The sequence below is a fragment of the Actinomadura rugatobispora genome (assembly GCF_042656285.1).
Classification (GTDB): Bacteria; Actinomycetota; Actinomycetes; order Streptosporangiales; family Streptosporangiaceae; genus Spirillospora; species Spirillospora rugatobispora.
This window is the reverse complement of the sequence record NZ_JBHSON010000071.1, coordinates 1-56923: the sequence shown is the minus strand read 5'-3', so window position 1 is coordinate 56923 and position 56923 is coordinate 1. Positions and strand designations below refer to the sequence as shown.

Annotated in this window: 44 protein-coding genes and 2 tRNA genes (1 of these 46 cut by a window edge); 23 read left to right on the top strand and 23 right to left on the bottom strand. The window is 74.6% G+C overall.

The features are described from left to right. The 5 genes in view from ACFPZN_RS38600 to ACFPZN_RS38580 are tightly spaced (each overlapping or abutting the next) and all read left to right on the top strand, a layout consistent with a single transcriptional unit that may run on beyond the window. Positions 1-425, top strand: partial view of a D-sedoheptulose-7-phosphate isomerase gene (locus ACFPZN_RS38600; RefSeq protein WP_378287486.1) — the 3' portion only. Its footprint begins 250 nt before the window's first position; 425 of the gene's 675 nt are visible here — the last part of the coding sequence; its start codon lies off the left edge, out of view; its stop codon occupies positions 423-425. After that, positions 425-1870, top strand: a complete 1446-nt coding sequence (locus ACFPZN_RS38595; RefSeq protein WP_378287485.1) for a PfkB family carbohydrate kinase — start codon at positions 425-427, stop codon at positions 1868-1870. Before ACFPZN_RS38600 ends, ACFPZN_RS38595 begins: the two co-directional genes overlap by 1 nt. Then, positions 1867-2565 carry an SDR family oxidoreductase gene (locus ACFPZN_RS38590; RefSeq protein ID WP_378287484.1) on the top strand — a complete coding sequence of 233 codons (699 nt, stop codon included), beginning with the start codon at positions 1867-1869 and terminating at the stop codon, positions 2563-2565. The genes ACFPZN_RS38595 and ACFPZN_RS38590 overlap by 4 nt, the downstream gene beginning before the upstream one ends. Then, on the top strand, positions 2556-3629 hold the full coding sequence (locus ACFPZN_RS38585) for a glycosyltransferase family 9 protein (RefSeq protein ID WP_378287483.1): 1074 nt from the start codon (positions 2556-2558) through the stop codon (positions 3627-3629). The genes ACFPZN_RS38590 and ACFPZN_RS38585 overlap by 10 nt, the downstream gene beginning before the upstream one ends. After that, the gene (locus ACFPZN_RS38580) at positions 3526-4482 is read left to right on the top strand and encodes an NAD-dependent epimerase/dehydratase family protein (RefSeq protein ID WP_378287482.1); all 957 of its coding nucleotides are present in this window, start codon (positions 3526-3528) and stop codon (positions 4480-4482) included. The genes ACFPZN_RS38585 and ACFPZN_RS38580 overlap by 104 nt, the downstream gene beginning before the upstream one ends. Before the next feature lie 81 nt (positions 4483-4563). On the opposite strand, the gene ACFPZN_RS38575 is transcribed toward ACFPZN_RS38580, so the two are convergent. After that, positions 4564-5616, bottom strand: coding sequence for an alpha/beta hydrolase (locus ACFPZN_RS38575; RefSeq protein WP_378287481.1), 1053 nt, complete (start codon positions 5614-5616; stop codon positions 4564-4566). 56 nt (positions 5617-5672) lie between these two features. Further along, positions 5673-6929: an RsbRD N-terminal domain-containing protein gene (locus ACFPZN_RS38570; protein ID WP_378287480.1), complete on the bottom strand. Its 1257-nt coding sequence runs from the start codon at positions 6927-6929 to the stop codon at positions 5673-5675. 279 nt (positions 6930-7208) lie between these two features. Between ACFPZN_RS38570 and pgfA the strand changes: the two genes are divergently transcribed. After that, entirely contained in the window at positions 7209-8243 is a 1035-nt protein-coding gene (gene pgfA / locus ACFPZN_RS38565; RefSeq protein ID WP_378287479.1) for a cell envelope lipid trafficking protein PgfA, read from the top strand. Positions 8244-8259: 16 nt separating this feature from the next. Here pgfA and ACFPZN_RS38560 read toward each other — a convergent pair whose 3' ends face one another. Further along, complete coding sequence (locus ACFPZN_RS38560; RefSeq protein WP_378287478.1) at positions 8260-10107, bottom strand: class I SAM-dependent methyltransferase; 1848 nt, start codon at positions 10105-10107, stop codon at positions 8260-8262. 314 nt (positions 10108-10421) lie between these two features. Between ACFPZN_RS38560 and ACFPZN_RS38555 the strand changes: the two genes are divergently transcribed. Further along, entirely contained in the window at positions 10422-11342 is a 921-nt protein-coding gene (locus ACFPZN_RS38555; protein WP_378287477.1) for an alpha/beta hydrolase family protein, read from the top strand. 61 nt (positions 11343-11403) lie between these two features. On the opposite strand, the gene ACFPZN_RS38550 is transcribed toward ACFPZN_RS38555, so the two are convergent. The 8 genes from ACFPZN_RS38550 to ACFPZN_RS38515 form a co-directional block, all read right to left on the bottom strand. Continuing rightward, positions 11404-12441 carry a mandelate racemase/muconate lactonizing enzyme family protein gene (locus ACFPZN_RS38550; protein ID WP_378287490.1) on the bottom strand — a complete coding sequence of 346 codons (1038 nt, stop codon included), beginning with the start codon at positions 12439-12441 and terminating at the stop codon, positions 11404-11406. 58 nt (positions 12442-12499) lie between these two features. Next, entirely contained in the window at positions 12500-13288 is a 789-nt protein-coding gene (locus ACFPZN_RS38545; RefSeq protein ID WP_378287476.1) for an SDR family NAD(P)-dependent oxidoreductase, read from the bottom strand. After that, positions 13285-14148 carry an ABC transporter permease gene (locus ACFPZN_RS38540; protein ID WP_378287475.1) on the bottom strand — a complete coding sequence of 288 codons (864 nt, stop codon included), beginning with the start codon at positions 14146-14148 and terminating at the stop codon, positions 13285-13287. Before ACFPZN_RS38540 ends, ACFPZN_RS38545 begins: the two co-directional genes overlap by 4 nt. Further along, positions 14145-15083 carry an ABC transporter permease gene (locus ACFPZN_RS38535; protein WP_378287474.1) on the bottom strand — a complete coding sequence of 313 codons (939 nt, stop codon included), beginning with the start codon at positions 15081-15083 and terminating at the stop codon, positions 14145-14147. The genes ACFPZN_RS38540 and ACFPZN_RS38535 overlap by 4 nt, the downstream gene beginning before the upstream one ends. Next, positions 15080-15361 carry a TOBE domain-containing protein gene (locus ACFPZN_RS38530; RefSeq protein ID WP_378287473.1) on the bottom strand — a complete coding sequence of 94 codons (282 nt, stop codon included), beginning with the start codon at positions 15359-15361 and terminating at the stop codon, positions 15080-15082. The genes ACFPZN_RS38535 and ACFPZN_RS38530 overlap by 4 nt, the downstream gene beginning before the upstream one ends. Before the next feature lie 469 nt (positions 15362-15830). Then, the gene (locus ACFPZN_RS38525; protein ID WP_378287472.1) at positions 15831-16205 is read right to left on the bottom strand and encodes an ATP-binding cassette domain-containing protein; all 375 of its coding nucleotides are present in this window, start codon (positions 16203-16205) and stop codon (positions 15831-15833) included. After that, positions 16202-17437, bottom strand: a complete 1236-nt coding sequence (locus ACFPZN_RS38520) for an extracellular solute-binding protein (protein WP_378287471.1) — start codon at positions 17435-17437, stop codon at positions 16202-16204. The genes ACFPZN_RS38525 and ACFPZN_RS38520 overlap by 4 nt, the downstream gene beginning before the upstream one ends. A gap of 28 nt (positions 17438-17465) precedes the next feature. Beyond that, positions 17466-18467: a LacI family DNA-binding transcriptional regulator gene (locus tag ACFPZN_RS38515; RefSeq protein ID WP_378287470.1), complete on the bottom strand. Its 1002-nt coding sequence runs from the start codon at positions 18465-18467 to the stop codon at positions 17466-17468. A 127-nt stretch (positions 18468-18594) separates the two neighbouring features. Here ACFPZN_RS38515 and ACFPZN_RS38510 point away from each other — a divergent pair, with 127 nt between their 5' ends. Together ACFPZN_RS38510 and ACFPZN_RS38505 are read left to right on the top strand one after the other, a co-directional pair. Beyond that, a complete protein-coding gene (locus ACFPZN_RS38510; protein ID WP_378287469.1) occupies positions 18595-19650 on the top strand; it encodes an AMP-binding protein in 1056 nt (351 codons plus the stop codon). Beyond that, positions 19647-20495 (top strand): amidohydrolase family protein, encoded by an 849-nt coding sequence (locus ACFPZN_RS38505; RefSeq protein WP_378287468.1) that lies wholly within the window; start codon positions 19647-19649, stop codon positions 20493-20495. Before ACFPZN_RS38510 ends, ACFPZN_RS38505 begins: the two co-directional genes overlap by 4 nt. A gap of 24 nt (positions 20496-20519) precedes the next feature. Here the strand turns inward: ACFPZN_RS38505 and ACFPZN_RS38500 are convergent, their stop codons facing one another. After that, the gene (locus ACFPZN_RS38500; protein ID WP_378287467.1) at positions 20520-20711 is read right to left on the bottom strand and encodes a hypothetical protein; all 192 of its coding nucleotides are present in this window, start codon (positions 20709-20711) and stop codon (positions 20520-20522) included. Between the two features lie 170 nt (positions 20712-20881). On the opposite strand from ACFPZN_RS38500, the gene ACFPZN_RS38495 reads away from it, so the two are divergent. The 10 genes from ACFPZN_RS38495 (at position 20882) to ACFPZN_RS38450 (ending at position 32346) form a co-directional block, all read left to right on the top strand. After that, positions 20882-20954, top strand: a tRNA-Cys gene (locus ACFPZN_RS38495). Between the two features lie 91 nt (positions 20955-21045). Beyond that, a tRNA-Ala gene (locus ACFPZN_RS38490) sits at positions 21046-21117 on the top strand. A 47-nt stretch (positions 21118-21164) separates the two neighbouring features. Further along, positions 21165-22631: an SDR family NAD(P)-dependent oxidoreductase gene (locus ACFPZN_RS38485; RefSeq protein WP_378287466.1), complete on the top strand. Its 1467-nt coding sequence runs from the start codon at positions 21165-21167 to the stop codon at positions 22629-22631. Then, positions 22631-23776 carry a leucine-rich repeat domain-containing protein gene (locus ACFPZN_RS38480; protein WP_378287465.1) on the top strand — a complete coding sequence of 382 codons (1146 nt, stop codon included), beginning with the start codon at positions 22631-22633 and terminating at the stop codon, positions 23774-23776. Before ACFPZN_RS38485 ends, ACFPZN_RS38480 begins: the two co-directional genes overlap by 1 nt. Beyond that, entirely contained in the window at positions 23773-25470 is a 1698-nt protein-coding gene (locus tag ACFPZN_RS38475) for an ankyrin repeat domain-containing protein (protein ID WP_378287464.1), read from the top strand. The genes ACFPZN_RS38480 and ACFPZN_RS38475 overlap by 4 nt, the downstream gene beginning before the upstream one ends. Then, positions 25467-27140 carry an ankyrin repeat domain-containing protein gene (locus tag ACFPZN_RS38470; RefSeq protein ID WP_378287463.1) on the top strand — a complete coding sequence of 558 codons (1674 nt, stop codon included), beginning with the start codon at positions 25467-25469 and terminating at the stop codon, positions 27138-27140. The genes ACFPZN_RS38475 and ACFPZN_RS38470 overlap by 4 nt, the downstream gene beginning before the upstream one ends. After that, entirely contained in the window at positions 27137-28909 is a 1773-nt protein-coding gene (locus ACFPZN_RS38465) for an ankyrin repeat domain-containing protein (protein WP_378287462.1), read from the top strand. Before ACFPZN_RS38470 ends, ACFPZN_RS38465 begins: the two co-directional genes overlap by 4 nt. A 37-nt stretch (positions 28910-28946) precedes the next feature. Next, a complete protein-coding gene (locus ACFPZN_RS38460; RefSeq protein ID WP_378287461.1) occupies positions 28947-30137 on the top strand; it encodes an AAA family ATPase in 1191 nt (396 codons plus the stop codon). Position 30138: 1 nt separating this feature from the next. Then, a complete protein-coding gene (locus ACFPZN_RS38455) occupies positions 30139-31368 on the top strand; it encodes a vWA domain-containing protein (RefSeq protein WP_378287460.1) in 1230 nt (409 codons plus the stop codon). Positions 31369-31392: 24 nt separating this feature from the next. After that, complete coding sequence (locus tag ACFPZN_RS38450; RefSeq protein ID WP_378287459.1) at positions 31393-32346, top strand: MBL fold metallo-hydrolase; 954 nt, start codon at positions 31393-31395, stop codon at positions 32344-32346. Between the two features lie 55 nt (positions 32347-32401). Here the strand turns inward: ACFPZN_RS38450 and ACFPZN_RS38445 are convergent, their stop codons facing one another. The 6 genes from ACFPZN_RS38445 to ACFPZN_RS38420 are packed head-to-tail and all read right to left on the bottom strand — an operon-like array spanning position 32402 to position 46046. After that, the gene (locus ACFPZN_RS38445) at positions 32402-34492 is read right to left on the bottom strand and encodes a hypothetical protein (protein ID WP_378287457.1); all 2091 of its coding nucleotides are present in this window, start codon (positions 34490-34492) and stop codon (positions 32402-32404) included. After that, a complete protein-coding gene (locus tag ACFPZN_RS38440; RefSeq protein ID WP_378287456.1) occupies positions 34489-35640 on the bottom strand; it encodes a VWA domain-containing protein in 1152 nt (383 codons plus the stop codon). Before ACFPZN_RS38440 ends, ACFPZN_RS38445 begins: the two co-directional genes overlap by 4 nt. After that, positions 35637-38048 (bottom strand): DUF5682 family protein, encoded by a 2412-nt coding sequence (locus tag ACFPZN_RS38435; RefSeq protein WP_378287455.1) that lies wholly within the window; start codon positions 38046-38048, stop codon positions 35637-35639. Before ACFPZN_RS38435 ends, ACFPZN_RS38440 begins: the two co-directional genes overlap by 4 nt. 8 nt (positions 38049-38056) lie before the next feature. Further along, positions 38057-39211, bottom strand: a complete 1155-nt coding sequence (locus ACFPZN_RS38430; protein WP_378287454.1) for an ATP-binding protein — start codon at positions 39209-39211, stop codon at positions 38057-38059. 53 nt (positions 39212-39264) lie between these two features. Beyond that, on the bottom strand, positions 39265-42699 hold the full coding sequence (locus ACFPZN_RS38425) for a DUF4132 domain-containing protein (protein ID WP_378287452.1): 3435 nt from the start codon (positions 42697-42699) through the stop codon (positions 39265-39267). Beyond that, positions 42696-46046, bottom strand: coding sequence for a DUF4132 domain-containing protein (locus tag ACFPZN_RS38420; RefSeq protein WP_378287450.1), 3351 nt, complete (start codon positions 46044-46046; stop codon positions 42696-42698). Before ACFPZN_RS38420 ends, ACFPZN_RS38425 begins: the two co-directional genes overlap by 4 nt. Before the next feature lie 148 nt (positions 46047-46194). On the opposite strand from ACFPZN_RS38420, the gene ACFPZN_RS38415 reads away from it, so the two are divergent. After that, entirely contained in the window at positions 46195-46620 is a 426-nt protein-coding gene (locus ACFPZN_RS38415; protein ID WP_378287449.1) for a hypothetical protein, read from the top strand. A gap of 12 nt (positions 46621-46632) precedes the next feature. Here the strand turns inward: ACFPZN_RS38415 and ACFPZN_RS38410 are convergent, their stop codons facing one another. Continuing rightward, positions 46633-50001, bottom strand: coding sequence for a DUF4132 domain-containing protein (locus ACFPZN_RS38410; protein WP_378287447.1), 3369 nt, complete (start codon positions 49999-50001; stop codon positions 46633-46635). Positions 50002-50144: 143 nt separating this feature from the next. On the opposite strand from ACFPZN_RS38410, the gene ACFPZN_RS38405 reads away from it, so the two are divergent. After that, complete coding sequence (locus ACFPZN_RS38405; RefSeq protein ID WP_378287446.1) at positions 50145-50537, top strand: acyl-CoA thioesterase; 393 nt, start codon at positions 50145-50147, stop codon at positions 50535-50537. 17 nt (positions 50538-50554) lie between these two features. Here the strand turns inward: ACFPZN_RS38405 and ACFPZN_RS38400 are convergent, their stop codons facing one another. Further along, on the bottom strand, positions 50555-51733 hold the full coding sequence (locus tag ACFPZN_RS38400; RefSeq protein WP_378287445.1) for an amidohydrolase family protein: 1179 nt from the start codon (positions 51731-51733) through the stop codon (positions 50555-50557). Positions 51734-51836: 103 nt separating this feature from the next. On the opposite strand from ACFPZN_RS38400, the gene ACFPZN_RS38395 reads away from it, so the two are divergent. After that, positions 51837-53339, top strand: a complete 1503-nt coding sequence (locus ACFPZN_RS38395; protein WP_378287444.1) for a type I glutamate--ammonia ligase — start codon at positions 51837-51839, stop codon at positions 53337-53339. 13 nt (positions 53340-53352) lie between these two features. Here the strand turns inward: ACFPZN_RS38395 and ACFPZN_RS38390 are convergent, their stop codons facing one another. Beyond that, positions 53353-54873, bottom strand: a complete 1521-nt coding sequence (locus tag ACFPZN_RS38390) for an Nramp family divalent metal transporter (RefSeq protein WP_378287443.1) — start codon at positions 54871-54873, stop codon at positions 53353-53355. A 118-nt stretch (positions 54874-54991) separates the two neighbouring features. Beyond that, positions 54992-55195 carry a hypothetical protein gene (locus ACFPZN_RS38385; RefSeq protein WP_378287442.1) on the bottom strand — a complete coding sequence of 68 codons (204 nt, stop codon included), beginning with the start codon at positions 55193-55195 and terminating at the stop codon, positions 54992-54994. Between the two features lie 66 nt (positions 55196-55261). Here ACFPZN_RS38385 and ACFPZN_RS38380 point away from each other — a divergent pair, with 66 nt between their 5' ends. Further along, positions 55262-55801 (top strand): CGNR zinc finger domain-containing protein, encoded by a 540-nt coding sequence (locus ACFPZN_RS38380; protein ID WP_378287441.1) that lies wholly within the window; start codon positions 55262-55264, stop codon positions 55799-55801. 165 nt (positions 55802-55966) lie between these two features. On the opposite strand, the gene ACFPZN_RS38375 is transcribed toward ACFPZN_RS38380, so the two are convergent. Then, positions 55967-56923: M14 family zinc carboxypeptidase (locus ACFPZN_RS38375; protein WP_378287440.1), on the bottom strand; the 957-nt coding region annotated here is incomplete at its 5' end.

The window sequence follows — 56923 nt, the reverse complement described above, 5'->3', positions numbered from 1 at the left end:
CCGAGGCCCAGCATCTGACCGCCGAGCTGGTCGGCCGGTTCGAGGACGAGCGGCGCCCGCTGTCGGCGATCCCGCTGCACGCCGACACCTCGTCCATGACCGCGATCGGCAACGACTACGGCCCGGTCGACGTCTTCGCCCGGCAGGTCCAGGCGCACGGCCGCCCCGGCGACGTGCTGATCTGCCTGTCCGCCAGCGGCCGCAGCGCCAACGTGATCGCCGCCGCGCGCCGCGCCCGGGAGCTGGGCGTCACCGCCTGGGCGATCACCGGGCCCGGGCCCAACCCGCTCACCGGCGCCTGCGACGACGCCGTCACCGTGGAGGCCAGCGCCACCGCCACCGTGCAGGAGATCCAGCTGGCCGCCGTCCACCTGCTCTGCGGGGTGATCGACGACACGCTCAGGGCGTCGGGAGGGGAGATGTGATGAACGCCGGTCCGCTCGTCGTGGTCGGGGACGTCCTGCTCGACATCGACATCGTGGGCGCCGCGTCCCGGCTCTGCCCGGACGCGCCCGTCCCGGTGATCGACCAGGCCGGCGAGCGGCCCCGTCCCGGCGGCGCGGGCCTGGCGGCGCTGCTGGCCGCCGCCGAGGGCCGCGAGGTGGTGCTGGTCACCGCGCTCGCCGACGACGAGCCCGGGCACCGGCTGCGGGCGCTGCTCGAACCGCACCTGGAGCTGGCCGCGTTCCACCTGCACGGCGGCACCCCCTGCAAGCTGCGCATCCAGGCCGAGGGGCAGCCGGTCGCCCGGCTGGACGTCGGCGAGGGCCGGGCCCAGGACGGCCCGGTCGGCCCCCGGGTCACCGAGGCGCTGTCGGAGGCGGGGGCGGTGCTGGTGTCGGACTACGGCCGCGGCGTCACGGGCCACGCCGCGATCCGGACCCTCCTGGAGAGGCTGGCCACCGAGATCCCCGTGGTGTGGGACCCGCATCCCCGGGGCGAGCCGCCGGTCCCCCGCACCCGGCTGATGACGCCGAACGAGGACGAGGCCGCCCGGCTCGCCGCCGCGAACGGCGCCGAGATCGGGGGCGGCGGGCTGGCCTCCGCGACCCGCCGCGCCCGCCATCTGGCCCGGTCGTGGAAGCTGGAGGCGGTCGCGGTGACGCTCGGCGCCGAGGGCGCGCTGCTGTGCGACGGGCCGGGCGCGCCGTTCCTGGCGCCGGCCGAGCCCGTCCTCGCGCACGGCCCGGCGGACTCCTGCGGCGCGGGCGACAGCTTCGCGGTCCGCGCGACCGAGGTGCTGGCCGACGGCGGCGGGCTCGCCCGGGCCGTCGGGGAGGGCGTGCGCCGCGCCTGCGACTTCGTGCACTCGGGGGCCGCCACGGCGGTCGCGTCCCGGCTGGCCGATACCGGCTCCCCGGTCGTGCGGCCGCCGCGCGAGGAGGCCGACGCCTGGGACGTGGCCGAGCGCACCCGCCGCGCCGGCGGCACCGTCGTGGCGACCGGCGGCTGCTTCGACGTCCTGCACGCCGGGCACGTCAACCTGCTCCAGCAGGCCCGCCGCCTGGGCGACTGCCTCATCGTCTGCGTGAACTCCGACGACTCGGTGCGGCGCCGCAAGGGCCCCGACCGGCCCGTCACGCCCGTCGGCGACCGCGTCCGGGTGCTGCGCGCGCTCTCCGACGTGGACGCGACCCTGGTCTTCGACGAGGACACGCCCGAGCCGCTCCTGGAACGGCTCCGGCCCGGGGTCTGGGTCAAGGGGGCCGACTACGCGGGCGTCCGGCTGCCCGAGGCGGGCATCGTCCAGGCCGGGGGCGGCGAGATCGTGCTGCTGCCGCTGCTGGAGGGTCGTTCGACCACGCGCGTCCTGTCGACCGCACAACCGTCCACCGCACACTCGTCCACCGCGAAGGGAAGCACGTCATGAAAGTCCTCATCACGGGCGGCGCCTCCGGTCTGGGCCGGGCCGTCGCCCACCGCGTCGCCGACGACGGCGGCATCCCGCTGGTCATCGACCGGCATCCACCCAAGAGCGAGGACGGCGGACCCGACCCGCGCGTCAAGCACATGCAGGCCGACCTCGCCGACCGGCACTGCGCCGAGCGGGCCGTGCACTGCCTGGCCCGGGACGCGGGCGGGCTGGACGCGGTCGTCACCGCCGCCGGGATCGACGCGTGCGGCCGGCTGGCCGACGTCCCGGCCGAGGACTGGGAACGGGTCGTGCAGGTCAACCTGCTCGGCACCGCCGCCGTCGTCCGGGCCGCGCTCCCCTACCTGGAGCACGCCCCCGACGGCCGGATCGTGACGTGCGCCTCCACGCTCGGGGTGAAGGCGCTGGGCGACGCCACCGCCTACTGCGCGTCCAAGTTCGGCGTGGTCGGGTTCACCCGGGCGCTGGCCGCCGAGCTGGCCGGGCACATCGGCGTCACGATGCTGGTGCCGGGCGGCATGGACACCGCGTTCTTCGACGGCCGCGACGAGCGCTACCGGCCGGGGCCGGGCGCGCAGCTGAACCGGCCCGAGGACGTGGCCGCCGCGGTGGTGTACGCGCTGTCCCAGCCCGCCGGGTGCGAGATCCGCGAGCTGGTGGTCTGCCCGTCGCGGGAGCCGTCATGGCCGTGAGGGCGGCGCGGCCGCCGCGGGCGCTGGCGCTGCGGGCGCTCGGCCTGGGAGATCTGCTGACCGCCGTGCCCGCGCTGCGGGCGCTGCGCCGCGGCCTGCCCGGCTGGCGGGTGACCCTGGCGGCGCCGCGCCGGGTCGCGCCGATCGCGCTGCTGTGCGGGGCGGTCGACGACGTGTTCCCGGCCTGCGGCCTGGGGCCGCTGCCGCCGCCGGACGGTCCCGTCGAGCTGGCGGTCAACCTGCACGGCTGCGGCCCGCAGAGCCACCGGCTGCTGCAGTCGCTGCGGCCGCGGCAGCTGATCGCGTTCGCCAACGCCGACACGGAGGTGGACGGCCCGGCGTGGAACCCCGGCGAGCACGAGACGGCGCGCTGGTGCCGGCTGGTGGAGGCGCACGGCTTCGACGCCGACCCGGCCGACCTGGACCTGCCGCGGCCGCCGGTGGCGTCCCCGGCGCCCGGCACCGTGGTGATCCATCCGGGGGCGGGGCACCCGTCCCGCCGCTGGCCCGCCGAACGGTACGGCGCGGTCGCGGCGGCGCTGCGCGAGCTCGGCGAGCGGGTCGTGATCACCGGCGGGCCGGACGAGTCGCGGACGGCCCGGCGGGTGGCGGTCCTGGGCGGGCTCGGGCCCGCCGCGGACCTGTCCGGCCGCACCGGGCCGCTGGAGTTGGCCGCGCTGGTCGCCCGCGCCCGGCTGGTGATCTGCGGCGACACCGGCGCCGCCCACCTGGCCACCGCGTACCGCACCCCGTCGGTGCTGCTGTTCGGCCCGACCCCGCCGGCGCTGTGGGGTCCGCCGCCCGAACGCACCCAGCACCTGGTCCTGTGGAGCGGGCGCCGCGGCGACCCGCACGGTCCCGAGCCGGATCCCGGGCTGCTGGACATCCCGGTGGACCGCGTCGTCGAGACGGCGGCGCGGGCCCTGCAACGCCCGGAACTCGCGGAGGGAGGAGTTCACGATGAGACATCCGCGCGCGGTCGTGACCGGGGGCGCGGGCTTCCTCGGATCGCACCTGTGCGAAACGCTGCTGGCCCGCGGCATCTCGGTGGTCTGCCTCGATAACCTGCTGACCGGCTCCACCCGCACCATCGCGCACCTGCTGCCGCGCGACGACTTCACCTTCCTCAGGCTCGACCTCAGCCGGCCGGTGCGGGTGCGGGGCCCGGTCGGGCACGTGTTCCACCTGGCCTCGGCCGCGTCGCCGGCCGACTACCTGCGCTGGCCGATCGAGACGCTGGAGGTCGGCAGCCGGGGCACCCGCAACGCGCTCGACCTCGCCGAGCGCAAGGGCGCCCGGTTCGTGCTGGCCTCCACCTCGGAGGTGTACGGGGACCCGCGCGAGCATCCGCAGCGCGAGTCGTACCGGGGCAACGTCGACCCGGTCGGGCCGCGCAGCGTGTACGACGAGGCCAAGCGGTTCGCCGAGGCGCTGACCTCGGCGTTCCGGAACTCGCGCGGGCTGGACACGGGGATCGTGCGGATCTTCAACACCTACGGCCCGCGGATGCGGCCCGACGACGGCAGGGCGATCCCCACGTTCCTGCGCCAGGCGCTGCGGAACGAGCCGCTCACCGTCGCCGGGGACGGCTCGCAGACCCGCTCGATCTGCCATGTGGACGACACGGTGCGGGGGATCACGGCGCTGGCGCTGTCCGGCCATCCGGGGCCGATGAACATCGGCAGCCCGTACGAGACCTCGATGCTGGACCTGGCCCGGCTGATCATCGAGCTGACCGGGTCGCGGTCGGCGATCCGGTTCGTGGAGCGGCCGGTGGACGACCCGTGCGTGCGCCGCCCGGACACCTCGCTGGCCCGGGCCGTGCTGGGGTGGGCGCCCGAGGTGCCGGTCGAGGAGGGCCTGCGCGCGACGATCGGGTGGTTCGAGCGCGAGCTGGCGCACCTCCGCTCCGCCTGAGCCCGGATCGGGGCCGGGGCGGGGCCCGGCCCCGATCCGGTCCCGTCCCGGCCCCGCACTCCCTCACCCGGCGCGGGGCGCTCAGAGTTCGCGGGCGCCGATCGAGGCCATCAGGTCGGGCCAGACGCGGGAGGCGACCCTGGTCCAGGCGGGCCAGTTGTGGCGGCCGTCCCCGTACAGGTCGGCCGTGTAGGGGACGCCGAGCCGGTCGAGCCGGTCGCGGAAGGCGAGGTTGGTGGCGCCGACCGCCTGCTCGCCGAACAGTCCGACGTCCCACGGCGGCGCGTCGGGGTCGCCGGGCCCGGGGTTCCCGGTGGTGCCCGAGGAGAAGAAGACCTTGGTGCCGGCCAGCCGGGGCGCCAGCTCGTAGGGGTCGTGGGCCCGCCAGTTGGCGGCGTTGAGGACCAGGAAGCCGTAGATCGCGATCGGGTCCTGGCCGTTGAGCGCGTTGGTCGCCATGATCAGCGACGGCATGCCGGGCGCGCGCAGCCACAGCACCCCGCTCAGCGAGGCCACGTGCCGGAACATGCCCGGATACTTGGCGGCGTAGGTGATCGCGCCCTGCCCGCCGGCCGAGTCGCCGATCGCGGCGCGCGCGGTGCCGGCGTGGTAGTTGCGCTCGACCAGCTGGACGACCTCCTTGGTGTGGAAGGTCTCCCACTTGGGCGTCCCGCGGAAGCCGTAGTTGTACCAGTCGGCGTAGGCCCCGTCGGCCGCCTCCGGCATGACCACGATGGCGTCGTAGCCCGCGGCCCAGCCCTCGATGTCGGTGTTGCGGGGCCAGGAGGTGTAGTCGTCCTGGCCGCCGTGGTAGGCGTACAGCACCGGCCAGGTGGCGGTGGCGTCGGCGCGCCAGTCCCGGGGCAGCAGGATGCGGGTCTTGACCGACCGGCCGAGCGAGGGGGACTCGATGGTGATGTCCACCTCCTGCGGGCCCAGCCGGGTTTCGGCGGTGATGCGCGCGCCTGTGTCGGCGGGCCGGAACGGCTGCGCCCGGGTGAACGTCGGCGCGGCGGCCGCCGTTCCCGGGGGCGCGGCCACCGCCGTCATACCCATGACCAGCGCGGCCGCGGCCAGGAGCGCTCCAGCGCGGGGTCCGCGCCCGGTGCGGGACCGGCCTTCGTGACGTGTCATCGTCCACCTCGTTCCAGTTCGGATCGTTGCGAGGGCTCCATGGGTCAGGCGGGTGGTCAGGCGGGTTCGGACGGGCCGGTCCCGGCCCCGGTCCCGATCAGGTCGAGCTCCACCACCGCGTTCAGCAGCAGGAGCAGTTCGGTGCGGCGGCCGGGGTCGTTGACCTCCTCCCCCATCAGCGCCCTGAGCCGCCGGACGCGGTAGCGCACGGTCTGGTCGTGCACCATCAGGCGCGCGGCGGCGTCCACGGCGTTGTCGCGGCACTTCATGTACTCCAGCAGCGTCCGGGCGAACAGCGCCCGCCGGTGCGGCGGCAGCTCCTGCAGCGGGCGCAGCCGCTCCCCGGCGGCGAGGGACAGCAGCTCCCGGCACATCGAGGTGATCACCGCGGGCACCCGGTCCAGGCACCGGACCACCTCCGCGCCGCCGGCCGGCGCCTCCGCGCCCCCGGCCGGTCCCTGCCCGTCCAGCGCGAGCGTCCGGCGCGCCCAGCGCAGCGACAGCGCGCCCGCGTTCGGCGGCACCGTCGGCCCGATCGCCGCCCGGCAGCCGCCCAGCAGCGACTCCAGGACGCCGTCCTGCCCCGGCCCCTCCGGATCCGGGACGATCAGGTACGGCTCCGCGCAGTGCCAGTCGGCCAGGATCGACGGCGGCAGCACCGGCACCGGCCGCCCCGCCGGGCGGTGCACCGCGACGGCCGCGACCGTGCGCGGCAGCCCCCACCCGGCCGGGCGGGCCAGCTCGCCGATGGCCGCGTCGCTGGCCGGCGGGTCGGCGATCAGCAGGTCGCGCAGCCGCCAGCGCAGCCTCTCCCGCTCGGTGGCCATCCGCTCGGTCGCCTCCGCGTACCCCTGCGAGGCCGCGGCGGCGACCCGCTCCAGGAACACGAACAGCGACTCGGTGATCTGCCCGAGCGTCTCCAGCGACCAGTCCAGCCGCCGCGCCTCGCCGATGAAGCGGCGGCAGGCGACCTGCCCGGCGACCCGGATCGCGGTCTGCAGGCCGTCCAGGCTGCGGCCCTTGGCCGCCTCGTACGCGCCGACCTCGGCGTAGATGTCGGTCAGCGCCCGCCAGTCCAGCCGGCCGCCGGCGACCGCCTCGACGAAGTGCGCGACGGTCTGGCCGACGGTCCAGCGGATCCGCGGGGCCAGCCGGCTGCCCGGCGGGCAGGCGTAGCCGGGGACCTGCCGCCGGATCTCCAGCACCATCTCCTCGGCCGCGGCCTCGATGTGCGGGCGCAGCGACTCGGTGTCGCGCCGCGCCAGTTCCGCGGGCGGGGGCGCGGTCAGCATGGGGAAGGCTCGTTCGGCCACCTGCACACCTCCGGCGGGGAGCGTCCCGGAAGACGCCGCGCCGATGATCGCGCGGCGCTCCACTATCACCCGCCCACCGGGCCGGGGAAACTCAGCCGGCGAAGGAGCCCGCGCGGCTCAGTTGTCAGCCGGTTGAGTCGTCGGCGGTTCAGGGGACGGCGCGGCCGGATGCGGTCCCCGGGCGAAATTGCCTATGGCCTCTTCGGCCCGGGAGGTTCACAGTGCAGGTCAAAGTGTGCGCTGATCCAGGCGCGCATGAGGGCAGCCAGGAGGTTCACGATGAGCCAGGGCAGAACCCGCCGCAGATCCCCCGCAAGTTCCCCCGAACCCGCCCCCGCCCGGCCCGGACGGCCGCCCGGTCGCCGCGGCGGTCCGGGCGCCGCGGCCGTGGTGGTGCTGGCCGTCGCGTTCTTCGCACTCGCCCTCGCCGTGCTGCTGCGCTTCTTCGTCGCCGACCGGCTCCTGGTCGCCCCCACCGACGCCTACACCCGCGCGGAGCTGCGCGCCAACGGCGCCACCTACTTCGACCGGCGCGCGCTGAAACCGCGCACCGGCGCCGACCTGACGCTGACCACCACCGTGCGCGGCAACGTGCGGGCGTCCAACGGCGACGTGGCCGTCTGGGACACCTTCGCGGTGCTGGAGGACCTGGCCAACGGCAACCAGATCGACATCTCCCAGCACCGGATGGCCTTCGACCGGCGCACCGCCGGGCTGGTGAACTGCTGCGGCGCCACCGCCAAGCCGCCCTCCGGGCCGCCGGTGTACGGCACGTTCCTCCCGATCGGGGTCGGCAAGCGGGCCTACCAGGTGCACGACACCTCCACCGGGCGGGCGTGGCCGATGCGGTACGAGGCCACCGAGACCATCGGCGGCCTGCGCACGTACCGCTACACGCAGCGGATCGAGGAGACCAGGATCGGCGAGCAGTCCGGCGGCGTGCCGTCCACGCTGCTCGGCCTGCCCGGGCCGTCCCGCACCGTCGCGGCCGACCGGTACTACCGGGGCACCGTGACCGCGTGGGTCGAGCCGCGCACCGGGGCCATCGTCGACCGGCGCCAGCGGGTCACCTCGACCGTGCGCGGCCGGGACGGCCAGGGCGAGCTGCTCGCCGCCGACTTCGACCTGAGGATGTCGCCCGAGACCCGGCGCGCGCTGATCGCCAGGGCGGAGGACTCGGCCGGTACCGTCACCCTGCTCCGCACGACCGGCCCGATCACGGGCCTGGTCGCGGGACTGGTCCTGCTGGGGCTGGGCACCGTCCTGCTGGTACGGCGCCGCCGCCGCGACGAGCTGGCGAACGAGCCGTTCTGACCGGTGCCCGCCCCGGTCACCGCGCGTCGCCTCCGGGGAGCCGCCGGGCCAGGACGCGGTAGGTGTTGGACCGGCCCGACCGCTTGATCAGCGGGTGCAGGAACTGGTCCAGGGACGCCGCCGCGAACATCGGCGGCCCGGCGGCGAGGTACACCGCCGTCCGGGCGGCGCCGCGCATCCTGCGGTGCCGCGCCGGGGTCCAGGGCTTGTCCGGGTCGGGCACCACCCGGTGCGCCAGCATCATCACGATCATGAGGAGGTCGACCGGCTGGTTCGCCGCCCCGCGCTGCACCTCGACCACCTCGAACCCGCGCTCCTCCAGCGCCTCCACCAGGTTGCCGACCGGGACGAAGTGCAGGTGCTGGGGCTGGAACCAGGCGTGCCACCAGCGGCCCGCCAGCCGCCCGAGGATCCACTCGGGGTCGGGCACCTCGACCAGCAGGTGCCCGCCGGGCGGCAGCACCCGCGCGGCGGCGTCCAGCTCGGCCCGCGGGTCGAGGGTGTGCTCCAGGTAGTGGTGCATGCTGACCACGTCGTAGGCGCCGGCGAGCTTCTCGGCGTACTCGGGGAAGAAGCCCATGTGGCCGCCGTCGATCCAGCCGCGGTCCTCGGCCTCCTTGACGCTGACGCTCATGTCGAGCGCGTCGAAGCGGGTCTGCGGCCACACGTCGCGGGCGGCGTTGCAGAAGTGGCCGTGGCCGCCGCCGACGTCCAGCCACGCCCTGGGCACGGCGCGGCCGCGCAGCATGCGGGCGCGGTCGCGGTAGTGCGGGGCGGCGAGCCGAAACCCGCGCTCCACCTCGGGCTCCCCGGGCCCGTCGTAGAAGTCGCGGTAGTGGAACTCCAGCCCGTCCGGGTTCAGCCTCGGGTTCTGGAAGACGTGCCCGCAGGCGTCGCAGGCGTCGAGGGTGAAGACGCCCGGCCGGTGGTGCTGGTGGTCGCCGCTGGTGAGGTGGTGCCGCAGCGCCCGGCTGCCGCACCACGGGCAGTCGGCGCGGCGCGGCTCGAAGAAGCGCTCCACCCCGCCGGCCAGCTCGGACGCGTACGCCGCGCGCGCCCGGGCCAGCGCCGGGTCCGGCCGCTCGCGCTGGACGGCGACGCGCAGCCACCGGTCGAGCGCTCCCACCGGGCGGGTGAGCGCGAACCGGTGGCGGTCGTGCGGGCGCAGCGGCGTCCCGGCCGTCGCCAGGTACGGCTGCGCGGCCGCGGCCGCCAGCACCGAGAGCGCGGGCAGCGCGTCGGCCGCCCGCCGCGCCCCGAACAGCCCGCGGCCCACCGCGAACCCCAGCGCCGCCAGCCCGATGAGGTTCCCGGACAGGTAGACGGGCAGGTCGGCGGGCCAGCGGCCGCGCAGGATCGCGCGCCGCTCGCCGGGCGGGCAGCCGACCGGGGCGATCGCCGGGGTCACGGCCAGGTCGGCGCCCACCGGGGCGTACCGCTTGAGCCGTACCGCGAGCCGCTCCATCTCGGCCGCGGACAGCCCGGCGAACCGGGTGACGCCGGCCCGCGCGGCCACGTCCGCGGTCACCAGCATGGCGTGCCCGCCGCCACCGCCGACGGCCAGCCGCGCGCCCTGGTAGGTCTCCGGGTCCACGCGGCGCACCAGCTCCAGCGCGCGGGCACCGTCCAGGCCGGCCGGGACCAGGTCGAGCACCTCCAGGTTCCGTTCGCGGGCGTAGGCCGAGGCGGCCCGGCGGGTGGTCTCGTCCAGCACCACGCCGGCGGCGGTCACGAAGCAGTGGTCGTCCCGGACGGGTTCGCCGGAGGGCGGCAGCGGGGCCAGCCGCGCCGCCCGGTTCCTTCGCCACAGGGCGTCGGCCACCAGGCCGGCCGCCACGAGCGGCAGCGTCGATCGCATGCGCATGTCGGTCCCTTCGCAGGGGGGGACGAGGGAGCTGAGAAGGCGATGATCGTCGAGCGCCACCGGCGCCGAAACGCGATGTTCGCCAAAGGACCGCCCTGTTTTGACTCAGCCGCGTGAGTAGTCGGCGGGGCCGTCGCTCCGACCGCTCCGCCCGCTGACAAAAGGCCCGCGGAACGCGCGCGGGCGCCGCCATGCGCGGACGGTGCGACCGTCCCGACACTTGTGCCGCCCATTCCCGCCGGGTCCCCGCCCGCGGCCGTGTCGCCACCGGCCGCGGGCGGGCCGGCACAGGCGCAAGGAAGGACACCCGACCCGTGCACTCCTCGTTCAAGCGGTTCACGCGGCGCGCGCTGATCGCCGTGCTGAGAGCCGGCGTCCGGGCGGCCCCGGCGGCGACGGCCGCCGCCACCACGCCGGCGGCGGCGCAGGCCCCGGCCCAGGCCCTCGCCCGGGGCGCCGCCAACCCCTACCAGCGCGGCCCCGACCCCACCGAGGCGAGCGTCACGGCCCCGCGCGGCCCGTTCGCGATCGCCTCCAAGAAGGTCACCGCGTTCAGCCACCCCGGCATCCGGGAGGGCACCATCTACTACCCGACCGACACCGGCCAGGGCACCTTCGGCGCGATCTCGGTGTCACCCGGTTTCGTCTCGCCCGAGGCCACCGTCGCCTGGTACGGCCCGCGGCTGGCCTCGCAGGGCTTCGTGGTCATCACGCTGGAGATCAGCACCGGGTTCGACCTGCCCGAGGCCCGCGCCGCCCAGCTCCTGTCCGCACTCGACCACCTGAAGCAGGACGCCACCGTGCGGAACCGGATCGACCCGAGCCGGATGGCGGTCATGGGCTGGTCGATGGGCGGCGGCGGCACCCTCCGCGCCGCGCAGCAGACCCCCTCGCTCAAGGCCGCCGTCCCGCTCGCCCCCTGGGACCTGGGCGTGGACTTCGGCGACGTCCGGGTGCCGACGTTCGTCATGGGCGCCGACAACGACTTCATCGCCGGCACCGGCGCCCACGCCGAGCCGTTCTACGAGCAGCTGCGGGTGGAGAAGGCGTACATGGAGCTGGAGAACGCCGGCCACTTCACCTTCACCAGCGACAACACCGTCATCGCCCGGCAGGCGATCTCGTGGATGAAGCGGTGGGTCGACAACGACACCCGCTACGACCGGTTCCTGTGCCCGCCCCCGCCCGGGAACAGCTCCACCATCCAGGAGTACCGCTCGACCTGCCCGTACTGATCCACTTCGGAGGCCTCGGAGCGGCCGGGGAGTCCCGGCCGCTCCGGCCTTCGCGCCCGGATCACACCCGGGTCGCGGCGAGCTTCGCCGGATCGAACCGGATGCCGTGGCCGCCGTGCCCGCCCGGGCGCAGCAGGCCGCCCTCGACGCGGACCGGGTACGGCTCGGCGAGCAGGCCGAGGTCGGCGAACGAGGCGTCCTCCACGTCCTCGACCATCGCCGGCAGCGGCAGGCAGCAGGCCAGCTGCCCGGAGATGTCGGGCAGCAGGTGCGGGAACGCGGGCACGTCGAAGGTGCGGGCCAGCTCCACGATCCGCAGGAACGGCGTGATCCCGCCGACCCGCACCACGTTGGGCTGCACGATGTCGCACGCCCCCGCCGCCAGCAGGTCGCGGAACTCGTAGGCGGTGTGGGTGTTCTCGCCGAGCGCGATCGGCACGTCCACGCTCGCCCGCAGCCGGGCGTAGGCGTGCACGTCGGCGGACGGGAGGGGCTCCTCGATCCAGTACGGGTCATAGGGCCGCAGCGCCTCGGCCGCCCGGATCGCGCGGGGCAGGTCCCACAGCTGGTTGGCGTCCACCATCAGGCGGGCGTCCGGGCCGAGGACCTCGCGGACGGCGGCGACCCGCGCCACGTCCTCGGCCAGGTCGTCCCGCCCCACCTTGATCTTCGCGGCGGTGCGGCCCCGCGCCCGCCACCGCCCGGCCTGCGCGACCAGCTCCTCGACCGTGTAGTGCCGGTTGACGCCGCTGCCGTACACCGGGACGGCCTCGCGGCGCCGTCCCAGCGCGGCGACCAGGCCGTCCCCGGCCGCCCGCAGGTCCCACAGGGCCAGGTCGACCGCGGCGAGCGCGGTCGTCACCAGGCCGCCGCGGCCCGCCTCGTGCAGGTGCCACCACAGCCGGTCGAAGACGACCTCGGGGTGGGCGGGCAGGCCGAGCGCGGCGTCCCGGACATCCGACTCCAGCAGCGCGTGCACCGCCCGGCCGCCCACCCACGGCGCCCACGAGAAGCCCGTGCCGGTACGGCCGTCGCCGGTGGTGAGCTCGGTGACGACGACGTGGATGTGCGTCATGTCCGGGCTCCAGGGCCGCGGCATCGGGACGCGGTGCAGCGTGCTGCGCAGCTCCGCGATCGTCGCGTCGCCCGTCACGCGCTCACCTCCGCTGCTCCTGGGACGGGTCGGTGCGCAGCCGGGCGTGCAGCCCCCCGTCCACGCGCAGCACATGCCCGTTGACATGGGCGGCGGCCGAAGAGGCCAGGAACAGTGCGGCGTCGGCGACCTCCTCCGGGGCCGTCGTGCGGCCCGAGGGGATGTCGGTCGTGGGCCGCACGGCGCCGACCACGCTCGCCGGGGCGATGCAGTTGGCGCGGATGCCGAGACCGCCCAGCTCCACCGCGATCGCCCGCGCCATCGCCTCCAGGCCTGCCTTGGTGACGTCGTAGGCGCTCTGGTCCTCGTGCGCCCGCGCCCCGCCCGGCGAGGACATGTTGACGATCGCGCCGCCGCGCCCGGCGTCCCGCCAGCGGCGCACCGCCCGCACCGACAGCAGGTACGCCGAGCGCAGGTTGGCGGCGACGATGGCGTCCCAGGTCGCCGAGTCGAGGTCGATGAAGGGGGTCCGGTACTCGGTGAGGGCGGCGTTGTTGACCAGGACGTCGAGGCCGCCCGCCCGGTCGACCAGGGCGAAGACGCGTTCGGCCGCCTCCTCCCCCGCCAGGTCGGCGGCCAGCGTCGTGACCCGTCCCCGCGGCGGCACCACGTCCGGCAGCGTCTTCAGCCCGTCGGCGTCGCGGTCCACCGCGACCACCTCCGCGCCGGCCCCGGCGAACCGGGCCACCAGCGCCCGTCCGATCAGCCCGGCCGCGCCGGTGACCAGCACCCGCCGGCCCCCGAAGTCGAACCGCGCGTCTCCGCCGGAACGCCCCGCCTCCAGCTCGCTCATTCGGTGGTCGCCTCCTTGACCTGCGCGACGATCTGCGTGGGATTGACGAACATCAGCGCGACGACCAGCAGCACCGCCGACAGCGCCATGTAGATCACGGCCATCGCGTCGATGGCCTGGGCGGCCCGGATGCCCGGGGTGAACGCGGCGCTGTAGAGCGCCACGATCAGGGTCTGGCTGTCGGCGTCGGCGACCAGGAAGGTCAGCTCGAACATCGCCACGGTCCGCACCAGCACCAGGATCCCCGCGGCCAGGATGCCCGGCAGCAGCAGCGGAACCAGCACGCGGGAGAACACCTGCCGGGTGCGGGCCCCGCACATCCGGGCCGCCGACTCCACGTTCGCGTCGATCTGCTCCACGAACGGCGTCATGACCAGCACCACGAACGGCAGCGCCGGGACCAGGTTCGCCGCGATCACACCGGTCATCGTGCCCGCCAGATGGAACTTGTAGAGCACGGTCGCCAGCGGGATCCCGTAGGTGATCGGCGGCAGCAGCACCGGGAGCAGGAGGAGCAGCAGCAGCACCACCCGCTTGCCCGGGAAGTCCCGCCTGGCCAGCGCGTACGCGGCGGGCACGCCCAGCAGCAGCGACAGCGCCACCACCGCGAGCGTCACCGCCAGGGTCGTCTGGAGGACCTCGCCGAGCGCGAACTCGGCCCACGCGTCGGCGTACCAGGCGGTGGTGAAGCCCTTCGGCAGCCACCCGGCGAACCAGGTGGTGCCGAACGAGTTGACGATCACCGACAGGATCAGCGCGGCCAGGTTCAGGAGGAAGAACGCCACGCAGCCCCAGACGACCCAGCCCGCGATGCCACGGCGCCGGCCGCCCTTGAGGCGCCCGAACGAGACGGCCGTCATGAGCCCTTCCCTCCCATCGCGGGCCCCGCGTACAGGCGGCCCCGCAGGAACAGCGTGAACGAGATGACCAGCAGCTCGAAGAGGCCCATCAGCACGGCGATCGTGGACGCCATCCCGTAGTCGTACTTCTCGAACGCGGCCTGGTAGGCGGCGATCGCCATCACCCGGGTCTCCCCGGCGGGCTCGCCGACCAGGTTCGCCGACGGGAACACCGAGAACGCCAGCACGAAGGCCAGCACGAACGTGGTCGCCAGGCCGGGCGCCAGCAGCGGCAGCGTGACCCGCCGCATCCGCTGCCAGGGACCGGCGCCCAGCGTGGCCGCGGCCCGCTCCAGCGTCGGGTCGATGCCCGACAGGTAGGCCAGGACCAGCAGGAACGCGAACGGGAACCCGGTGATGAGCAGCGACAGCAGGACGCCCCAGTAGTTGTAGATCAGCCGGACCGGCTGGTCGATCAGCCCGGCGTCCATCAGGAGCGTGTTCAGCCAGCCCTTCGGCCCCAGGTAGCGCAGCAGGCCGTCGGCGACCAGCACCGTGCCCAGCGTCACCGGCAGCACCAGCACGGCCGTCAGCAGCCGCCGCCCCCGGAACCGGCCGCGCAGCCGGTACGCGATCGGCACCGAGGCGCCCACGTTGATCAGCGCGGCGGGCAGCGCCAGCCGGAGCGTGTTGCCGATCGTGCCGCGCTGGTAGGCGTCGCCGAAGAACGCCGCGTAGTTGCCGAGGAACCCGCCGCCCTCCTTGGGCCGCAGGGACAGGCCGACGCCGTACATCATCGGGTACAGGAACAGCACGCCCACCACCAGAACGGCGGGCGCGAGCAGGAGCAGCACGCGGTCGACGCCGCGTTCGGCGAGGCGGTGCCGCAGCCCGCCGCGCGCCCGCGGCGCGGCGGCCCGGCCGGGGCCCGCCGGGGGCGCGTCGACGGCCGTCACGTCTTCTCCCCGGCGAACACCAGGACGCGTTCCACCGGCACGGTGAGCTCGACCCGGGAGCCGGGCGCGACCCGTTCGGGCAGGCGGAAGTGGATGACCTGGCCGTCGTCGGTGACACCCTCGGCCGCCACCTCGCGGCCGTGGAACTCGGCCACCTCGACCCGCACGTTCACAATGTTCACCCGGTCGGGGGCGGCCTCGCCGGCCGGGCGGAAGTCCTCCGGCCGGACCGCCGCGACGGCGGCGCCGCTCCCGATGCCGACCGGGGCCTGCTGCACGCCGATAAGCCGCAGGCCCCCGGTCGGCGAGGGTGACCCGCCCGCCCTCACAAGACGCTACGCGCATGTCCAGCAGGTTGCGGTAACCCTTGACCTCCTCCCCCTCGTGAACGAGGGGGATTTCAACCCGTGGCCCTCAGGAGAGGAGAGCAGGTTGAGGTTCGCGGTTCATCCGTCCCGGCAACCCGGAGCGTCCCCGCGCAGCAACGGCCGGTCCGGCCGCCGTGCCCACGAGCCTGAACTCGCGTGCGATGTTGCGCGCCCACGCTCACCTCGGCATCGCCGACGTAGCCGCAGAACCGGCAACGGAAACACGCTTGGCTCTCGCGCGCCCCCGGTCCCTGGTCCCGCACGCCGAGCAACGCTGCAAGGTGTACGCGGGATCGATCTTGTACACGCAGCCGGGCGCCCTGTGTTCCAGCCGCTCGACCAGCATGGCCCGGCCAGCTTGTTCTCCACCGGCCAGACATCACAGACGGTAGCACCAGCACCGCGCACCGTGCCCGGGGTTTCGGAAATCCGCCGTGGCGGCAGATCTCCGGTCCCTGTCCTGCTCCGCAGAAGTCCGATTCCTCGCCCCACCTGAAGGCGGGGGGAGGCCGTCGATGCGCTCGTCGTCCAGCCAGATCTCTCCCGCGGAGAGCGGTAGCAGCCCGGCCAGGCAGTTCAGCGCGGTCGACTTCCCGCATCCGGACGGCCCGAGCAGCGCGAGGAACTCGCCGCCCTCGATCCGCAGGTCGACCCCGTCCAGCGCCACCGAAGGCCCGAACCGGCGCGTGACCCCCTCCATCCGCAGCTGCCCGAACCCGGCCCGCGCATCCTCCACCGCCACCGCCGCCGTCATGATTTCTTCACCTTCTGCCCGCCGATCTCGCGGTCCCACCGGTCGAAGGCGGCGACCATGGCCTTGGCGTCGAGCGGCGGCGCCTTGGGGTTGTCGGCGATGAGCCTGTCGTACTCGGGGCGGCCGTACTCCTGGACGACCTTCTGGCTGTCGGCGGGGGCCATGGACAGCGTCACGCCCTTCACGGCCGGGCCCGGGTAGAAGTAGCCCTTGTCGTAGGTGATGGCCTGCTGCTGCGGGGTGAGGGCGAACTTCATCAGGTCGGTGAGGACGGCGAGCTTCGCGCCGGAGACGCCCTTGGGGACGACCATGTAGTGCGCGTCGGTCACCCAGGTGAAGCCGTTCAGGGCGCCGGTCCTGACGTCCTTGGGGACCTGGCCCAGGACGCGCGGGTGGATGTCCCAGCCGGTGGTGGTGAGGATGATGTCGCGGGTGCCCTCGCCGAGTTCCTTCATGGTCTGGGACGTGCCGGTCGGGTAGTACTCGACGTACTTGTCCAGCTCCTTGAGGTAGGCCCAGGTCTTGGACCAGCCGTTGACGGGGTCCATCGGGTTGGAGTCCTTGAGGATGTAGGGGAGCCCCATCAGCCAGGTGCGGCCGGGCCCGGAGTTGGAGGGCCGGGCGTACATGAGCTTCCCGGGGTTGGCCTTGGCCCAGGCGAGGAGTTCCCCGGCGGTCTCGGGCGGGTCGCTCACCGTCTTGGGGTTGTACTCGAGGAGCGGGCCGGACGGGTAGTACGTCACGGTGACGCCCCTGCCCCTGGCCAGTTCCTGCATCTTGGCGGCCGGTTCCTGGTAGGCGGACCTGAGGTCGGGGAGCTTGTCGGAGTACCTGCCGACCAGGTCGACCCAGAGGTTCTGCTCCAGCCCGGCGGAGAGCCCGTCGGTGCCGGTGAGGACGAGGTCGATGTCCAGGCGTCCGGCGTCCTGCTGGGCCTTGACCTTGCCGGCCAGTTCGGGCGCGGTGACCTTGTTGTAGGTGATCCGTTCGACGAGCTTGGGGTTGCGGGCCTTGTAGTTCTCGAAGATCTGCTGGGTGAGCTGGAGGTTTCCGGCCACGTCGACGATGTTGAGGGTGACCGGCTCGGCGGGGGGCCTGACGTCGGCGGGGGCGGGTTCGGCGGCGGAGCCGGTCCCGGTCTCGGGGGCGCCGCAGGCGGCGGCGAGCCAGGTGATGAGGGAGGCGGCGAGGACGGCGGCGGAGGTGCGCGGAGTTCTCAGGGGAGTTCGCATGGGGTGGTCCTCCTGGGCGGGCCGGCTCCTAGGTCGGCCCGGTCGTGCTCCGGATGAGGAGTCGGGTCGCCAGCTCGGGCGCCGGCGGACGGGAGGGCGGCGATTGGGCCGCCCCGTGCGGCAGCGCCGCCCGCAGTTCCGCCAGGAGCATGGCGGACGCGGCCCGCGCCACCGCCGGCATCGGCACGGCGACCGTGGTCAGCGGCGGTGAGACCATCGACGCGGTCGGGACGTCGTCGAAGCCCACGATGCTCATCGCCTCGGGCACCGGCACGCCCCGGTCGCGCAGCCGGGCCAGCACGCCCATCGCGACCAGGTCGTTGTAGGCGAACACGGCGGTGACGCCGGCGGCGAGGGCCTCGTCGGCGGCCCGGTAGCCGCCGCTGAACTGCGGCTCGTAGGGGCCCAGTTCGACCAGTTCGACGCCGCGCTCGGCGCATCCGGCGGTGAGGAACCTGCGGCGCTGCCGGTTGGACCAGGAGTCGCGCGGTCCGGCCAGGAACGCGCAGCGCCGGTGGCCGAGGGCGTGCAGGTGGCCGATGGCCTGCTCGACGCCGGGACCGAAGTCCATGGCGATCGAGGGGACCGTGCGGCTGATCCGGTTGGCCAGGACGAGGGTCGTCTTGGCGGCGATGGAGCGCACCCGCATCCCCGACATGCGGGGTGCGCAGAGGATGAGGCCGTCGGCGCGTTCGACCATGGCCTCGGCGAGCCGTACCTCGGTGGCCGCGTCCTCGTCGGTGTCGGCGAGGAAGACCGCGTACTCGGTGTCCCGGAAGTAGGCCTCCACGCCCTTGATGAACAGGGCGAAGACGGGGTTGGCGATGTCGGGGACGATCAGCCCGACGTTGGTGGTGCGGCCCAGGACCAGCGACCGGGCGGCCCGGTTGGGCCGGTAGCCCAGCCGGTCGGCGCACTCCAGCACCCGCCGCCGGGTCTCGGCGTTGACCAGCTCGGGGTTGTTGAGCGCCCGCGAGACGGTCGAGGCCGAGACGCCGGCGGCCGAGGCGACCGCGCGGATCGAGGTCATACGCCGGAGTATGAAAACGTTTGTGGTACACGTCAACAGGCGGATGATGTTCTACAGAAGCTTGACGACCTGGAGATGAGATGTAGAAGATTGGCGCACGTGCCCTCCGGACCGAGAGGCAGCTCTCATGACCGAGGCGTTCAACGTCGCGGACCACCTGGTCGACCGGCATCTGCGCGCGGGAGACGGCGAGCGCGCGGCCGTGATCAGCCCCGGCCGGACGCTCACCTACCGGCGGCCGGCGGACGAGGTGCGCCGGGTGACGGCCGGGCTGCGCGCGCTGGGCGTCCGGCCCGAGGAGCGCGTGCTGATGTGCATGGTGGACGACGTCGAGCTGTTCGCCCGCCGCGCCGCCGCCGACCAGGCCACGCTGCTGTTCGGAACCCCGAGCTTCTGGGGTCCGCTGCTGGCCTCCGACGTCCCGGACGACGCGTTCGCGTCCGTCCGGCAGGGTGTTTCCGCGGGCGAGGCACTACCTCCGAGAATGTTCCACGGAATGGCCGAGCGATTCGGTGTGGAAGTGCTGGACGGCATCGGTTCCACGGAAATGCTGCACATCTTCATTTCCAACCGTCCCGGCGAGGTGCGCCCGGGTTCGTCGGGAACCCCGGTCCCCGGATACGACGTCGAACTGCGCGACACCGGCGGGGCCGTGATCGACGGAGTCGGCGAGCCGGGCGAGCTCCATGTCCGGGGCGAGTCCGCCGCCGTGGGGTACTGGTGCCGCGCGGCGACGTCCCGGCAGGTGTTCCTGGGCGACTGGGTCCGCACGGGCGACACCTACGTCCGCAACGAGGACGGCACCTACACCTGCCTCGGCCGGACGAACGACCTGCTCAAGGCGGGCGGCATCTGGGTCTCGCCCACCGAGGCGGAGGAGCGCCTGCTCGCCCATCCCGCCGTGGCCGAGGTCGCGGTCGTCGGGGTCCCGGACGCCGACGGCCTGGACAAGCCGGTGGCCTGCGTGGTCCCGAGGCCGGGCGGCACGGTGGACCCGGACGAGCTGATCGCCTGGTGCCGGGACGGGCTCGCCTCGTTCAAGCGGCCCCGCGGCGTGGTCGGGCTGACCGGGCTGCCCAGGACCGCCACCGGCAAGATCCGCCGCAACGTGCTGCGGGAGCTGGCCCGCGCCGAGTTCCAGGCCGCGGCGGGTAGGGAGCCGGTGAGAGAGGAGGCCGGATGATCAACGACCTCATGGTCGTGGACGCGCACGTGCACGCCCCGCGGCTGTCCACGCTCAAACCGGCCTGGCTGGAGTGGGCGGACCGGTACTCCGGACCGCACCCCTGGCGGGACGCCTACGACGAGCGGGGCGACCCCGTGCCCGAGCGGCTGGACGCCCTGATGGAGGCCGAGGGCGTCGACCGGGCCCTGCTCTTCTGCGAGTACAGCCCGCGGGCGACGGGCGTCCAGCCCTTCGAGGACCTGCTGCCGATCGTCGAGTACAACCCGGTCCGGTTCCGCCCGGTCGCCAACGTCAACCCGCACCTGCACCACCCGGCCGCGGCCGAGGCCGAGCGGCAGCTCGACCTCGGCGCGGTGGCGCTCAAGCTGCACCCGGTGCACGGTGCCTTCTCCCCCGCCGAACGCGAGCTGTACCGGGTGTACGCCGTCTGCGCCGAACGCGGAGTCCCGGTGATCCTGCACTCGGGAACCTCCAGCTTCCCCGGGTCCCGGACGCGGTTCGGCGACCCGCGGCTGATGCTGGACGTGATCGAGGACTTCCCCGACGTCCACTTCGTGTTCGCCCACGGCGGCCGGGGGTGGTGGTACGACACCGCCGCGTTCCTCGCCCTCGCCAAGCCCAACGTGTGGCTCGACCTGGCCGGGCTGCCGCCCAAGCGGCTCCCCGAGTACTACGCCCGCTTCGGGCTGTCCCGGCTGGCCGAGCGGTGGATCTTCGGCACGGACTGGCCCGGCGTCCCCGGGGCGTCCCGCAACGTGGCAGCCCTGGGCGATCTCGGGCTCCCCGCCGAGACGCTCCGCGCCGTCCTTTCCACCAACGCGGCCACAATCTTTTCGCTGTGAGGGGAGGGGCGCCGGGGGCCGCGCTCAGACGGGCTCGGGTTCGGGTTCGGGCTGGGGCGGACCGGGGTCGGGCATGGGGGTGGGCGGCACCAGCGGGCCGGGCTCCGAGGGCCCTGGCTCCGGGGCGGGGTGCGGCGCCGGGGGCGGTACGGGCTGGGGCGCGGGCGGCGGGTGCACCGAGCCGGGCGCCGCACCGATCCGCGGTTCCTGCTGCATGACTCCTCCTGTCGGTCGTGATCGTGCTTCGGTCCTGGACGCCCGGTCCGGGAGGGCCGGGCGAGGTGCCTTGATACCCGCCGGGCGCGGCGATCATTCGGGTGAACACGATCACGGTGCGGCGTCCCCCGGGCGGCATGTCCGAGATCACCGCTATGCTCCTGCGCGGCAGGGCCGTAGCGCAGAGGTCGTCGCGCCTTAGCGGCAAGCTGGAGGACGCCGGTTCGAATCCGGCCGGTCCTGCCCCACAGAGCGCTCCCGCTCGGCAGCGGGCGGGAGCGGATCCGAAACGGATGGCGAATCGTCCGATCCGGCCGATATCGTGCCGTCCGATGGGGCCGTAGCGCAGTGGCGGCGCGTCGGCACGGCAAGCCGGAGGACGCCGGTTCGAATCCGGTCGGCTCCATCCTCATACCTCACAGGCACGCGGTTCGGAAGGTTCGGGGAGTTTCGATGACGCCGCTCGGCCCGGACGCCGCCGATCTGGAGACCTGCCTGCGCGTGCTGGCGAGCCTCCCGGCGCAGGGCTCGGCCGAGGCCGCCGATCCGCGCTGGCAGAGCGTGTGGCAGGCCGTCGAGCGGGCGCACCGCGACGTCAAGAAGGCCCGCAAGACCGCGCGGCGCACCGAGCGCCGCGACCACGACCGGGCCGCCACCGAGGCCACCGCCCGCTTCCGCGACCAGGACCCGGCCCCGGCGGCCGCGTCCCTCGCCGCGCCCGCCCAGGCCGCCCCGGCCCCGTCCGCGCACGTGCTCGGCGGCGCGCGGCACTGCTACGTGTGCAAGGCGGCCTACCGCGAGCTGCACCCCGAGTACCACATGCTCTGCCCGGAGTGCGCCGAGCAGAACCTGGCCCGCCGGTTCGCCCGCTGCGACCTGCGCGGGCGCCGCGCCGTCGTCACCGGCGGCCGGGTGAAGATCGGGTTCCAGGTGGCGCTGAAGCTGCTGCGCGACGGGGCCGAGGTGCTGGTCACCACCCGTTTCCCGCGCGACGCCGCCCGCCGGTTCGCCGAGGTGCCCGACGCGGCCGACTGGCTCGACCGGCTCCAGGTGCACGGCGTCGACCTGCTCGACCTGCCCGGGGTGGCCGGGCTGCTGCGCACGGCGCACGAGCGGTTCGACCACCTCGACATCCTGATCAACAACGCGGCCCAGACGATCCGGCGGCCCGCCGCCTACCACCGCGAGGTCCGCGCCGCCGAGGCCGGGCGGCTCACCGGCCTCGCCGCCCGGGTGACCGTCACCGGGGACGCCGCCGGAGCCCTCGCCGAGGGGGCGCCGCGCGAGCTGGAGCCCGCGGGCGGCACGGCTCCCGCGATCCCGGCGCCGGCGGCCCTGCCCGCGCTGCCCTCGCTCGCCGGTCCGGAACCCGCCGCGCTGGAGGCGCTGTTCCCCGCGGGCCGCACCGACGAGACGGGCCAGCCGCTCGACCTGCGCGACCGCAACAGCTGGACGCTGCGGCTGCACGAGGTCGACCCCGGCGAGTGGCTGGAGGTGCAGATGGTGAACGCGTTCGCGCCGTTCCTGCTGACCTCGCGGCTGCGCGGGCTGCTGGAGTCCTCCCCGTGGCCGGACCGCTACGTGGTCCAGGTCTCGGCCATGGAGGGCAGCTTCTCCCGCAAGGACAAGACCGTCCGGCACCCGCACACCAACATGGCCAAGGCGTCGCTCAACATGATGACCCGCACGGCCGCCGCCGACTTCGCGGCCTCCGGCATCCACATGACCAGCGTGGACACCGGGTGGATCACCGACGAGCGCCCGCATCCGTCCAAGCAGGCGCAGCGCGCGGCGGGTTTCCGCCCGCCGCTGGACGTCATCGACGGGGCGGCCCGCGTGTACGACCCGGTGGTGCGCGGTGTCGGCGGCGAGCGGCTGTCCGGGCTTTTCCTGAAGGACTACCGACCGGTGGAGTGGTGATGGCTGAACCGACGCCCGTACGCTGCCCGGCGATCGAGCACCCCGACGTGCCGGCCGCCGACCCGACCGGGCTCGACCCGCTGCTCGACCGGCTGGCCGCGCCGGACGGGGTCGAGGACGACGAGACCTTCCCGCTCGGCACGCTGCGCGCGGACGGGCGGGTCGACCTGTGCAAGCAGGGGCTGGGCGCGGCGGGCGCGGCCCGGCTGCTGCCCGCCGCCGCGCGGTCCCCGCACGCCGTGCACGTGCTGCTGGGAACCAACGCCATCGGCGACGAGGGGGCGCGGACGGTGGCCGCCGCGCTGCGTCCCGGGCACGGCCTGGAGACCCTCTACCTGGGCTGCAACCGGATCCGGCCGGAGGGCGCCGCGGCGCTGGCCGAGAGCCTGGCCGAGGACGAGACCGTCCGGGCCCTGTGGCTCAAGCGCAACCCGGTGGGCGACGAGGGCGCGCGGGCGCTGGCGGGGATGCTGCGCCGCAACCACACCGTCCGGACCCTCGACCTGGTCAACACCGGCCTGCGCGCCGACGGCCTGCGCGCGCTGCTGGACGCCCTGCTCGACCGCCCGCAGCCGCTCGAACGGCTCTTCCTCGGCGGCAACGGGCTGAGCATGGCCGAGGCCGGGCTGCTGGCGGCGCTGGTCCGCGACGCGGGCGTCCGGGAGCTGTACCTGTCGGCCAACCATCTGGGCGACGAGGGCGCGGCCGTCCTGGCGGGCGCGGCGGCGGAGGCGGGCGGCGCGTCCCGTCCGGTGCGGCTCGGGCTGGGCGGCAACGGCATCGGGCCGGAGGGCGCCCGCGCGCTGGCGGAGTCGCTGGAGGCGATCGAGTCGCTCGACCTGGCCCGGCCGCCGTCGGAGCGGGCGCTGGGCGCGCCGCCCAACACGACCGGCGACGAGGGCGCGGCCGTGCTCGCCGCCGCGCTGCCCGGCAGCCCGCTGCGCCGCCTCGACCTGCGCCGCACCGGCATCACCGGGCGCGGCGCCAAGACGCTGCTGGCGTGCGTGCCCGAGGAGACCCGGCTGGAGTACGTGGGCCTGGGCCCGGGGGTGCCCCGGCGGGTGAAGCGGGCCATGGCGCCGCGGCTGCGCCCGGACCAGGGCACGCACGCGGACATGCGGGCGATCGGCAGCGTCTACCGTTGACCGCCGCCGCCGTGCCTGCGCGGATCTCCCGGCACGCCGCGCAGGACTTGGCGGGCTGGTGGAAGGCCCGGCGGTACGCGGTGCCCCGCTGGATGATCGAGCGCGCCACCGAGCGGCGCCTGGCCGGCGACTGGGCGGGCGCGTGCGCGGCGGCGCGGATCACGGTGGAGCTCGACCCGGCGGAGATCTCCCGCGAGCACGGGGCCGAGGTCGCCGGGGCGGTCCTGGACGACCTGCGGCACCTGGTGCCCGACCTGCTGCGCTGGCACCTGCCCCGGGCCGGGCAGGGCCGCCACACGATCTCCACGCGGACGGCGGTCGTGCTGGCCGAGTACGGCGGCTCCGAACGGAACGTGCTCAAACTGTACGTGGCGACGCCGACCCTGGACGAGGGGCCGCAGCGGCTTCGGCTGCGGTTCGGCCGCGCGATCGGCAACGATGACGACGAGCGCTTCGGGCTGGCCCCGGTCCGCTGGGTCCGGCTGCGGCACCTCTGGGACGCCCGGCGCACGCGCGAACTGCTGGAGCGCTGCGGTGGCGACCGTCACCGGGCGCCGTTCTTCCGTCCCGACGGCACGCCGGTCGCGGGGCCGGGTCCGGGCGGTGACGGCGGCCCGGCGGAGTTGGCCGAGCGGGTCGCGCTGCTGCAGGACCGGGGCGAGGTCGAGGCCGCGTTCGACGCCGCCGGCATCGATCTGGACCTGGCGGACCGCGGCGTCCTGGAGCTGCGCCGGGTGGAGCCCAGGCGGGTGCTGGCCGAGCTGCCGCTGGCGCTGACCCGGTTCGCGCCGGAGATGCGGGTGCTGGGCGGCGACCGGTACGAGATCGTGTGGCGGTGGCAGACCCCGGTCCTGATCGAGGCCGGTGACCGCCCGCGGGTGCGGGTGGCGGGGTTCAACGAGGCCGGCGGCGCGGAGCGGCTGCCCGCCGCCGTCTGGCGCCGGCTTCCCGATCTCGACCTGCTGCGCGCCGGGCGGATCACTCCCGAGGACCTGCACCCGCTCGTACGCTCCGCCCTGTTCCCCGCACGCCCCGAACCCGACCGCCCCGTCGGCCCGCCCGAGCCGAGCCTCCCTGGCCCGGTGCGCGTCCGCTGCCGCGGCGAATGGCACCGGGTCCAGCTGCGCGACGGCCGGCTGCACACCCCGCACACCGACCATGAGCATCAGCGTGAAGCGGCGGTGCACTCCCTGGGCGGGGCGACGGCGGGATGCTTCGCGGTCCTGGACGCTTGGACAGGACGGGGCGGACGGCTTCCCCGCCGCATGCGCGCGCAGCGCGAGGAACTCTTCCTGCGCGCCCAGCACGGCGACACCCCGGGCGTGCTGGCCCTGCTTGACGCGGGCGTGGAGCCGAACGCCCGCGACGGCCGCGGGCGCACCCTCCTGCACATGCTCCACGCGCTCGACCACGAGGAGCTGCTGCCGCGCCTGCTGCGGGCCGGGCTCGACATCGACGCGCGCGACGAGCGGAACCGCACCCCGCTGCACCTCGCCATCGGCGGCCACGGGTCGCAGGAGCTGATCCGCGCGCTGCTCGACGCGGGCGCGCGGATCGACGCGGCCGACGACAGGGGGTCCAGGCCCGTCAACATGATCTCCGCGAACCGGCGCCCGCGCATGCGCTGGCTCGCGAGGCTGCTCGCACAGCGCGGCCTCGACCCGGGTACGGACTGGCTGAAGGCAGGCGAATGATCGATCACCGAGCCCACCTGGCCGACTTCCAGCGGGTCCGCCGCTACGCGGTGCCGCGCTGGATGATCGAGCGCGCCACCGAGCGCCGGCTGGCCGGCGACTGGCGCGGCGCGTGCGCGGCCGCCCTGGTCAGGGTCGGGTTCGACCTGGACGGCGTCGCCCGCGAGCACGGCGCCGAGGTCGCCGGGGCGGTCCTGGACGACCTGCGGCACCTGGCGCCCGACCTGCTGCGCTGGCACCTGCCCCGGCTCGGCCACGGGCGCAGCACGCTCGCCACCCATCTGACGGTCGTGCTGGCGGACTACGGCGACGACCGGTCGCTGCACGTCGCCACCCCCACGATGGCGGACGGCCCGCAGCATCTCAGGCTGTGCTTCGGCCAGGCCGACGAGGGGGACGAGGACCACTACCGCGGGAGCGTGCAGAGCTGGACCGCGGCCCGGCACCTGTGGGACGCGCGCCGGACGGGCGAGCTCCTCCAGCGCTGCGGCGGCGATGACCGCGCGCCGTTCTTCCGCCCCGACGGCACGCCGCTCGCCGCGGACGAGCTGGCGGGCCCCGGCCCCGCGGGGCTGGCCGAGCGGGTGATCATGCTGCAGGAGAGCGGCGAGATCGAGGCCGCGTTCGACGCCGCGGGCCTGGACCTCGATCTGAAGGCGCCGGAGCTGCCGAGCTACTACCGGGCACGGACGCCGCGCGAGATCCTGGCGGCGCTGCCCATGGCGCTGCACCGCCTCACCGCGGAGCTTCGCCTGTCAGGCGCCTTCGCGCCTGAGTCCGGCTCCGGGAAGCCGTACCGCATCCTGAACAGCTGGCCGACCAATGTGCTGGTGGTGCCCAGGGACCGCCCCTGGGTGCGGGTCGAGAAGGCCGGGTCCTACGGGCCGCCGGTGATGCCGGAGGCGCTCTGGCGCCGGCTTCCCGATCTCGACCTGCTGCGCGCCGGGCGGATCATCCCCGAGGACCTGCACCCGCTCGTACGCTCCGCCCTGTTCCCCGGACGCCCCGACCCCGACCGCCCCGTCGGCCCGCTCGGACCGAGCGTCCCTGGCCCGGTGCGCGTCCGCTGCCGCGGCGAATGGCACGAGGTCCACCTGCGCGACGGCGGCCTCCGCATCCCCCACACCGCCGAAGAGCGGCAACGCGAGTCCGCGATGCTCGCGCTGGGCGGTGCGTCGGCGGGTTGCTTCGCGGTCGCGCACGCCTGGGCCGGGCAGGGCGGGCGGCTCCCCCGCCACCTGCGCGCGCAACGGCGAGAACTCTTCGTGCGGGCGCAGCACGGCGACACCCCGGGCGTGCTGGCCCTGCTGGACGCGGGCGTCGACCCCCGCGCCCGCGACGGCCGCAAACGCACGCTCCTGCACATGCTCCACATGCTCGACCACGAGGAGTTGCTGCCGCGGCTCCTGGAAGCGGGCCTCGACCTGGAGGTCAAGGACCAGAACAACCGCACGCCGCTGCACATGGCCGTCGGCGACCACGGCTCGGAGGCGCTGGTGCGCGCGCTGGTCGACGCCGGCGCCCGGATCGACGTGGTCGACGATCTGGAATGGGCGCTGTCGGACCTCATCCAGCGGATCGGCCGCACCGACCTGGGCTGGCTCACCGAGCGGCTGAAGGCGGAGTGCCCCGATCTCGGCGGCCGCTGGTGGGACGAAGAGACCGAATGACCGGACATCTGGGACAGGAACGTGCGGACTGGCGGCGGATCCGCCGCCACGCGGTGCCGCGCTGGATGATCGAGCGCGCCACCGAGCGCCGCCTGGCCGGCGACTGGCGCGGCGCGTGCGCCGCGGCCGGCGTCGACGTCGCCTTGGACGTGGCGGACGTGGCCCGCCGCCACAGCCCGCTCCTGGCCGCCGCGCTGGCCGAGGATCTGCCCCATCTCGTCCCCGACCTGCTGCGCTGGCATCTCCCCCGGGCGCTGCACGGCCGGACCACCCTGGCGACCCACCGGGCGGTCGTGCTGGCCGACTACGACCAAGCCCTGCAGGGTGAGGAGGTCCTCAACGTCTGCTGCGGCTGCCCGAGCCACCGCCTCTACGTCCTGACGCCCACCCTGGTGGACGGCCCGCAGCGGCTCCGGCTCGCCTTCGGGACGCCGCCGGAGGCGCAGATCTCCCGCGAGGTCCAGCGGACCGACTGGTCGCGGCTGCGCCACCTCTGGGACGCCCGGCACACCGCCGGTCTCCTGGAGCACGCCGGCGGCGTCGACCGCGTCCCGTTCTTCCACGCCGACGGCACACCGCTCACCGCGAGCGAGCTTCCGCGCGCCGACCCCGGTCAAGACGACCCCGTTCGGCACACCGAATGGGTCACCCTGCTCCAGGACGAAGGGCGGGTCGAGGCGGCCTACGCCGCCGCGGGCTTCGACTTCGACCGGGCCACGGAGCAGGCCGGCGTCCAGGGCGATCCGGCGGACATCCTGGGGCGTCTCCCGACGGCGCCGCTCAGGCTCCGCGCGGAGCTCAGCGGCCATCGCGGCCGCCGATTCATCGACTTCCGGATGCCCCTGCCGGGAAGGTATTCCCGCTGCGTGCGCGCGCGGGCGACACCGGAGGCCGACGGGCGCATGCGGCTCGGGATGAAGATCGGGGTGGTGAAGAAGCCGTACGAGCATGCCACCGAGCTGCCCGAGGCGAGCTGGCGGCGGCTGCCCGATCTGGATCTGCTGAGGGCGGGCCTGATCGGTCCTGACGAACTGCACCCGCTGGTGCGGTCGGCGCTGTTCCCCGCCCGTCCCGCCCCTGCCGGGCCGGTGGGGCCGCCTGTCCCCGAAGGGCCCCGGCCCGTGCGGGTGCGCTGCGGCGGCCAGTGGCACGAGGTGCGCGGGCGCGACGGGGTCCTGAGGGGCCCGCACGGTGACGAGGAGTACGCCCGGGAGCGGGCCGTCCGCGCGCTGGGCGGCGATGTCGCGGGCTGCTTCGCCGTCCAGCGGGCGTGGGGCGAGCGCGACGGGCGCCTGCCCAAGGCCCTGCGCGCCCAGCGCGAGGCGCTGTTCCTGTGCGTCCAGCACGGCGACGCCCCGGGCGTGCTGAACCTCCTGGACGCGGGCGTCGATCCGCACGCCCGCGACGGCCGGGGCCGCACGCTCCTCCACCACCTCCACAAGGTCGACGACCACACCGAGCTGCTGCCCCGGCTGCTGGCGGCCGGGCTCGACCTGGAGGCGCGCGACCACCAGGACCGCACCCCGCTGCACAGCGCGGTCGGCGAGCACGGCTCGGAGGACCTCGTCCGGGCCCTGCTCGACGAAGGGGCGAGGATCGACACCCTCGACGCCCTCGAGAAGTCGCTGCGGAGCCTGATCCGGCGCCGCAACGTCATGCGCGGTCCCGGCCGGGCCGAGCTGCTGTTCCTGGCGGAGCGGATCCGCCAGGAATGCCCCGGCGGGCTCGGCGAGATGGTCATGTACGACAGCCAGGGGCGCATGTACTAGCCGGGCGCACCCACGGCAGAGTGAGAGAGGACGACCGTTGGACCCCCTTTCCCCCGACCCGCTGGCCGCGGCGGACGCGCTGAACGCGCGGGCGCGCGCGTCGCGGACCGAGCCGTCGGAGAACCCGCAGCTGGAGGCGCTCGCGCTGGCGGTGACGGCGAACCTGCCGGTGCTGCTGTGGGGCGAGCCGGGCATCGGCAAGTCGGCGGGCATGGAGCAGCTGGCCGCCGGACTGGACGTCCCGCTGGAGACGGTCATCGCCAGCGTGCACGAGCCGTCCGACTTCGCCGGGCTGCCGATCATCGGGGACGACCCGGCCACGACCGGGGTGCCGATGGCGCCGCCGGACTGGGCGGTGCGGCTCGCCGCCGCCGGCCGCGGGCTGGTGTTCTTCGACGAGCTGTCGTCGGCGCCGCCGGCCGTGCAGGCGGCGCTGCTGCGGGTGGTGCTGGAGCGCCGGGTCGGCAGCCTGTCCCTGCCCGAGCCGATCCGGGTGGTCGCGGCGGCCAACCCGCCCTCCAGCGCCGCCGACGGCTGGCATCTGAGCCCGCCGCTGGCCAACCGGTTCGTGCACCTGCACTGGACGCACGACCCGCGCACGGTCGCCCGCGGCATGGCCGGCACCTGGCCGTCGGTGACGATCCCGATGGTCGATCCCGGGAAGGCGTCCGGCGCGGTGGCGCGGGCGCGGGGCGCCGTGTCCGGCTTCCTCACCGCGCGGCCCGGCCTGGCGCACCACCTGCCCGCCGACGCCGAGGGCCGGGGCGGCGCCTGGCCGTCGCCGCGCACGTGGGAGATGGCGCTGCGGCTGCTGGCCGTCGGGTACGCGACGGGCGCGAGCCGGGAGGGCCTGTCGGCGGCGGTGGTCGGGGCCATCGGCGACGGCGCCGGGATCGAGCTGCTGTCGTACCTGGAGGAGCTGGACCTGCCCGACCCCGACCGGGTGCTGGCCAACCCGGAGGCGTTCGCGCTGCCCAAGCGCGGCGACCGGCAGCTCGCCTTCCTCACGGCCGTGGTCTCGGCCGTCCAGGGGAACATCAGCCGGCGCCGGTGGGAGGCCGGCTGGGTCGTGCTGGCCAAGGCGGTCGACGCGGGCATCCCGGACGTGGCCGCGCGCGCCGCCGTCGACCTGGCCGCGCTGCGCGACACCGACTGGCCGGTGCCGAGCGGGATCGACGGGTTCATCGACATCCTGCGGCTGTCCGGGGCCATGCCGGGCGGAGGCTGACATGGCGGACGAAGCGCCGGAACGGGCGGCCGAACGGGCCGCCGAGCGCGCCGCCGGACGGCTCGACCGCGACAAGCTGCTGGCCGCCCGCTACCGGGCCGCGACCGACCGCCCCTACCTGGCCTCGGCGCTGTACTCGCTGTCGGTGGTGCCGACGGACGGGGTGCCGACGATGGGCGTGGACCGGCACTGGCGCTGCTACGTCTCGCCGTCGTTCGTCGACGACACGCCCGTGCCCGAGCTGGCCGGGGTGTGGGTCCACGAGGTGGCGCACCTGCTGCGCGACCACCACGGGCGCGCCGGGCGGCTGCCGCCCGCCGACCAGCGCGACCGGGGCAGGGTCAACATCGCCCAGGACTGCGAGATCAACGACGACCTGCTGTCCGACGGGCTGCCGCTGCCCGAGGGACGCATGGAGCCCCGCACGTTCGGGCTGCCGGAGGGCAAGGTGTTCGAGGAGTACCTGCCCGGCATCCCCGCGCAGGACGCCCATCCCGACTGCGGCTCGGGCGCGCACGGCGTCCCCGCTCCGTGGGAGCTGGACGGCCCGGGCCTGCCGAAGGTCAGCGGGGTCGAGGCGGACGCCCTCCGCCGGGCCACGGCCGAGGCGATCCGCGCCCACCAGCGCAGCCGCGGCACGGTCCCGGGGGGCTGGCGGCGCTGGGCGGAGGAGATCCTGGAGCCGGTCGTCGACTGGCGGCGGATGCTGGCGGGCGCGGTGCGGGAGGCGGTCGCCTGGGCCGGCGGCGCCGTCGACTACACCTACCAGCGGCCGTCGCGGCGCACCGCGGCGATGCGCGGCGTGGTGCTGCCGACGCTGCGCCGCCCGCTGCCGCGCGTGGCGATCGTCGTGGACACCTCGGGGTCGATGGGCGAGGACGCCCTGGCCGCGGCGATGGCGGAGGTGACCGGCGTGCTGCGCGAGGTCGGCGTGCGCGGCAACCGGGTGAGCGTGCTGGCCTGCGACGCCGACGTGCACGCGGTGTCCCGGGTGACCTCCGCCGAGCAGGTCGAGCTGGGCGGCGGCGGGGGCACCGACATGCGCGTCGGCATCGAGCGGGCGCTGGCCTCGCGGGACCGGCCGAACGTGGTCATCGTGCTGACCGACGGCTACACCCTGTGGCCGGAGGAGCCCACCACCTGCCGCCTCATCGCGGCCCTGGTCGGCGAGGACGCCCCGGTCCCGCCCAGGTGGGCGGAGACCGTCCGCATCACCGAGACGGCGCGGTAGTACCCGCGGTAGTACTCTCCGTCGATGAGCAGCAGCCCGCACGACCCTCCCACCCCGATCACCGCGCCCGCCCCGCCCCGGCTGGAGGAGGTCGGCGACGGCGTCTTCGCCTACCTCCAGCCGGACGGCACCTGGTGGATCAACAACACCGGGTTCCTGGTGGGCTCGCGCGGGGTGGTCAGCGTCGACTCGTGCTCCACCGAGCGGCGCACCCGCGCGTACCTGGAGGCGATCCGCTCGGTCACCGGCCGGCCGGTGCGGACGCTGGTGAACACCCACCACCACGGCGACCACACCTTCGGGAACCACCTGTTCGCGGGCGCCACCGTCGTCGGCCACGAGGAGACCCGCGCGGGGGCGCTGGACTGGGGCGCGCCGTTCTCCGAGCCGGTCTGGACGCATGTCGACTGGGGCGAGTTCGCGCTGGAGCCGCCGTTCCTCACCTACACCGACGGCGTCACGCTGTGGGTGGACGACCTGCGCTGCGAGGTTCGGCACGTCGGCTCCCCCGCGCACACCACCAACGACTCGATCGTCTGGATCCCCGACCGGAACGTGCTGTTCTGCGGCGACCTGCTGTTCAACGGGGGCACCCCGTTCCTGCTGCAGGGCTCGGTGGCCGGGGCGATCGAGGTGCTGGAGCAGGTCATCGCCCCGCTCGGCGCCGGGACGATCGTGCCGGGGCACGGGCCGGTGGCCGGTCCGGAGCTGATCGGCACGGTGCTGGGCTACCTGCGGTTCGTCCAGGCGACGGCGAAGGCGGGCAAGGAGGCCGGGCTGGAGCCGCTGGAGGCCGCGCGAGAGACCGATCTGGGCCCGTACGCCGAGCTGTCCGACCGCGAGCGGATCGTCGGGAACCTGCACCGCGCCTACGCCGAGCTGGACGGCGAGCCGCGCGGCGCCGAGATCGACGTGGTCACCGCGCTCGCGGACATGATCACCTACAACGGCGGCAAGCCGCTGACCTGCCGCGCCTAGCGGCCCCGGCCCGCCGCGCCTCGCTCCGGGCGCGCCGCCCGGGGCGAGGCGCGGGTCACCGCAGGTCCATGGCCGTGACGAGGCGGATCTGGGCGTCCACCCAGGCCGTGACGGTCCGCCGCGGGTCGTCGCCGTCGAGGGCCGCGGCGAGGCCGTCCAGCAGGAGCGCGGTGGCGGTGAGCCCGGTCCGCCGCAGCTCCGCGGCCGACCGGCCGATGCGGGCGCGGGTGCCGGCGGGGACGTGCCGGAGCCCGCGGTGGGCGGCGTCGGCGCAGGCGTCCAGCGCCCCGGCCAGCGCCGTCGTGAGCGCGTCGTCCCCGTGCCCGGCGTGCGCGTCGAGGGCGCCGCTGCCGTCGCCCGGCGCGAGGTCGGGCACCACCACGCCCTCGGTCGTCATCACGGCGATCGGGTCCACGACCAGCGTGCCGCGGGCGCGCCGCACCGATCCGCTGACGTAGAGCGGCGCGCCGCGCTCCCCCGCGAGGGCCGCGGCGAGCTCGTCCAGCGCGGCGGGGCTGTGGGGCGCGTACGCCGCCGACACGACGGCGGTGGTCCCGGTGCCGTCCCGGAAGACGGCCTCGAGCCGCTGCGCGCCCGGCAGGTAGCCCACGTCCCTGACCTCGGCGATCTCCAGGACCCTGACGGTCTCGGCCTCCACCCGGGGCCGGACGAGCCGGGGCGGCGACGCCTCCAGCTCCCGTTCGAGCGCGCGCAGGTCGCGGACCAGGACCGTCCCGGGAAGGTCGCCCCAGGCCGTGCCGACCGGCGTCACCGACGTCTTCGACACCCGGCCGGTGCCCAGCCGCACCACCCGGCTGGGGCTGCGGGTGGCGTTCTCGGAGACGACGTTGGCGGCGGCCAGCGAGCGCAGCGCGGCGCCGGCGATCCGGCGCGGCGCGAGCTCCTGCCCGGTCAGGGGCTGGTCGTCGGTGACCGCCCAGCGCCGCTTGAGCACCAGCACGATGCCGGAGCCGGTGTGGGCGAGGAACACGTCGGCGGTGCGCTCCTCGTCGGTGCCGCCGACGCGGCAGCCGAGCGCGGTGAGCCGGACGCGGCGCAGCGGGGTCTCGGCGGTCTCGTTGGTGCCGAGCACCTGCGAGCGCGGGCTGCCGCCCTCGTGCAGGACCGCCCGGTGCCGGGCGTGGAACTCGGCGAGCAGCGCGGCGAGGCGTTCGGGGTCGTGGCCCGCCAGCCGGTCGCGGTAGGCGGTCAGCTGCCCGGCGATGTCGTCGAGCGTGGCGGCGGGCCAGTGCAGGTTCTTGGCCGTGAGCTCGCGGGAGGCCCGGTTCAGCGCGGTGCCCAGCACAGGGCCGGCGTGCATGGCGCCGTCCAGGAGGAGCTGGTCGAGCAGGTCGAGGGTGGATTCCAGGCCGGTCCCGGCGTCCGCGCCGCCCGTCCCCTTGCCGGTGCCCCGGCCCTTGCCGCCGACGTCGACGCGGACGTCGGCGGCGGTGAGGCCCTGCTCGTCGGCCGCGCGGAACGCCCACACGGCCAGCACGATGACCTCGCCGCGCATCGTCGCCACGGCGTCGGTATGGACGTAGCCGAACTCGTGCGGGACGAGGAAGCGGACCGTGCACGTCGGCAGTTCCACGGAGGCGACCGGGTCGGCGGGCGTCGGGCGGTGCACGCGCGCGGCGTACCCGGACCTGAACGTGCGCCGGGCCGCGGTGAGCGGGCGCTCCCCCAGGACGCGGGCGAGCGCCTCGTCGTCGTAGCCTCCGGGCGACCAGTCGGTGAAGGGCGGCCGCTGCTGCTTGGAGCCCGCCGCGGCGGGCTCCTCGGGCGCGGCCTCCGCCTGCGGCTCCGCTCGGGCGTCCTGCGCGGCGCCGTTCTGCGCGGAGGCGTCCTCGGCGGGGCCCTCCTCGGTGCCCGGCTGCCGCTGGTAGGCCAGGACGAGGCCGATCTGGTGACGGCACACGCCCATGGCCGCGCACGTGCAGGACGCCCCTTCGAGGCCGCCGCCACCGGGGAGGACGGTCTGCACGCCGTCGGGGAACGTGCCGCGCACCGAGCCGTCGCCCTCGACGCCCAGTTCCGGCATGTTCCCGGCGTCGAGGTCCTTGGCGGCGCGCTTGACCAGCCCCCGGTTCGCCAGCGCCGCCAGCGAGTCGGGGGTGAGGGCGAGCAGGTCGGTGCGGGTCATCGGCCCATCCGTTCCGCGACGAACTCGGCGAGCCGGCCGGGCGTCATCGCGCCGATGTGGGCGCCCACGTCGGCCAGCCGCTGCGCCAGGTCCCGGTCGTAGGCCGGGTTGGCCTCCTCGTCCAGCGCGGCCAGGCCCAGCACGTGGGTGCCCTGCTCCGCCATCTGCCGCACCGTGCGGATCAGCCGGTACGGGTCACCGCCCTCGTAGAAGTCGGTGATCACGGCGACGATGCTGCGGCGCGGGTTCTCGATCAGCCCGGCGCCGTACTCCACCGCGCGCGCGATGTCGGTGCCGCCGCCGAGCTGCACCTTCATCAGCAGCTCGACCGGGTCGGTCACGTCGGAGGTCAGGTCGACCACGCTGGTGTCGAACGCGATCAGGTGCGTCTTCAGTCCGGGCAGCCCCCACAGGCAGGCCGCTGTTACCGCCGAGTGGATCACCGAGCCGACCATCGACCCGGACTGGTCCACGATGAGGATCATCTGCCACTGGTCGAGCTGCCGCCGGGTCCGGGACAGGAACCGCGGCTGCTCGATGTAGACCTTCTTCTCGGCGGGCTGGTAGTGGCCGAGGTTGGCGCGGATGGTGGCGTGGAAGTCGAAGTTGCGGGCCTGCTTCCACCGGCTCGGCCGCCGCGACCGGGTGCCGTGGAACGCCTGCCGCACCTCGGTGGCCATCTTGCGCAGCAGGTCCTGGACGACCTTGTCGACGATCCGCCGGGCCATCGCCAGCACCTCGGGGTTCATCAGGTGCTTGGTGCGCAGCACGGCGCGCAGCAGGGTGGGGTTGGGCTCGATCCGCTCCAGCACGGCCGGGTCGGTGACCACCTCGTGGATCTCGTAGCGCTCGACCGCGTCCCGTTCGAGCCGCTCGATGGTCTCCTTGGGGAACAGCCGGTGCACGTCGTCGAGCCAGTCGACGGTGGTGAGCGCCGAGGGGCCGTCGCCGGCGGTCCGTTCGCCGGACGGCTTGACCCCGCCGCGGCGCACCCCGCGCTGCTCCAGGTCGGAGTCGCGCCCGTACAGCCAGCCGAGCGCCCGGTCGCGGCCGGCGGAGTCGTCGCTGAGACCGCCGCCGGCGCACGCGTCGCCGGGCGGGCCCAGGATGAGCCGCCAGCGTTCGAGGCCCGGATCGGTGGTGCTCATGCCGTGCTCTCCTCTCGCGCCGCGGCGAGCGGGTCCAGGCCCTCCGCCGCCAGCAGCCGGTCCACCTTCTCCTCCAGCGCGCGGGCCGCGGCGATCGCCATCGGGTCGCCGCCCGTCCGCAGCAGGGCGCGGCCCGAGCCCTGGATCCCGCGCCGTTCCAGCAGCCGCCGGGCGATCACCTCGCGCTCGCGCGGCGGGAAGAACTCGAACGCCTGGCGCAGCGCGGGCAGCGCGATCAGGAAATCGTCCTCGGACAGCCCGGCGATCATGTCGTCGAGGACGGCGAGCACCCCCGGCCCGTCCGGGCCCTCCGTCTCCCCGTCCGCCGCGTCGTCCGCGGTCTCCTCGGCGAACACCTCGTCGCGGGCCAGCGCGAACAGCCCGGCGAGCCAGTCGCCGATGATCTGCGGACGGGCCGCGCCCAGCACGGCCCGGACCGGATCGGCCACCTGGCCCAGCGACCAGCCGAGGCCGAACGCGGCACCGCGCAGGTCGGGGGGCGCGTCGGCGCAGGCGCTGACCCGGGCGGCGACGGCGAGCGCCGCGTCCCGGTCCAGGCCGAGCGGCCCGGCCGCGTGCAGCAGCGCGTCACGGGCCCCCGCCAGCGCGCGCAGCCGGGGCGGATCGGCCGGCGCGGGCCCGCCGCGCACCCCCTCCACCAGCCACAGCACCCGGGCCACGCAGCCCTCGACGACCCGGCCGAACAGCGGGCTGCCGGCCGTGCCCAGCAGCCGGTCGTGCCGCCACAGGCCCAGCGTGGTGCCGAGGACCTCGCCGAGCGCGCCCAGCTCCGAGGCCCCCGCGACGGCGGCGGCGATGGTCTCGGCGATCCGGTCGGACAGGTCGGTGCAGCCGCACAGCGCGGCGTCGAACAGCACCGAGGCCAGCCGCCCCACGTCGGAACCCGCCCGCACGACCCGTTCCTCCAGCACGGCGCCGGCCGCGTCGAGCAGGGTCGCGCCGTACGCGCCGGCCTCGATGAGCGCGGGCAGCCGGTTGTCGCCGGGTGTCAGCGACCACCGCTCCTCCAGGACGGGCTCGTCGCCGGAGCCGGGGCCCGACTCGCGCTCGAACCCGGGGATGTTCAGCACCCGCAGCCGGTGCAGGACGCGGCTGCGTCCCAGGCCCTTCGCGTCGGGCAGCCGCACGGTCACCTCGCCGCCGCCGTCCAGCTTGAGCCGCTCCATCTCGGCGATCGCGTCGGCCACCAGCGGCGGCGCGGGCGTCCCGGGACGCAGCGCGCCGACCCGGTCGCCGCTGAGCGCCGTGACCATCTCCGCCACCGCCGGATGCGCGCCGGGGGCGAGCGGGCCGCGGGAGGTCCAGGGCAGCCGCTGTTCGAGGTCGTCGGTGACCAGCGCCGCCACCAGGCCGTCCAGCAGGTCGGTGCGGACCGGGGCGCGGTGCCCGCGCAGCCGGGCCAGCCCCTGGGTGAGCGTGCGGGCCGCGATCAGGTCGGCGGTCGACACCGGCTGGCGGCGCTTGCGCAGCCGCCTCACCACGATCTCGGTGAGGCCCTCGGCGGCCGACTCCGGCCCGCCCTCCCACAACCGCTGGTAGTACTCGGGCGAGGGCATGCCGGACTGGTAGCCGGTGAACGCGTCCAGCCGCTTGAAGGAGTACGGCACCAGGTAGCTGCCGCCGATAGCGCCCTCCGGCGGCTGCGGCACCTCCGGCCAGCCGGGGTCCTGGCCGCCGTCGTCGGCGTCCGAAGGCCCGGTGAGGCGGCGCAGCGCGGGGCTGTGGAACCCGCCCGTGACCACCACGACCGGGCGCCCGCCCGCGTCGGCCGCCGCCGCGCGGACCCAGCGGGCCATGTACGCCTCGCGCTCGGTGTCGTCCGGCCCGGCCTCCGACTCGCCGCGCAGGAGCTCGAAGTAGGCCGACAGCCGCTCCTCCAGCGCGTCCCCGCCGCCGGCTCCGGCCTCGTCCGCGCCGCCCTCGTCGTTGAAGGCGCCCTCGAACATGTGGTCCCAGAGGGTGTCGGTGTTGTCCACGGCGAACGACCGGCACAGCCGCTCGGTCACGTCCGCGTAGCGCTCGTCGGCGTCGGCGTACCGGTTGCGCCGGTCGGCCAGCGCCGGATGCCAGGCCGGCAGGTCGATGAAGCGCACGTCGGCGCCGCACTCCCGGCCCTCGTTGATCGCCACCCATTCCGGGGAGTAGGCGCAGAACGGCGACCAGGACGACTGCACCCGCTCCTCGTCCCGGTAGTGGCTGTAGATCGCGATGGGCAGGTCGTGGCCGAGCAGCATCTCCTCGAGCCGGCCGGAGAAGTCGGCGGGGCCCTCCACCAGCACGTACGCCGGTCTCAGCCGGCGGATCACGCGCCGGACGAGCCGGGCGCACGCGGGGCTGTGGTGCCGGACCCCGACGAAGGTGACCTCGGCGGTGCCGCGGCCGGTCATGGCGCCCATCAACCCGGCAGCAGGTGGCGGGCGGCGTGCAGGGCCTTCCACTGGCTCCCCTGCCGGCGCGGCGCCTGCTGCTCCAGGTAGCGGCGGAGCCGGGCGAGGTCTTCGGGGCTGTCCTTGGCCCCGGCGCCGGCCAGGCACTCCACGATGTCGGCCGGGCTGCCCTCCTCGCCGCGCAGGAACCAGCCGCGGATCCCGACCGCGTGCGCGACCGACACCGCCTCCGCGGTGCTCATCACGGTCGACAGCCGGTCCATGGACTCGCCCGCGGACGTCCTGCCGCTGCGCAGCTCCCGGAACGTGGTGACCAGCACCTCCAGCACGTCCCGGCGCGGCGCCACCCCGACGCCCGACTGCTCCAGCAGCCGGGCGGCCTCGGCCTCCACCAGGTCCAGCTCGGTGGCGAAGTCGGCGATCGGGAACACCGTCTCGAAGTTGAACCGGCGCTTGAGGGCCGCGCTCATCTCGTTGACGCCGCGGTCCCGGGTGTTGGCGGTGGCGATGATGTTGAAGCCCTCGCGGGCGAAGACCATCGCGTCCGGGCCGGTCAGCTCGGGGATGCCCAGCACCCGGTCCGACAGCGGGGACAGCAGCGAGTCCTGCACCTCCAGCGGGCAGCGGGTGATCTCCTCGAACCGCACCACCTTGCCCTCGGCCATCCCGCGCAGCAGCGGCGCGGGCACCAGCGACCGGGTGGAGGGGCCCTCGGACACCAGCAGCGCGTAGTTCCAGGAGTACTTGATCTGGTCCTCGGTGGTGGCCGCGCCGCCCTGGATGGTGAGGGTGGAGTCGCCGCTGACCGCCGCGGCGATCAGCTCCGACAGCAGCGACTTGGCGGTGCCGGGCTCGCCCACCATCATCAGCCCGCGGCTGGTGGCCAGGGCGACCAGGGCGCGGTCGATCAGCGAGGGGTCGCCGACGAACTTGCGCCGGATGCCGCGTCCGGGGTCGCCCACGATGAAGCGGCGGGCCGCCTCCAGGCTCAGCGCCCAGCCGGGCGGGCGCGGGGCGGTGTCGTCCTCGCGCAGCCGCGCCAGCTCGTCGGCGTACCGGACCTCGGCGGGCGGTCGCTGCAGCTGCTCCTGCTCGTCGGCGGGACGGTCTGCCGCGCCCGCCTTCTTCGCTGCCTTCGTTTTCCGTGCCGTCTCTGCGGTCATCGTCTCTTCTTCTTCGTCTTTCTCGGTCAGGGGGCAAGGGGGTTAGAGCGGGTTCAGAGCGCGGCGGCGGACAGCCATGTGAGGTCGGCCACGACCTCCGAGGCCGCCACCGGGTCCAGCCCCCCGAAAGTGTGGCGCCGGGCGCCGCGGTAGAAGTCGGTGGGGTGGTCGTTGAGCCAGACGTACCGGAGGGTCTGCTCGCCGCTGCCCTCGACCCAGCCGACGCTGATGCCCGGATCCAGGTCGATCACCACGTGCAGCCCGCCGGGGACCGGGCGGGAGATCCACCGCTCGCCGCCCGCGTCGAGCGGCTCCCCGCGCGACCAGCCGCGCCGGACCAGGCCCAGCACCGTGTGCACCGGGACGCGGACGCCCTCGAACCGCTCCAGCCGGCCCGCCGCGCGCTCCTCGGCGGTCAGCGTGTACGCCTCGCGGCCCAGCTGCGGGAACGGCTGGGTGATCTCGTAGTCGGCGAACACCTCCGACCAGGCCGCCACGTCCCCGCCCAGGTCGAGCGGGTGGGCGATGCCGATCGAGGCCCCGGCGGGGAGCGCGGCCGCGTCGTCGGAGACGTCGGCGAACGTGCGGTCCTCGGCGATCCGGAACGCGAACGCCGCGCCCTCCTCCGCGCCCTCCCCGGGCTCGGCGATCCAGACCAGCCGGCGGGCGATGTGCCAGACGAGGGGATGCCCGGCGAAGAGGGTCCGGAACTCCTCGGGCGTCCAGCGGCGCCGCGCGACCATGGCCGACTCCAGCCGGGAGACCTGGTCGGCGGCGACCGTCCGCACGTCCTTCTTCAGGCCCGCGAACCGCTTGTACGCGGCGGACGCCAGTTCCTCATCGTCCTTGGTGCCCGGTTTGGGCAGGGCCTTGCGGCGCTTGCCGTCCTCGTCGGTCACGTACGGCTTGAGCACTTCGTCGAACCCGACGACGAAACGGCGCGGCCCGTAGTCGAGCGTGAGGCCGCCGTCGGCGTCCAGCCCGAAATCGGGCACCAGCCGGTCGGCCAGTTCCTCGGCCCCCAGGCCCAGCCCGGCCGCCACTTCGGCGATCTTCTCCTGCGCCCTCCCCTTCAGCGCCTTGAACTTCACCTTCTGCGCGATCCCGTGCAGGTGCAGCAGGGCGGTGTCGGTGCCGATGGCGGCGAGCACGTCCAGCCCTTTCACCGCCTTGTGGTGGCCGCCGTCGCCCGGCCACGCGCGGATCACGGGGGTCAGGCGGCGCACCGTGTCGTCGTCGCCGAGCCAGGCCGGCTGCTCCAGCGCCCAGCCGTCCTTGGACGGCGCGCCGCGCAGCTCCCATTCCTGGAACAGCGCCCAGGAGAACTCGGCCAGCGACGCCGGGTCGCACGCCTCGCGGACGACGTCGACGCCCGCGTACACCTCGCCGAGCCTGGACATCGCCAGCATCGTGACCAGGTGGCCGGTCGCCGCGGCCGGCAGGGCGCGGTCGCGGCCGCGCAGCAGCACCTGCGGCAGCCTGCCCGGGTCGGCCCAGTCGACGGGCTTGGGCCTGGCGACCGGAAGGCGGTCCAGCGGGTCGGTGGCCAGCAGTGCCGCGACCGCGGCGGCGGCCGGGTCGCCGTGCTCGCGCGCCGCGGACTCGACCGCCTCGGCCCCGGCGCGGGCGGCGACCAGCAGCAGCGCGCCCTCCGCCTGCCGCCGCGCCGGGCCCGCCTTGCCGAGCGCGGCGGGCACCAGCAGCCGCGCCGCGTCCGTCCCGTGCCGCTCGAAGTAGGCCATCGCCGTCTGGCGGGCCGACTTGACCCTGGCCAGCCAGTCGGCCATCAGCGTCGCGACCTCGGCGGACAGGTAGGGCAGCAGGAGCCTGCCGCAACTGCCCGGGGTCTGCCGCCCGGCCCGCATCGCCAGCGGGAGCGCGTCCACCTCGTACCGGGCCACGACCGTCCGCATCCACGCGACGTCGTCGGCGTCCCAGTAGAAGCCCTCCCATTCGGCCAGCAGGGGCCGGGCCAGGTCCTCGGGGCCGTCCGCGATCAGCCGGACCGCGTCGTAGGCGCCCCGCTTCTCGGCGTAGCGCTTGGCGATCTCGGCCCAACGGGACTCGGGAACGCCGGGCGTGGACCAGCGCGACGGAACCCGCACCGCCCAGGCGTCCCGCTCCCCTTCGGCCCAGCGCACGCTCCGCTCCCCCGGGACGGGCCGGCCCGCCACGACGACCGGCTTGGCCGCCTTGCGGGTGCGCGTCCACGGCGGCTCGACCAGCAGGGGAGGCAGCGCGTCGGCGGACGCGTCCGGCACCCGCGCCGCCGCCCCGGCGAGCGACGCGATCAGCGCGCGGCTCTCCTCCGGCAGCTCCGGTGCCACGGCGGCGGCCGGCTCCGGATGCGCGACCAGATGCCCCGCCAGCAGATCCCGCGCGACGGAGGCGGACCGGGGACCGCCCGGGGACCGGTGGCCGGCGGCGGCCGCGGACAGCAGCCGGACCGCCCGCGCCGGGAACCGGTCCATCGCCTCCAGCAGCGCGGCCCGGGCGTACTTCCCCTGCTCCTCCTGGTCGAGCCGGTCGATCAGCGCCTGGAACGGCTCGTCGCCCGGCAGCAGCGTGACGACCTCCAGCAGCCGCTTGCGGTGGGCGCTGTCGATGCACCCGTGGTCGAGGGACCACTGGAGGACGGGCAGGGCATCGGTGCCCAGGCCGTCCAGCAGCGTCGCCAGCAGGCCGAGGCTGCAGTCGCCCCACCTCAGGATCGTCCGGCCGCCCAGCGTCCGCACGTGCTCCGCCGTGCCGATCGTGTGGAGCAGCGTGATGTTGAGACCGTTGCGCCCGTACGTGGTGTGCGGCTCGGCGCAGCACTCGTCCACCCAGTCGTACCGGGTCGGGACCAGGTACGACACCGCGAGCCGCCGCCCGACCGAGTCGCGCAGGCCCGCCAGCCGGTCGATCGCCTCCCGGTACTCGGCGTCGCCCGCGACGGCCAGCAGGCCCCGGACGCGCCGGGCGCTCTCTCGCACGTCCTCCCGGAAGACCGTGCCCTCCGCGCGGCGGGCGCCGATCCAGGTACCGATCCAGGGGCCGTCGGGGCCCTTCCGGTCGACCTGGACCGAGGTGAGCTCCACGACGGCGCACGCGGCGAACGCCGGCCCGTGCCCCACCACCCAGGAGTCGACGAACGTCCTGAACACCTCGGGATGGCCGATGCCGGTGCCGTGCCGGCCGATCTCCATCCCCGTGACCAGCGCCGCGACGGCGGCGCCCGCCGGGTCGGGGTCGCCCTCAAGGTGCCGCCGCGCCCGGCCGGCCAGGTCCGGATCGCCGTGCTCGCCCGCCAGCGCCTCGAACGCGGTCCCGGCCTGCTCGATCCACGCCCGGACCTTCTTCGGCGCCCCCTTGGCGACCTTCACCTGCGGGCCGGGGCCGCCGCCGCGCCGGGGGTGCAGGTGGCGCCGCCAGCCGTCCGGGAAGTGCGGCGCGTCCTCGCCGGCCGGCCGGTACGTGTGCTGCTGCGCGGTGCTCGCGGCGGTCATCGGCCGGCCCCCTCGGTGGCGGTGAGTTCGGTCAGGTCGTCGAGCACCTCGGCCGCCATCACCGGGTCCAGCTCGCCGAAGGTGTACGGGGTCCCCCTCCCGCGGTGGTAGTCCGCCGGACGGTTCCCGATCCAGACGTGCTCCAGGGTCTGCGGGCCGCTGGCCTCGACGTTGCCGACGCTGATCCCGTACTTCAGGTCGATGATCACGTACCGGTCGGGGGCGACCCTGCGGGAGATCCACCGCTCGCCGCCCGCGTCCAGCGGTACGCCCCGGTCCCAGCCGCGGTGGACCAGGCCCAGCACCGCGCCCACCGGAACCGTGTACCCCTCGAAGCGGGTCAGCCGCCCGGACGCCCGCTCCTCCCCGGTGAGCGCGAGGACGCTCCTGCCCAGCTGCCTGAACGGCTGCACGATCTCGTAGTCGGCCAGGACGTCCGCCCACGCCGCGCGCTCCCGCTCGTCCATGTGGAGAGGGTGCGGGATGCCGATCCGGCACGCCTCGGGCAGGGTCAGGACGTCGTCGTCGAGGTCGGCGAACGTGCGGTCCTCGGCGATCCGGAACGTCACGGCCGTCTCGGCCGGACCCGTCTCCTCCGCGGTGCTCTCGGCGACCCAGACCAGGCGGCGGGCGATGTGCCACATCAGCGGGTGTTCGACGAAGAGGCCGCGGAACTCCGCGAGCGTCCAGCGCCGCCCCGCGACCACGGCCGCCTCCAGCCGGGAGACCTGGTCGGCGGCGACCGTCCGGACGTCCTTCTTCAGCTCCCCGAACCGCTTGTACGCGGCGGACGCCAATTCCTCGTCATCCTTGACCCCCGGCTTGGGCAGGGCCTTGCGGCGCTTGCCGTCCTCGTCGGTCACGTACGGCTTGATGTGCTCGTCGAAGCCCACCACGAAGCGGCGCGGGCCGTAGTCGAGGGTGAGGCTGCCGTCTGCGTCCAGCCCGAAATCGGGCACCAGCCGGTCGGCGAGCTGCTCGGGCCCCAGGCCCAGCCCGGCCGCCACCTCGGCGATCTTCTCCTGCGCCCGCGCCTTCAGCGCCTTGAACTTGACCCGCTGCGCGATCCCGTGCAGGTGCAGCAGCGCGGTGTCGGTGCCGATCGCGGCGAGGACGTCCAGCCCGGCGACGGCGCGGTGATGACCGGACTCGCCCGGCCAGGCCCGGATGAGGGGGGTGAGGCGGCGCACCGTGTCGTCGTCGCCGAGAAGGCCGAGCTGCTGCATCGCCCACGCGTGCTCCGGCGGCATGTCCGCCGACCGCCACCCCTCGAACAGCGCCCACCCGAACTCGGCCAGCGACGCCGCGTCGCACAGGTCCCGGACGGTCTCCACGCCCGGATGCACCTCGTCCGGACGGGACGCCGCCAGCATGGTCAGCAGGTGGCCGGTCGCGTCCGGCGGCAGGGCGCTCTCCCGCCCGCGCAGCAGGATCCGCGGCGGCAGGTGCGCGCCCGCCCACACGGGGGGCCGCGGCCGGTCCGCGGACAACACGGCATCCGGGTCGACCGCCAGCAGCGCCGCCACGACCTCCGCGGCATGGCCGCCGTGCGTGCGCGCGGCCGACACGACCGCCTCCGCGCCGTGCGCGGACGCCACCAGCCGCAGCGCCGTCTCCGCGTCCAGGCGTCCGGGCCCCGGCTTGCCGACCGCGGCCGGGACGAGCATCGGCACGGCGTCCACGCCATGGCGCCCGAACCATTCCCGTGCCACCCCGCGCGTGATCTTGCGACGCCTGTTCCACTCGGCCATCAGCCGGGCCACGGCGGCGTCCAGGAAGGGCAGCAGCAGCCCGCCGTTGCCCACGGAGTTCTCCCGCGCGATGGCCAGCAGCACCGGGAGCGCGTCGACCTCGAACCGCGCCGCGACCGGCCTGATCCACTCGTGCGCTTCCCAGGAGTTGTACGGCGACCAGTCCGCCAGCAGCGGCCGGACCTTCTCCTCGGGGGCCCGGAGGACCACCGCGAGCGTCTCCTCGGGGAAGGCCGGCCCCCGCCCGAAGACCTCCCCCAACCGGCTGTCCCAGTCGGTCGCGTCGTCGGCCTCGCCGGGCGACCCCGGAGTGGAGGCCCACCGCTCCCGCTCGCCCTCCGCCCAGCGGACGGTGCGCTCCCCCGGCGCCGACAGGCCCTTGATCACGACCGGCGCCGCCTCCGGCTCCCGGTGGGACCACGGCGGATCCACCAGCAGTCCGGGCAGCGCCTCCGCGGGCGCGTCCTCGACCTGCGCGTCGGCGGCGGTCAGCGCCCCGGCGACCTCGCGGACGTCGGCGGGAAGCCCGGGCGGGAGCTCGGGGAACAGCCGCAGGTGCGTGGTCAGCAGGTCGGCGACCTGCGGCGAGTCCTCGGCCGACCGCGCCAGCACGTGGATCGCCCGCACCGGGAACCGCCGGGCGGCGGCGAGCAGCGGCACCCGCACGCCCTGCTGCCCGAGCCGGTCGGCCAAGGCCGCGAAGGACTCGTCGGACGGCAGCGCCGCGAGGGCGTCCAGCGCGGCGGCGCGCTGGACGTCCTCGTCCGCGGTGCGCGCCAGCAGGGGGACGGCCCGCGTTCCGGCGCCCTCGGCCAGGGTCCAGATGACGTCGTCCGCGTCGCCCGCCCACCTCGGCGGCAACCGGTCGCCGAGCGCGTCGAGGTCGGCCGCGGTCGCCGAGCAGAGCAGCAGCCGCAGGCCCTCCACGCCGGTCAGCCCCGGTGGCGCGGCCACGCACTCCTCCACCCAGTCGCGCCGGGACGGCATCAGGTAGGCGGCCATCAGGCGGCGCCGGGGACTCGACCCGAACTCCTCCAGGGCGGCCTCCGCCTCCCCGTACGCGGTGTCGTCGGCGGCGGCCAGGAACGTCCGCACCCGGCGGCCGACCTGCCGCTCCATCAGCTCCCACGGATGCTGCAGACCCGCCTCCAGGCGCCGCACCGAGAGCGGCCGCCCGTTGTAGTTCTCGAGGCCGACCGTCAGGTCGCACAGCTCCGCGAAGGCGCGGGCGGCGAACGCGACGCCGTGCGCGGCGATCCACCCGTCCACGAACTGGTGGGCGCTGCGCGGATCGGGCATGGACCAGCGATTCCACGTGACCGTCAGCCCGGCGACCACGGCCGCGCCCAGCGGGCCGGCCGTGCCGTCCAGGTGCGCGCGGGCCCCCTCGGCCAGGACCGGGTCCGTCTTCTTCCCGGACAGCGCCCGCTCGATGCGGGGCGCGGCCTCCGCGACCTTGGCCGCCAGCCGCTTCGTCACCGACCCCGAGACCTTGGGCGCGGGCACCGGCACGCCGCCCCGCCTCGGATGCAGCAGGGGCAGCCAGGCGTCCGGGATCACCAGCGCGTTCTCGTCGTGGAGGAGACGATCTTCCATGTCGCCCCACCGTAGAGGAGGTCTCCGACAAACCGCCGGAACTTCACGAAGGCTCCATCAAGCCGCTCATGGACGCCCCGCGGGTGTCCGACCGGCGCGCCAACATCCCCCGATCACCGAGTCCGGCCCCCTGGAAGAGGACGAAGCGATGGGCGTGTCGATCTACTACAGCGCGTACCGCGACAGCGGGCTCACCGACGAGGAGCGTCGACTCGTCGAGGACATCGCGGACGAGGAGACCCGGGAGCTCCTGGCCGAGATCCGCAAGCGGCTCCCGGCATGGAAGGAGCGCGGGGCCGTCCCCGGCGACGTCGAGAGCCCCGGCGAGATCTGCGAGGGCCTGCCCGTCTTCCCGGCCGACGACTCCGACGACCCGCGCGAGCTGTTCTGGGGCTCCAGCAAGATCTCGCACGGCGAGTGCGAGATGGAGGTCATGACCATGCAGCTGGAGCACTACACGCAGTTCTCCCTGGGCAGGCTGCGCCAAGCCGTACCCGGCGCCGAATGGCACGTGCACATCGACGGCACCGAGCTCACCTGGGAGGAGGAGTACGGCGAGTACGCCCTCCACTGACCCCCGGACGGTTCAGGCGGGGGCCGAGGCCGCCAGCGCGGTCAGATCGGCGAGGAGTTCGGAGGCGTCGACGGGATCGAGCCCGGTGACGGCGCTCCCACTGGTCTCCCCCCAGTTCCAGCGGCCGTACGGGCTGGCGCCGACCTCGATCTGATCGATCGTCTGCTCGGGGAAGGCGTCGGGCTCGCCGACGACGATGCCCGGGTTCAGCCAGAGGGTGGCGTGGCGGCCGGAGCCGAGCGGGCGCGTCATCCACGACGCGATGCCGGCGTCCTCCGGCTCGCCGCGTTCCCAGCCCGACCGCTGCAGCCCCAGCAGCGCACCGACCGGGACCTTGATCCCCTGGAAGCGGGCCAGCCCGTCTTCGGGCAGGGTGTGGACGGCCCGGCCGAGCTGCGGGAACGGCTGCACGATCTCGTAGTCGGCGAAGACCTCGGCCCAGGCGGTGCGGGCCTCGCCCAGGAGCACCGGGTGCGGGAGCCGGATCTCGGCGGAGGCGGGCAGGGTGAGGGTGTCGTCGTGCAGATCGGCGAAGGTGCGGTCTTCGGCGATGCGGAACAGGGTGGTGGCACCGTCGTGCTCGGCGGACCACACCAGCCGCCGGACGATGTGCCACACCAGCGGGTGTCCCACGAACAGCTCGGTGAACTCGAGGAGGGGCCACCAGCGGCCCATCACCATGGCCGACTCCAGGCGGCGGATCTGGTCGGCGGCGACCGTCCGCACGTCCTTCTTCAGGTCCGCGAACCGCTTGTACGCGGCGGGGGCCAGGTCGCCGTGGTCCTTGGCGCCGGGCTTGGGCAGGGCCTTGCGGCGCTTGCCGTCACCGTCGACGACGTACGGCTTGAGCTGCTCGTCGAACCCCACGGCGAAACGGCGCGGGCCGTAGTCGAGCGTCATGCCGCCGCCGGCGTCCAGCCCGAAATCGGGCACCAGCCGGTCGGCGAGCTGCTCGGGGGTCAGCTCCAGCCGCTCCGCGACCTGCCGGATCATCTCCTGGGCGCGGGTTCTGAGCCCCTTGAACCTCACCTTCTGCGCGATGCCGTGCAGGTGCATCAGGGCGACGTCGGTGCCGATGGCGGCGAGCACGTCCAGGCCCTTCACGGCCTTGGAGTGCCCGCCCTCGCCCGGCCAGGCGCGGACGACGGGGGTGAGGCGGCGCACCGTCCCGTCGTCGCCGAGCCAGGCGAGCTGGTCCAGCGCCCAGCCGTCCTTGGACGGCGAGTCGTGGATCTGCCAGCGGCGGAACACCGCCCAGGAGAACTCGGCCAGCGACTCCGGGTCGCACGCGTCCCGGACGATCCCGACGCCCGGGTAGACGCCGTCGGGCCTGGACATCGCCAGCATCGTGAGCAGGTGGGCGGTCGCCTCGGCCGGCAGGGCGCGGTCGCGGCCGCGCAGCAGCACCTGCGGGAGGACGAGCGGGTCGGCCCAGTCGGGAAGCCCCGGCATCCGGGCCGGGAGGACGTCCAGGGGGTCGGAGGCCAGCAGGGCCGCGATCGCCTCGCCGGCCTGGTCGCCGTACCGGCGGGCGACCTCGACGACCTCGTCGGCCCCGTGCCCTGTAGCGAGGTGTCCGGCGGCGAGGTGGCGCAGCGCGCCCTCGGCGTTGGCGCGGGCGGGACCGGGCGCGCCGAGCGCGTCCGGGACGAGCATCATCGCGGCCTCCGTTCCGTGCCGCGCGAACCAGGCCAGGGCGTGCTTGCGGGCGGTCTTGAGCCGGACCAGCCAGCGCGCCTGCAGCACCGCCACCTCGGGGGCGAGGAAGGGCAGCAGGACACCGCCGGACTCGGCCGGGCCGGACTCGGCGACGGCGACCGCGAGGGGCAGGGCGTCGAGCCCGAAGCGCGCCACGATCGGACGGATCCAGTACTGCGCGTACCACATGTCCGCCGGCTTCCAGATCTCCAGCAGCGGACGGACCAGCGGCTTGGGACCGGTGGCGATCAGGCCGGCCTGGGCGTACCCGCCGATCCCGCCGAACTTGGCCACCAGGACCGGCCACGGGTCGGTGAAGCGCCAGGGCTCGCCCGGCCCGTCGGCCCAGCGCTCGGACTCGCCGACGGCCCAGGACACCGAGCGCAGGTCGGGCGGCGCCAGGCCCGCGACGACGACGGGCTTGGCGGCCTTGCGGCGGCGGGCCCAGGGCGGGGAGACCAGCACCGGCGGCAGCGCCTCCGCGGGCGCCTCGGGGAGCCGCGCGGTGGCCTCCGCGATCGACTGCAGCGTCCGGCGGGCCTTGTCGGGGAGTCCGGGCAGCACCTCGGCCACCAGGTCCTGGTGGGCGGCGACATGCCCGCGCAGCAGGTCAGCGGCGAGCACGGCGGCCTTGCCCGTGCCGTCGGCCGCCACCGCCAGCATCCGCATCCCGCGCCGGGGGAAGCGGTGGGCGGCCGCGGCCACGGCGGCCTGGCCGTAGGGCGCGTCGATCCGCTCGATAAGGACCCGGAACGCCTCGTCGGACGGCACCAGCCCGAGCGTCTGGAGGAGCAGCTTGACCACGGCGGCACCGAGGTCGGCGTGGTCCAGGGTCTGCACCAGGTGCGGGACGATCGCCGGGCCCACCCCGTCGAGAATGGTGGCGAGGAGGTCGATCTCGACCTCGGCCGGCCCGAACACCGCTCCGGGCGCCCGCCCGGACGCCGGCCCGGTGCCGAGCAGCCCGGCCTGGGCGGGCGAACCCAGCGCGCACCACAGCAGCCACCAGGCGTTGTGCCAGCCGTCCTGCGGCGCGTTCGCGCAGGCCTCCTCCACCCAGTCGAGCCGGTCCGGTACGAGGTAGGACACCATGGCCTGCTGGAGCGGGGCGTCCCGATGGTCGGCCAGGCGCTTGACGGTCTCCTCGTACTCGTCGTCGCCCGCGACCGCGAGCAGGGCGCGCACCTTGCGGACGACGCGCCGGCACTGCCAGAGCCGGGACGAGCTCTCCTGCGGCCCCAGGAACGCGACGGCCTTGAGGTCGACGTTCTGGCCGCGGAAACCCCAGCTGTCATAGGTGAACGACAGGCGGCTCAGCTCGGCCAGGGCGCACGCGGCGAAGGGCAGCCCGTGCCCGGTGACCCAGGAGTCGACGAACCGCTCGAACAGCTCGGCGTAGTCTTCGCGCTCGCGCCCCACCAGGATGGCGGCGAGCGCCGCCGCGCCGAGCGCGCTCGGGTCGCCGTCCAGCTGGCGGCGGGCGGCCTCCACCACCTCGGGCGTGCTGTCGGGAGAACCCAGCGCCGCGCTGATCGTGCCGCGCGCCTTGGGAGCACCGCTGAACGAGGCGAGCGCGGCGGGGGCGGCGGCGTCCACCGCGACCGCCGGAACGGGCGCACCGCCGCGTCGCGGGTGCAGTCTGGGCGACCAGGCGGAGGGAAGCTCCAGGGTCTCCTCGCTCATATCGCCCAACGGTAGAGGAGACCTCCGACAGATCACCGACGTTCCGAAACGTCCGCGATCGCGGGCCATGGTCGGACTTACTAGAGTCTGACCTGTTCCAACGGCCGGCCGACGACCGGCGAAACGACGAACAGGCGGGGCGCATGGGCTTCACGCACCAGATCCGGGTCCGCTACGGCGACTGCGACATGCAGGGCGTGGTGTTCAACCCCAACTACTTCAACTACCTCGACGACACCATGGACGCGTGGCTGGGCACGGTCCTGGAGGGCGACTACCTGCTGCGGGACTTCGACTACATGGTCAAGAAGGCCGGCATCGAGTGGGAGTCCTCCGCCAGGTACCGCGACGTGGTGGAGTTGAGGCCCGAGGTCACGCGGTGGGGGCGGTCGTCGTTCGACGTGCGGGTGCGCCTGTCGGTGAAGGATCGGCCGATCGGCGTGGCCGAGTTCGTCTTCATCAGCATCAAGCCGGGTGAGCATGAGACGCCCACGCCTGTGCCCGTGCCGGAGAAGGTCCGGGCCGCGCTGAGCTGACTCGCGTTCGCCGCCCCTTACGGCGGCCCGGTCGTGCCTGTGCCGTCGTCGGGCTTGTCGTCGAATTCGTAGACGCGCCGGGCGTTCTCCGAGGTGATGAGGCGTGCGACGCGCGCAGCGTCCGAACGCGTCCACGCCCCCTCCTCAACGCCCTCGCCCAGGATTCGTCCCAGTCCGCGCCTGAACAGCAGTGCGCCCAGGTAGTAGTGCTCGGCCAGGCCGAACGCGTCGGAGGCGTACAGCACCTTCCCGAACGGCGCGAGTTCCAGGAGCTCGGCCAGGATGGCGGGCGCGCGATGGCCGAGGTTGTGCGTGGCCAGGCTGACGTCCACGAAGACGTTCTGGAAGACCTGGGCGAGATACCCGGCGTGGCGCTGGTACGGGTAGTTGTGCAGCAGCAGGACGGGTACGCCGGTCGGCTCCAGTGCCCGCAGCAGCGGGGTCATCCGCACCGGATCCACCCGGTGCAGGTCGACGTCCGAGTCGCCGTACCCGACATGGAACTGGATGGGGAGCCCGCTGTCGGCCGCGCACCAGACCAGGAAGCGGTGCAGCGTCTCGTCGGCGAGGCGTGGCCGACCGCTGCCTCCCGCCAGCGCGCGCTCGGCCTGCCGGTAGAGGCGCTCCGCCGCCGCCTTGACGTCGGCCCCCGACGGTCGTTCGCCCGAGAGTTCCAGCCCTACGCGGTAGGCGGCTATGGACTTGGCCCCCACCGCGTGCCCGGCGCGCTCCGCGATACGGCCGCGCACGTCCTCGGCGAAGGCGTACGCGCTGACCCCGTCCGCGATCGTCCTTTCCGCCAGGTCCTCCAGGCGTACGACCTCATGCGCCCTGGCCCCCGCCAGCAGCGCCAGTTCAGCGGGTTCCAGCAGCGGCTCGGGCGTGTAGCCGGTGTCGACGCACAACTCCTCCAGGCCGGAGGCGCTCAGGAAGCGGCGGTTCACCTCGGCGGCACCGAGCGACGCGCGACGCGCCAGGTACTCGCCGGGAGGGGCATGGGGTTCCAGGTCCAGGATGGGCGCGCACCAGCGCCGCAGCGCGAACCCGATCTGGGAGTCGAAGAGGCTGCCTCCGCGCGGCGGCGGCTCGGCGGCCTCGGTCAGGAAGCGTTCGAAATCCTCGGGGCCGAGATCCCTGGGCAGCACCCCGTGGCAGTGGTGGTCGACCAGGCGCAGCGGCTCGAGTTCCGGAAACATGTTCCCGACCATGGGCTCCCCTTACGTGCACCGGGACCTCGGTGTTCCTACGATGCCGTTTACCGCCAGGCCGTCACCGTAATCCCCGGTTGGGAGCGTCATCGTGGAAGAAAACGACCAAGCCGCCCATGGCGCGCCCCCGGCCGGGCGTTCGGAGGCGGACGGGCCGTCGCATGCGGGCGGGCCTCCGGAAGCGGGCTGGGGCCTGCGCCTGGACGACCGCGAGCGGTCGCGGCGCGGCGAGCGGGCCGCCACGATCGCCGCCGAACTCTCCGTCAAGAACATTGCGGCGGTCGCCCTCACCTGGGTGGACACCAGCGGGATCACCAGAACCAAGGCCGTTCCGGTGCGGCGCCTGGAGGAGGCCGCGACGTGGGGCGTCGGCATGTCGCCGGTGTTCGACACGTTCCTGCTGGACGACTCCATCGTCAGGGGCCGGTACGCGGGCGGACCCGTCGGGGACCTGCGCCTCCACCCCGTCCTCGAACGCCTCGTACCGATGGCCGGGATGCCCGGATGGGCGTGGGCGCCCGCCGAGCGCTTCACCCAGGAGGAGGGCACGGAACACCTCCTCGACGCCAGGAGAGTGCTGCGCCAGGAGGTCGCACGGCTGGCCGCCGAGGGCTGGTCGGTGCGTACCGCGTTCGAGGTGGAATGGGCTCTGTCGGAGGGGGACGGGGAGGACTTCACCCCCGCGTGCAACGGCCCCGCCTACGGAATGACGCGGATCGCCGAGCTTTCCGACTACCTCCGCGATCTGCTGCGCGCGCTTGAGGCGAGCAAGGTCACCGTTGCGCAGATCCATCCCGAGTACGCGGCGGGCCAGCTGGAGCTGTCGGTGGTCCCGGAGGACCCGATCGGCGCGGCCGACACCCTCGTCCTGGTACGGGAGACGATCCGGTCGGTGTCCTTCCACCACGACATGGTCGCCTCGTTCTCCCCCAAGGTCCTCGCCGACGGGGTGGGCAACGGCGGGCACGTCCACATGAGCCTCTGGCGGAACGACCCCGCGGAGGGACCCGTCAACGCGATGTCGGGTGGAGAGGGCCCGTACGGCATGACCGAGGCGGCCGAGGCGTTCAGCGCCGGGATCCTGGAACGGCTCCCCGCCCTCCTGGCCGTCGGGTCGCCGTCCGTGGCGAGCTACCTCCGCCTCATCCCGTCCCACTGGGCGGGCGCGTTCGCCTGCTGGGGCCTGGAGAACCGTGAGGCCGCGCTGCGGTTCGTCACCGGCCCCGCCGGGGTCCGCGCCACGGCCGCCAACCTGGAGGTCAAGTGCTTCGACGGCGCGGCCAACCCCTACCTGGCCCTGGCCGCACTGCTGGCCGCCGGACGTGCCGGGATCCAGAGCGAGGCCGCCCTGCCCGAGCCCGTCGACGACGACCCGGTCTCTCTGAGCGAGGCCGAACGCGACGCGCGCGGGATCACGCCGCTGCCGTCCTCGCTCGAGGAGTCCCTCGAAGCCTTCGAGAACGACCCGGTGCTGCGGCAGGCGTTCGGCGACGAGCTCGTCGACACCGTCGGGACGGTGCGGCGCGGCGAGATCGGGCTGTTCGACGGCGCGTCCCCCGAGGAGATCGCCACCGCCACCCGCTGGCGCCACTGACACCGCGGCGGACTCAGAAGGTGATGAGCGGATCGCCGATGAAGTCGGCGACGAAGTTGACGAAGAAGAAGCCGAAGAACAGGAAGTTCAGCAGCAGGATCACGTGATGCCACAGCCGCGGGCGGGCCGGGCGCGGCAGCCTGGAGTTCAGGTACATCAGCATGAACGGGTAGATCAGCGCGCCCAGGTTGGACATGTTCGCCGACCACTGCACCAGGCTGATCGGCAGCGCGAAGTGCAGGATCACCCCGATGACCACCAGCAGCACGAGCATGAACGGGTAGTAGAACCGGCGCGGGTCCCCCTCCAGCAGCCCGCGCAGCCGCGGGCTGGTGGCGTGCGCGGCGTCGGTGGTCACCCGCACCATCGCCTCGAAGATGCCGAGCTGGGTGGTGAACAGGATCAGCACGCCCAGCACCAGCGCGATGTAGAACAGCCAGCGGCCGTACTCGGCGTCCAGGGCGGCGGCCACGAACGTCGGCACGTTCTCCTGCGTCGGCCTGGTCCCCGACAGCTCGACCGCGCGGGCCATCAGGATCGTCGGCAGCAGCATGCCCAGCATCGCTCCGGCGAAGAAGATCCCCCACATGTCGGTGAGCAGCAGCCGGTACCAGCGCCGCCACATCGCCCTGTTCCTGGGGTCGTCCCGGAAGGTGACGCCACTGGCGAGCAGCCGCACGCGCTCGCCCCGCATGCCGGAGATGAACCCGGTGCGGTGGCCCATCCCGTAGCCCTTGTCCCGGTAGTGGCCCATCACGTACCAGTTGAGCCCGGAGGCCAGCGCCGTGAACCCGACCAGCCCGCCGAGCTGGGTGGCGGTGATGCCCTCGGGCGGCGCGGCGGGCGTCACGAAGCCCCTGATGCCCTCCCACCACAGCCCGAACGGCACGACGAACAGGCAGATCAGGACCAGCCCGATGAGGATCGCCCCGATCATGATCCAGTTGGCGAGCTCCAGCGCCCGGGAGATCCGGCGCGCCCCCGCGGCGATGAGGAACACCACCGCCAGCAGCGCGATCGCCCAGAGCCGCGGCTCCTCGGCGCCGTCGGGCGCGATCTCGCCATGGACGAGCGCGTACAGCCCCTGTCCCGCCGACGCCGCCCAGCCGCCGACGATGAACGAGAAGATGACGATGAACACCGACAGCGGCACCCACAGGATCCAGCCCGGCGGCACCCGGCCCCAGCCGACCACGGGCGCCTCGCCGGTCGCCAGCACGTACCGCGAGCACTCGATGTTGTAGAGCGTCTGCAGGAGCGCCGACACCACGATGATCCAGCCGACGCCCTCGAAGCCGAACTGGCCGACCGCCTGCGGCCCGAGCAGCCACTCGCCGCTGCCGATGGAGATCCCGAGCGCGATCATGCTCGGGCCGAGCGCGTACTTGAACAGCTCCCGCGGCCCGATCCGGCGGACGCCGAACACCTCCTCCGGCGAGGGGAGGTCGGTGATGGGCAGGTCAGGACGGCTGACGCCGATGCGGTGGGTCGCGGCGGATTCCTGGGGAGCGGGGTCGGAGGTGGGATCGGCCATGGGACGCCTCCCGGTGAGCAGGCCCCCGACTTCCTCGGCTGCCTGCATGATCCGTCAGGGAGTCGTGCGCGGCAAGGGCCCGGGGACGCCGATTCTCCGAGATTCGCCCGCGCGGGGCTCAGCGCCCCCCGTCGCGCCGTTCAGCCCCGCAGACGACCGTCCCGGGGTCGAACGACTGGAAACGCATCTGGACCGCCCCGCACGCGCAGCGGGTGTAGGTCACCACGCCCTCGGAGGTCAGATGCCTCGACAGCACCTCGTAGACATCGGACTGGGGCCAACCGCAGCGCGGGCACTCGTCCACCGTGCATCCCGTCTTCACTGGCCGTATGTAAGGGTTATAACTAAAATGTCGTTTACAGCATGACAGACAGCGGGAGCCGAGGCAATGCAGATCACCGGGTACAAGAGTCACGGCGTGGCCGCCTCGGTCGCTCTGGTGAACGCCGCCACGAGCGCGGACGGCGACGACTCGGAGGAGGCGCTGCGCGACCTGCTGCGCGAGCACGGCTTCTTCTGGCACCAGTTCGAGCCCCGGCACGCCGAGTCGTTCCGGGAGTGGGGCCGCACGCTGCGGCGGTTCTTCGAGGCCACCGAGCTCACCACGGCCGTCGACCTGCTCAACCGGCTGCTGCTGCAGATCCCGATGCATCCGCACCTGGCGGACCACGACGACCCGGTGGGCCTGCACATGCACTACGCGCCGCCGTCGGCGGACCTGCCGCACCGTTTCAGGGCCACCACGCTCATGAACCTGTCGGAGCTGGTGTGCAAGCACGGGCTGAGCCGTACGGGAGTGTGCGCGGCCGAGGGCTGCGACCGCGTCTACGCCGACACCTCCCGCGCAGGACGACGCCGCTTCTGCTCGGAGTCATGCGCCAACCGCACCAACGTAGCCGCCTTCCGAGCCCGCCAACGAGAAACCTGACCCCCGAACACCCCCCGACACCCGGAGACGGGGCCTCGGTCAGGCGGCGGCGCGGTGGTCGGGCACACGTCGTGGACGCGCGGCCGAGCGGCCGTCATGTCTGTGCCCTATGAGGTCGTGGGCATGGGCGGGGGTGGCCGTCCATGCCCACGACCAGGCGGGTCGTCAGTCGGTGCCGGCGTGGCGGGTGGCGGAGGCGTCGGGCAGTTCGGGGCCTCGGGGTGGGATCGCGTCGGCACGGGACGGGTCGATGCCGTCCAGTGCGCCGTTCGCGGCCGCCCGCGCGAGATCGACCATCGAGACGTAGGCGGTGCGGATCTGGAAGTTCTGCCGGTCGGGCGGCAGGTCGCTCAGTTCCACCAGCAGCGAGGCGCTCCCGCGCAGGCCGTAGGCGTTCCGGGCGATCCCCTGGTACGAGCCGCCCGGGTACTGGGAGACCACCGCGCCCGCCCGCGTGAACGCGTCGTGCACCCGCACCCCGACCTGCTTGGACGTCGTGAGCGCGCCGGCCGGAACGCCCTCGGCGGTCGGCCACTGGATGGACGTGGTGATCTCCCGGCCGTCCGGCGGCGGGAAGGCGTACCGGCCCTGCATGTGGTAGTCGACCACGATCGAGGGGCGGAACGCGGCGTACTGGCGCTGGATGGCCGCGGCTTCGGGCACCGGGTTGTCCTCGGGGCGCACCGCAGGATCGTGGTAGCGGTTCATGTCGTAGCCCTTGCCCGGTTCGCCGTACTCGGGTTGCGCGTCGGGATCGTAGTTGTAGCGCCACTGGTGGTGGTGGCCGTCCGGGTTGGCGCGGACGAGCACGCCCAGCGTGATCTTCGACCGGAGCTCGCGGGAGGCGCGGTCGTTCTTCAGCCCGAGGGTGCGCAGGGCCATCAGGGCGGACTCGGTCCCGAGGGGCTCGTCGCCGTGCTGCTGCGTCACGTACAGCAGGCGCTGGGGTCCGGTGCCGAGCGTGGCGAACCAGAGCGGGCGCCCCTGGTTGGACGTGCCGATGCTGCGGACGCGCACCCGGCCGTGGCCGGCGCGTTCGATGCGCTTGAGCTCGCGTGCGAGCTCGGCGTTGCTGTGCAGGCGCGCGCCGCCGCCCTTCCCGGTCGCTTCGGCGGCGGCGGG

What these genes read in the sequence shown, in the direction of transcription:
- ACFPZN_RS38595 (WP_378287485.1), top strand. Translation starts at nt 425, where the DNA reads ATGAACGCCGGTCCGCTCGTCGTGGTCGGGGACGTCCTGCTCGACATC.
- ACFPZN_RS38590 (WP_378287484.1), top strand. Translation starts at nt 1,867, where the DNA reads ATGAAAGTCCTCATCACGGGCGGCGCCTCCGGTCTGGGCCGGGCCGTC.
- ACFPZN_RS38585 (WP_378287483.1), top strand. Translation starts at nt 2,556, where the DNA reads ATGGCCGTGAGGGCGGCGCGGCCGCCGCGGGCGCTGGCGCTGCGGGCG.
- ACFPZN_RS38580 (WP_378287482.1), top strand. Translation starts at nt 3,526, where the DNA reads ATGAGACATCCGCGCGCGGTCGTGACCGGGGGCGCGGGCTTCCTCGGA.
- ACFPZN_RS38575 (WP_378287481.1), bottom strand. Translation starts at nt 5,616, where the DNA reads ATGACACGTCACGAAGGCCGGTCCCGCACCGGGCGCGGACCCCGCGCT.
- pgfA (WP_378287479.1), top strand. Translation starts at nt 7,209, where the DNA reads ATGAGCCAGGGCAGAACCCGCCGCAGATCCCCCGCAAGTTCCCCCGAA.
- ACFPZN_RS38560 (WP_378287478.1), bottom strand. Translation starts at nt 10,107, where the DNA reads ATGCGCATGCGATCGACGCTGCCGCTCGTGGCGGCCGGCCTGGTGGCC.
- ACFPZN_RS38550 (WP_378287490.1), bottom strand. Translation starts at nt 12,441, where the DNA reads ATGCCGCGGCCCTGGAGCCCGGACATGACGCACATCCACGTCGTCGTC.
- ACFPZN_RS38545 (WP_378287476.1), bottom strand. Translation starts at nt 13,288, where the DNA reads ATGAGCGAGCTGGAGGCGGGGCGTTCCGGCGGAGACGCGCGGTTCGAC.
- ACFPZN_RS38540 (WP_378287475.1), bottom strand. Translation starts at nt 14,148, where the DNA reads ATGACGGCCGTCTCGTTCGGGCGCCTCAAGGGCGGCCGGCGCCGTGGC.
- ACFPZN_RS38525 (WP_378287472.1), bottom strand. Translation starts at nt 16,205, where the DNA reads ATGACGGCGGCGGTGGCGGTGGAGGATGCGCGGGCCGGGTTCGGGCAG.
- ACFPZN_RS38520 (WP_378287471.1), bottom strand. Translation starts at nt 17,437, where the DNA reads ATGCGAACTCCCCTGAGAACTCCGCGCACCTCCGCCGCCGTCCTCGCC.
- ACFPZN_RS38515 (WP_378287470.1), bottom strand. Translation starts at nt 18,467, where the DNA reads ATGACCTCGATCCGCGCGGTCGCCTCGGCCGCCGGCGTCTCGGCCTCG.
- ACFPZN_RS38510 (WP_378287469.1), top strand. Translation starts at nt 18,595, where the DNA reads ATGACCGAGGCGTTCAACGTCGCGGACCACCTGGTCGACCGGCATCTG.
- ACFPZN_RS38505 (WP_378287468.1), top strand. Translation starts at nt 19,647, where the DNA reads ATGATCAACGACCTCATGGTCGTGGACGCGCACGTGCACGCCCCGCGG.
- ACFPZN_RS38500 (WP_378287467.1), bottom strand. Translation starts at nt 20,711, where the DNA reads ATGCAGCAGGAACCGCGGATCGGTGCGGCGCCCGGCTCGGTGCACCCG.
- ACFPZN_RS38485 (WP_378287466.1), top strand. Translation starts at nt 21,165, where the DNA reads ATGACGCCGCTCGGCCCGGACGCCGCCGATCTGGAGACCTGCCTGCGC.
- ACFPZN_RS38480 (WP_378287465.1), top strand. Translation starts at nt 22,631, where the DNA reads ATGGCTGAACCGACGCCCGTACGCTGCCCGGCGATCGAGCACCCCGAC.
- ACFPZN_RS38470 (WP_378287463.1), top strand. Translation starts at nt 25,467, where the DNA reads ATGATCGATCACCGAGCCCACCTGGCCGACTTCCAGCGGGTCCGCCGC.
- ACFPZN_RS38465 (WP_378287462.1), top strand. Translation starts at nt 27,137, where the DNA reads ATGACCGGACATCTGGGACAGGAACGTGCGGACTGGCGGCGGATCCGC.
- ACFPZN_RS38455 (WP_378287460.1), top strand. Translation starts at nt 30,139, where the DNA reads ATGGCGGACGAAGCGCCGGAACGGGCGGCCGAACGGGCCGCCGAGCGC.
- ACFPZN_RS38450 (WP_378287459.1), top strand. Translation starts at nt 31,393, where the DNA reads ATGAGCAGCAGCCCGCACGACCCTCCCACCCCGATCACCGCGCCCGCC.
- ACFPZN_RS38445 (WP_378287457.1), bottom strand. Translation starts at nt 34,492, where the DNA reads ATGACCCGCACCGACCTGCTCGCCCTCACCCCCGACTCGCTGGCGGCG.
- ACFPZN_RS38440 (WP_378287456.1), bottom strand. Translation starts at nt 35,640, where the DNA reads ATGAGCACCACCGATCCGGGCCTCGAACGCTGGCGGCTCATCCTGGGC.
- ACFPZN_RS38435 (WP_378287455.1), bottom strand. Translation starts at nt 38,048, where the DNA reads ATGACCGGCCGCGGCACCGCCGAGGTCACCTTCGTCGGGGTCCGGCAC.
- ACFPZN_RS38430 (WP_378287454.1), bottom strand. Translation starts at nt 39,211, where the DNA reads ATGACCGCAGAGACGGCACGGAAAACGAAGGCAGCGAAGAAGGCGGGC.
- ACFPZN_RS38425 (WP_378287452.1), bottom strand. Translation starts at nt 42,699, where the DNA reads ATGACCGCCGCGAGCACCGCGCAGCAGCACACGTACCGGCCGGCCGGC.
- ACFPZN_RS38420 (WP_378287450.1), bottom strand. Translation starts at nt 46,046, where the DNA reads ATGGAAGATCGTCTCCTCCACGACGAGAACGCGCTGGTGATCCCGGAC.
- ACFPZN_RS38415 (WP_378287449.1), top strand. Translation starts at nt 46,195, where the DNA reads ATGGGCGTGTCGATCTACTACAGCGCGTACCGCGACAGCGGGCTCACC.
- ACFPZN_RS38410 (WP_378287447.1), bottom strand. Translation starts at nt 50,001, where the DNA reads ATGAGCGAGGAGACCCTGGAGCTTCCCTCCGCCTGGTCGCCCAGACTG.
- ACFPZN_RS38405 (WP_378287446.1), top strand. Translation starts at nt 50,145, where the DNA reads ATGGGCTTCACGCACCAGATCCGGGTCCGCTACGGCGACTGCGACATG.
- ACFPZN_RS38400 (WP_378287445.1), bottom strand. Translation starts at nt 51,733, where the DNA reads ATGTTTCCGGAACTCGAGCCGCTGCGCCTGGTCGACCACCACTGCCAC.
- ACFPZN_RS38390 (WP_378287443.1), bottom strand. Translation starts at nt 54,873, where the DNA reads ATGGCCGATCCCACCTCCGACCCCGCTCCCCAGGAATCCGCCGCGACC.
- ACFPZN_RS38380 (WP_378287441.1), top strand. Translation starts at nt 55,262, where the DNA reads ATGCAGATCACCGGGTACAAGAGTCACGGCGTGGCCGCCTCGGTCGCT.